This is a genomic window from Paraglaciecola psychrophila 170 (genome assembly GCF_000347635.1).
Lineage (GTDB): Bacteria > Pseudomonadota > Gammaproteobacteria > Enterobacterales > Alteromonadaceae > Paraglaciecola > Paraglaciecola psychrophila.
In genome coordinates, this window is record NC_020514.1 from 3114259 (window position 1) to 3171929 (window position 57671).

Consider the following 57671-nt stretch of genomic DNA (forward strand, 5'->3'; position numbering starts at 1 on the left):
ACGTTTTTGGATAAAAGGGCAACATCAGAAGTACGACAAGGTGATAACCAGTGAACAAGGTTGGATCAGCCAATTGCAACCTGGGTGCAATAATTGCCAAAACTGGATAATTAACTATGACAATTATAAATTGGTAGATGAAATTTGGTTGCCACATAAAGTAGTGCTAAATGATAGTCTCAACAACAGTCAATTATTAATCCGCATAAATCAATGGGATTTACATGAGTAATCCTCTTTTAAACTGGTGGCCAAGCCCAGCCAAACTAAACTTATTTTTGCATATTAATGGTCGATACGAGAATGGTTATCATCAATTACAAAGTTTATTTCAAATACTTGATTATGGTGATGAACTCGCTTTCGATGTTAATACTTCTAATAACATCACCTTGGCGGATCCAATTGCCGGAGTAGCTGACAAAGATAATTTGATTATAAAAGCTGCACATTTATTAAAAAAGTACCTTGTCGGATATTAAATCTAAAAGTTTGGGGTGCAATATCTATCTTAGAAAACGATTACCAATGGGCGGAGGCATTGGAGGTGGTTCATCTAATGCAGCAACCACTCTCTTGGTTTTGAATAAGCTTTGGAATTGCCATTTATCGGAAGCTGAGTTAATTGCTCTGGGGTTAACTCTAGGTGCAGATGTACCCATTTTTATTTATGGAAAAACTGCCTTTGCCGAAGGTGTGGGTGAAAAGCTAGAACAAGTAAGCCTATCAACCAAAACATATTTAGTATTATTTCCTGATAGCCATGTATCTACAGCTGAAATTTTTTCCTTACCCAACCTGCCTAGAAATACTGCAAAAATTAACTTTAATGATTATAGTTTTGATAATACCCACAATGATTGCCAAGAATTAGTTTGTGAACGCGATCCGAATGTTGCAAAAGCATTACACTGGTTGTTAGAATACGCGCCGTCGAGAATGACCGGCACAGGTTCATGTGTATTTGCAATGTTCGAACATCGCCAGGACGCTTTAAATGTTCAAGCTTTATTACCAAAAGACAGTATAAGTTTTGTTGCAAATGGTGTGAGTACATCTCCTTTACATAGACAGTTCCAAGCACAAGTATAGTAGTTTAATAGTTTAACTGGGGTATAGCCAAGTGGTAAGGCAACGGGTTTTGATCCCGTCATCGCTGGTTCGAGTCCAGCTACCCCATCCATTTTATAATAATAGACGCTGAGAAAGTCAGATTTTGAACCGCGATTTGTTGTTGGTTCAAATTCGGCAACCGAGGCAAATTTTAAAAGAGGCTAGAGCAGCAGGTTTTGATCCTTGACCAAGTCGTTGACTCAAACCCAGCTAACCCAGCTAATTTTAAGTGACACATGTTGAAGCAGCGTTCTATGATCCGCATTTTAGTGCAGACTCGAACCTAACTGCCCCAACCATTTAATTAGCACTGAGGATATGACCGTGCCGGATATGAAGATTTTCTCTGGAAATGCAGTACCTGAATTAGCACAGAAAGTCGCTGATAGGCTTTATACCAAGCTAGGACATGCGAGTGTCGGACGTTTTAGCGATGGGGAAATCAGTGTAGAAATTCACGAGAATGTACGTGGCTCAGATGTCTTTATTATACAATCTACTTGCGCACCAACTAACGACAATCTAATGGAATTGATTGTGATGATCGATGCATTTCGTCGTGCATCAGCTGGGCGAATTACTGCTGTTATACCCTATTTTGGGTATGCACGTCAGGACAGACGAGTACGTTCAGCAAGAGTACCTATTACCGCTAAAGTAGTCGCAGACTTTTTGTCTAATGTAGGTGTAGATCGTGTTTTAACTATCGACTTACATGCCGAACAAATTCAAGGCTTCTTCGATGTACCAGTAGATAACGCTTTTGGTACGCCAATTTTGTTAGACGATATGCGGCAACGTAATTTCCATAACCCGGTTGTTGTGTCACCCGATATAGGTGGCGTAGTTCGTGCCCGAGCATTAGCTAAATTAATGAACGATACTGACCTAGCTATTATCGATAAACGTCGACCGAAAGCAAATGTCGCTCAGGTCATGCATATTATCGGTGATGTTCAAGACCGTGACTGTATCATTGTTGATGATATGATTGATACAGGTGGTACCTTGGCAAAAGCTGCAGAAGCATTAAAAGCCCATGGTGCAAGAAATGTATATGCCTACGCAACTCACGCCATATTTTCTGGCAATGCGGCACAGAATTTACGTGATTCCGTGATTGATGAAATCATAGTTACTGACAGTATCCCCCTCCGCGATGAAATAAAAGCCATACCGAAGGTGAAACAACTTACTTTATCTAATATGCTTGCTGAAGCTATTCGAAGAGTAAGTAACGAAGAGTCTATCTCAGCGATGTTTGAATATTAAGACCAGCAGATTTAACAATAAAAAAGCGGCTACCAGCCGCTTTTTTATTGTTAAATAACCTGCAAACTCATTGTTTACCATTTCGACTGGTGTTAACATTCGCCGCCCTTTTTTGGGACGTTGTTGTTTTATTATCAAATGATAAAAAGCTGACGACGCGAACGTAAATTTTGGTCGCAAAAATTTACACACACTTAATATTATTTGGAGTTACCACATGTCTGATGGAATTTTCACACTAGACGCAGAAATCCGTACTGATTTAGGGAAAGGTGCGAGCCGCCGCCTACGTCACGCTGGTAAAGTACCTGCTGTCTTGTACGGAGCAAACAAAGAAGCGATTTCTTTGACACTTATACATAACAAACTTTTTCAAGCTCAAAGTTTCGAAGCCTTCTATTCTCATGTTCTTACTTTGAACATTGGTGAAGAGAAAGTAGAAGTATTGGTTAAAGACATGCAACGTCATGCTTTTAAACCTATTGTTATGCATCTTGACTTTTTACGTATTGATGCGAAAAAAGCGTTACAAACAAATGTACCTTTACACTTCCTAAATGAAGAAAAAGCTGAATCTATCAAGTTGAATGGTGGCCACGCTGAACATCACATGCTTGATGTTGAAGTAAGTTGTTTGCCAGCTGATTTGCCTGAGTTTATCGAAGTTGACTTGTTAAACGTTGAACTAGATCAAACCATTCATTTATCTGATTTAGTATTACCAAAAGGTGTATCTTTGGTAGAACTGAACAAAGGTGAAACGCATGATTTAGCTGTTGTAACAGTTAAATTAGCTAAAGGTCCTAAAGTTGAAGACGAAGATGATGCAGAAGCAGCACCTGCGGAATAATTTGCTTGACTGATAAACAATTAGAGCGCACTAGCCTAATTGTGGGCCTGGGTAATCCAGGCCCTGAATATCATCATACCCGCCATAATGCTGGTGCAATGTTCGTCGAATCACTAGCAAAAATTCACAATTGTTCGTTAAAACTAGAAAATAAGTTTTATGGTTACACTGGTCGTATCACGATTGGTGGGCAAGATATTCGACTTCTCATTCCCACTACTTTTATGAATAAAAGCGGACAAGCTGTTGCAGCAATGGCTAATTTCTACCGTGTCCCAATATCTGGCTTGTTGGTTGCATTTGACGAGTTAGACCTTCCTCCCGGTGTGGTAAAGTTTAAGATCGGTGGAAGTTCAAGTCAAAATGGCGTGCGTGATATTGTCAGTAGTATGGCCAATCAAAAAGACTTTCTGCGATTGCGGGTTGGCATTGGTCATCCAGGTGATAAAAATCGTGTCACGGGTCATGTATTAGGCAAAGCGCCACAAAAAGAACAACAACAAATCGATGATGCTATTAATGAAGCAACACGATGCCTTGAAATATTAATCAAAGACGATCTAAAAAAAGCTATGAACCGCCTGCATTCATTTAAGGCGGAATAACAGCTCTTTACAAATTAACCATGACGGACTCCGTCAGTTCATATATACAAATTTAAGAGGAAAACAAAATGGGTTTTAAATGCGGCATAGTCGGTTTACCTAACGTCGGGAAATCGACACTTTTTAACGCGTTAACCAAAGCCGGTATCGAAGCGGCAAACTTCCCATTTTGTACTATAGAGCCCAATACTGGTGTGGTTCCGGTACCTGATTTACGCTTAGACAAACTTGCAGCAATCGTGAAGCCTAAACGCACAATCCCCACCACAATGGAATTTGTGGATATAGCAGGATTAGTTGAAGGCGCATCTAAAGGCGAAGGTCTAGGTAATTAAATTTTTAGCTAACATTCGTGAAACCGATGCAATCGGCCATGTTGTACGTTGTTTTGATAATGACAACATAGTCCATGTCGCGGGCAAAATCAGTCCACAAGACGATATCGAAATCATCAACACAGAGTTAGCGTTATCTGATTTAGAAACCACAGAAAAAGCACTACATAGAGTTTCAAAAAGAGCAAAAAGTGGAGATGCCGACGCTAAAGCTGAGCTTAAAGTATTAGAAAAAATCAAACCACATTTAGATGCAGGCGAATTATTACGTTCAGTTGAGCTAGATAAAGAAGAAATAAAACTTATCAGCTATATGAATTTTTTAACCCTAAAGCCGACTATGTATATTGCCAACGTTAATGACGATGGATTCGAAAACAATCCCTACTTAGACAAAGTACGTGAAATTGCTGCAGCCGAAGGCGCTGTTGTCGTTGCTGTTTGCGCTGAAATCGAATCTGAAATAGGCGAACTAGACGACGAAGAAAAAGCCGAATTCATGGCCGATATGGGCTTAGAAGAGCCCGGTCTAAACCGCGTTATCCGTTGTGGATATGAATTACTTGCCCTAAATACCTATTTTACCGCTGGGGTACAAGAAGTGCGAGCTTGGACCTATAAAGAAGGTTCTACCGCACCACAAACCGCAGGAGTCATTCACACCGATTTCGAAAAAGGTTTTATCCGCGCCGAAATCATCGGATATGACAACTTTGTTGAATTTAACGGTGAACAAGGTGCAAAAGACGCCGGTAAATGGCGTTTAGAAGGAAAAGAGTACATAGTTAAAGATGGTGATGTGATTCATTTTAGGTTTAACGTATAGCTTTACACGATTCATTAATATTCTGCCCGCTAAAAAGCGGGCTTTTTTATGGGCCTCGGTAAATAATTATGGGCAAACACTTGAAAATATATAAATCATAATTAAACATTTTATATTCGTGGATCAACAAGAATACAAAAATAGTCTGTTTTTAAGGTACTCATATTCGGTTTGCAGAATAAAAGTAGATACGTAGACAAACGTCATGTGATCATTTATTAACCGACATAAAAATAATAGACTCTTTAAAGAAGTACAAAATGTCACCGAAATTAGTTTTTTTAGCAATTTTCACAGAGTCTTGCTTAGTAACTAACCAAACAGACATTTTAATGTCATAAAACGGTTGACGACAAAAAGCTAGATCAGCATAATACGCGCCACTTCGGAGACGGAGTAATTAAGTGGCAACATAGCTCAGCTGGTTAGAGCACATCACTCATAATGATGGGGTCGCAGGTTCGAGTCCCGCTGTTGCCACCACTTTTTCCTTGTTAAGGTCAAAAGTATGCGGGAGTGGTGGAATTGGTAGACACGCTGGATTTAGGTTCCAGTGCTTCACGGCGTGAGAGTTCGAGTCTCTCCTTCCGCACCAATGTTAGTAAAGTTAGGATATTGTTGGGGTATAGCCAAGTGGTAAGGCAACGGGTTTTGATCCCGTCATTCGTTGGTTCAAGTCCAGCTACCCCAGCCATTTTTAGTGAAGTTTGCTTTTATGATAGAAGGTTTTGATTCTCGGTTACACCGTTTTTCAAACCAGATATAGCAGCCATTTTTTGGCGTTAATATTTAAGCCAGTAATTATTAGTAAGAGTTTTACATCACTTATTAATTTAGATTGAAATTATAAATTAGTTACTTTTAAAGAATTGTTTCTGTTTATTATTTTAGTTTTTTTAAAGTAGAGAATTAGCTTCATAATTATCTACACCCTTGGGGTATAGCCAAGTGGTAAGGCAACGGGTTTTGATCCCGTCATTCGTTGGTTCAAGTCCAGCTACCCCAGCCACATTTAAGTACTTGCTGAGTATTGAGTTTGTTACCGCGCTACAGATGCAGGTTCATATCGTTACTTATTGAATACAAACAAAACGCCAAGCTTCTGCTTGGCGTTTTTGTTTGTATTGATTTACTTTGTTCCCTAGACATAAATGCCATTAAACGGCAAACTTCCATCATTAATTTAAATACTTGTGAGCCATATCTTGATTAACGAAATTGTCGCCTTTATCAATAACATCCTTTGGGGTAACGGTCAGATACTGATCTACATGTTATTGGCCGCTGGTGTCTGGTTCTCGGTAAAACTTGGTTTTATTCAAATTCGTCATTTTGGGCATATGTTTTCAGTGATGAAGGGCAGTACTAAAAGCGATAAAGCCGGTATCAGCTCCTTTCAAGCGTTATGTACTAGTTTATCCGCCAGAATCGGCACGGGTAACCTAGCGGGAGTTGCAGTAGCGATATCATTAGGTGGCTCCGGTGCAATTTTTTGGATGTGGGTTATCGCTATTCTGGGCATGGCTACCGGCTTTGCTGAGAGTGTCTTAGGCCAATTGTATAAAGTTAAAGATACTAATGGTGAATATCGTGGTGGTCCCGCCTATTATATCCAACAGGGCCTAAATAAACGTTGGTTAGCCGTAATATTTTCATTGTTCTTATTTTTGGGTTACGGTTTTATTTTTAGTGCAGTGCAAGCAAATACTATTACCGACGCACTTAATCACGCTTATGATATTCCTACCCTATATTCTGGTTTGGTCATTATTGTCTTAGCAGGGTTAATTGTGATTGGCGGTTTACGTGCTATCGCAAAATTTGCAGAATGGGTCGTGCCTTTTATGGCTATTTCGTATGTGTCGGTTACACTGGTTATTACTTTTTTGAACATCGATTTAGTACCCGCCATGTTATGGGACATTATTACATCCGCATTTGGCCTTCAAGAAGCGGGCGCAGGTGCAATGGGTGCAGCATTTAAACACGGCGTGCAACGTGGGCTTTACTCTAACGAAGCCGGCTCAGGTAGTGTGCCTCACGCTGCTGCAAGTGCCACGCCTAACCCGAATCATCCTGTATCTCAAGGATACGTTCAAATGCTTGGCGTATTTATTGATACCATGATCCTTTGTACGTGTTCTGCAATCGTTATTTTATTAGCTGGTGGTGCATCAGGTGAAGGCATGGAAGGTATACGCCTGACTCAAGATGCTATGAGCTCGCACTTAGGCGAAGGTGGTGGTTATTTTGTCGCAGCAGCCATAAGTTTATTTGCGTTTACCTCCGTTGTCGCTAACTACGCATACGGTGAAAGTAACTTACATATGTTTAAACTCGACAATAAAACAGGCCGAGCGGCATACACTGTGGGTTATCTGTTGATGATTTTATGGGGCTCTATGGCAGCTTTACCGCAAGTATGGGCGATGGCAGATATGGCATTAGGTTTAATGACGGTTATCAATATTTCTGCACTGGTTTGGATGACTCCCACTATCGTCTCAATCAGTAAAGATTATTTTGCCAAGCGAGATAGCGGCAAAGAGATCACCTATAAAGCCGGTGATTGTGAAATACAGGGTAAATCTGAAAAAGGCATTTGGGACTGATTGAGTCATCTTAGTAATAATCCATTAAAAAGGGGCTTTCAAAAACCCCTTTTTAATTTAACTTTGTGACCCGTCTTATTATTTATTCCAAGTAAACACTTTAAAAGGTTCATCGACAGGTGTATCAGCAAGGTGATTAGTAAAGTTACTCATTACTTTTTGAGCCAAAACTAGCACTATATCGAGTAGGTTTTGTTTGCTAAAACCTGCTGCATAAAATGTATCTATATCAGATTTTTCAATCACTCCTCTATTTCTAACCATCAGCAGAGTTGTATCCCGCAAGGCTTCTAATTTAGTCGATTTAAGAGGGGTTTGATTACGCAAAGCTTCTGTTATAGCTTCATCGACGTTCATCATATTGGCGATAGCGGTATGAGCGGGAACGCAATAATGGCAGGCATGCTCAACATTAATGGTTTGCCATACGACAGTGAGCTCTTCATTATCAAAAGATGCCTTTTGCGCTAATCCATGTAACGTTTGGTAAGCTTCTAGTAAAGCAGGTGACTCAGCCATAACAGCATGAAGGTTGGGGATCATACCAAAACCTTTTATTGAATTTTCTAATAAAGGTTTAGCCGCTTCTGATGCAGTTTCTAAGTTATATAATTCAAAATTACTCATATATCTCTCTTCTATTAATAAGTTTAGGGTGCAAATATAACTGGACTTGAACATTTGTTCAAGCTAAGTTTGAACATTCGTTCAAGCAGCTAAGACGAGGTCCCCTATTTTGAAGTATGATCATACAGATGCATTAAATAAAGCCACTGAGCTTTTTTGGCAGAAAGGCTATCAAGGTACTAAGATGCGTGACTTACAGGAGCACCTGGATATGCGGCCCGGTAGCATTTATGCTGGGTTTGGTAGTAAAGAGGCGATGTTTTTACAAGTATTGGATTGTTATGTTGAACAGAGTCTACTAAAAATAGATGAATACGACCGCTTAGCAACTCATCCACTTGAAGCGTTAAAAGACTTCGTAAGTGGTTTTATTTTTGTTGAAGGTAAGCTTGAAAACTCCAGAGTTTGTTTATTAGTCAAAACAGTATCTGAATCAGAAACAAGTCAGCCTAAATTACACACTCATGCATTATTAGGCCTAAAAAAGATTGAAAGAAAATTCACAGCGTTATTCACCCAAGCACAGCAGCTAAAATTATTAAGCCAAACAGCCAACCCTGAACAGCTAGGTAAATGGTTACAAATGCAGATTATGGGTTTAGTGATTTATTCAAAAAATTGCGCAGAAAAGGAGGATATTGTTCTGATGATTGAGCATATATTTTCCACACTTAGGCAACCTTCTTAACTTTAATCAAATGCTGGACGGCTATCAGATAACAACCGATCTAACTCTTTTTGTGCTTGTTTAGGGTTGAGTAAATCCCCTTGTTGCAACATCTCACATTCATCGTTGATCATCTGTTTAACTGTTACAGGGTAAAAGCGACAATCTTCAGGGCGGTCATAATATATATCACAGGTATACATGTTTTTTGTTGGCTCAGCTGGGTTTTTAGTTTCTCGCAAAAAAGGGCACAAAGATAACTGTTTACCACTTTGTGGTGAAAACCAAATCAAGCCCTTTTTGACATAGGCAGCGACATCTGGCTTAAACAGCTCCCACATATCGATGTCTTGATCTGATGCAGACAAATCGCCATTGCTGTATTTAATACAGCATTTGCCACAAGAGTTGCAATCTTGCATTAGGCCAACATCATATTTAGTGTCATTATTTCCTGCGACTTGATTGTTTTTTCATACGTGCCGACTGTTCTGCCCTGTCGTTCTCGCGCTTTTCTTTACGATCTTTTTTATCCGGTGTTAAAGAACCTGTTTTAAAACGCTCTTTTCTGTCAACCTTATCAGCGATTTTTTTAGCGGCAACCGCAGCCATCTCTATTACCTCTTGTTCAATCATTAGAGGTGTTTCGAGACTAATACGGCCAAGTTTACCAGACCGCAATTCATTGATTAATACTTCACATATTTTATGTAAGTTAACCCGGCCCCCTGACATTAATGCGCCACGACGAGCTGCTGCTAGCTCTAGAAACTCAATTTCAGTGTCAGGAATAGTTGCTAATTCAAAACGAGACTTGAGTAATTCTGGGTAGGCCTTAATCAAATAATCTGCGGCAAAAAAGCCCACATCATCATATTCCATGGCGGTATCTTTAATTGCACCTGTAGAGGCTAATCGATATCCGCTATTTGGGTTTTCTAATTTTTGGCCATAATATGCCTGGGGTATCAAATAAGGTAATACCATTTCCCAAACTAATACGCTGTTGGGTTTTAGTGACAGCGGCTTCGTTACCCGTTTTAGCGATCACCCGATCCGCGAGAATATTAATCAGGGTTGACTTACCAACATTAGGGATACCTACGATCATAGTATGGATAGCTTTCACACTCGCGTCTTTTTCAGGTAACATTTTCCGGCATAGCTCCAAGATTTGTTTCATCTTGGCTGGCTCTTCAGTGGTAGAGGTGAACGTTTTAACTGATCTTTCACGCTCTAAAAACTCCTGCCATGCCGCTGTCACGTCTGGATCCGCGAGGTCAGTTTTACTCAATACTTTGATGCAGGGCTTATCTCCCCGTAACTGAGCAATCATCGGGTTTTCGCTGGAATATGGAATACGTGCGTCAAGTACTTCAATTAATACATCAACTTGCGGCAATGCTTCTTTTATTTCTTTCTGAGCTTTGTGCATATGCCCGGGATACCAATGAACTGCCATCTGATCTGCCTATTTAATTAATCTGAAAATACGATGTGAAATATTATTGTGAACAATAGCTTTAGTTGGCGTAATGCATAATCAATTGAATAATCACCATAATCACTAACAATGGCAAGATCCAAAGACCCAACGTACCCATTTGTTCGCCCGACATCCTGAACTTGGAACGTTCAATCAAGGGAACAATGACGACTAAAGCAATAAATAAAACGCCTAAAATAATGAATACTGTCATCTGTTACCTACCCTTTATTTGCGACTGTTAGTCTTTCATATACAAACTTAATGATTAAGCCAAGCCCATGGCATATTTCATTACATTGTTTTTTATTGGGCCGGAATGATTTGCCAACTTCAAACCTATATTCCGCAATATTTTGAGTGGCATATTATTATTACTAAATGTGGAATACAGTAAATCCATAGAACTCATCATTACTAGGTTATCTCTGCGACGAGCAACTTCATATTTTTTTAACCAATTGCAGTAATGATTGGGCTGCAACACCGATGTGCAAGCTTCTATAGTAAGCTGTTTATTGATTACGCTAAGTAAGGCAGCTACATCTTTAAAACCTAAGTTAACCCCCTGCCCAGCTAACGGGTTAATTGTATGAGCCGCATCGCCAATCAGCACTGTGTTACCTTTAAAATATTGATTTGCATGCATACGGGTCAACGGAAAAGCAGCCACATCGAGCACTTCAAAATCAGGTAGGTCAGCTGGAAAATGTTGTAAAATATGTTGTTTTAGCTTTATTTTAGACAAACTTTTTAAATGTTTAATGTCTTGTGCGTTGTGATACCAAACCAGCGATGCAAAACCATCGTATAAGGGTAAAAATGCCATAGGCCCATCAGGAGTGAATTGTTGCCAGGTAATGTCTTGTTGCACAGCATAGGTTTTAATTTGAATGCCTAGAGCCTGCTGCGCATATTGCCAACCTTGCACACCTATGTTGGCAGCGTCGCGAACCGCTGAATTAGCACCATCAGCACCAATCAAAATTTTTGCGTGAATAATTTGGCCATCTTCTAGGGTTACTTGGGATGCATCAGTAGATGTTATATTCGTAACTTTTAGGTTTTTATAAAAAACCACGTTTTGATTATTATTAATCACTGCGTGTAAGCCCAATTGAACAAGTCGATTTTCAATAATGTGACCAAGATGAGGTTGCTCAATTGCATTGCAATCAAAGTCAGTACGGCAAGAAGGTTTATCCCATACTGACAAACGTTTATAAGGACACAGACGCATACTTTTAATATGAGCCCATGCTCCTAAGTCTTGCAGCAAGGCTTCAGAGGTTAAACTAATGGCAGAAACTCGCATATCAGGAGTTTGTTTAGAATCAAAAAGCACCGGCATTGAGGGCTCAATTATCGCCACTTTAAAGTTAAGCTTTGCCAACCCCAAAGCCATAGCCGAACCGACCATTCCACCGCCCACCACACAAAAATCAAACACGTTTTTTTTCCTTTTTACTACATACCATTAGTTTAACAAAAAAAGGCGAAGATTTACGTTAAAACATCTAAATACTACTATCCTTAATATTGCCCAATACGGCGTTTATATTGAGATGACTAAAACACTATTTGCAACGGCAATGAAATGGCCAAAGGCACAACAGGTCCTAACCCATGAGCCAAATATTCAGGGGAATTTTGCCCTGCCTAAAACAGTCAATACAAAGACAATGATTCTTCGCCTTAAACATCAACATCAGACGCGGCTAAGTGGCTAATTATTCTACAAAAACATTGTTTATAGAGTCTTTGCATTCTACCCTAGATTAAAGTTATTTATACAAATCACACAGAAGAGAGACTTATGAAAAAAATCGCTGTTTTGACATCGGGTGGTGATGCCCCAGGTATGAATGCTTGTATTCGTTCAATTGTTCTCACAGCGGATCATTATGAACTTGAAGTGATTGGTTATAAAGATGGTTATAACGGCCTAATTGACCAAGAATTTAAACTGCTCGTTCCTGCCAATGTGACGAATATCATTCAGCGAGGCGGCACGATATTAAAAAGTGGTCGCTGTGATGATTTTCATACTGAGGAAAGTGGTAGAGCCGCAGCCAAAAACCTACAGGATTTAAATGTAGATGCATTGTTAGTGATTGGTGGTAATGGTTCTTTTCGTGGTGCACATCATTTATGTAAATACTATAAAGGACAAGTCATAGGCTTACCCGGCACCATAGACAATGACATAAGCGGTACAGATGCCACTATTGGATATTATACTGCCATTGAAACCGCACTCGATCCCATTGATAAAGTGCGAGATACCGCAGATGCTTTTGAGCGTATATTTTTAATTGAAGTCATGGGAAGACATGCAGGGTTTATTGCCTTGAATGCCGCAGTGGCATCTGCTGTAGATAGAGTGGTAGTCCCAGAAGCTTGCAATGATATTGACTTGGAAGTGGATAACATTATCGAACATCTACATGCAGTTTATAGTCAGCAGGGGATCTCGAGTTACATAGTCGTGATGAGTGAAAACTTATTACCCGGAGGGGGTAATGTCGCTGGCGAAAATGCTCACTGATAAAACTCAAATCGAGTGTCGACCTGTTATATTAGGTCACGTTCAAAGAGGAGATTCACCTGTTAGCCAAGACAGAATTTTAGCAACTAAGTTGGGTGCTTATGCAGTTGAGCAGGCATTAGCAGGGCAAAACAATATAATGGTGGGTGAACATAATAATCAGTTAATCACACCACCGCTTGAAATAAGTTGGCAACAAAAAAGCCTCTTGATACATATTTGTTGAAGTTCCAACAACAATTATTCAACACCACACCATTATAATTTAATCATCTCCTTCACACGATCACGATGACTACGACTAACTTTGAGTTCAGTGCCATTGTTTAAGATTAAGTGGTATTCGCCACTAATATGACTGACCATTTTTTGTACGAACTTAATATTAACCATCGCCGAACGATGAGCTCGAACGAATTTTTTGGGATCGAGATCCTTTTCTAGCTCTTTCATAGTGCGGCGCATAATATGGGTCTGATCCGTTGCGTGCACACACATATAATCACCAGCAGCATCAATCCATTGAATATCATTGACTGCCACACGGGTCACTTCGGAACCATCTTTTATGGCTAAAATATCAGGATAAGGGTTAGTAGTAATGGGTTCACCGCTAGCTAATTTCCGCAAAATATCTTCACAATCATCACCGGTAAAATCAGCGACCAACCTCGCAAGTTTTTGATTGTTACCATCTTGTTGTTTTCGTTCTAGCATCAACTGTACTTTATCAACTGCGTCTTTCAGACGTCTCTCATCCACTGGTTTTAATACATAATCCAAAGCGTGTACGTCAAATGCTTTGATCGCATAAGAGTCAAATGCGGTAACGAACACAATCAAAGGAATAGGTTGCTTTAATTCTTGTAGTTTATTAATGACTTGAAAACCATTCAGCCCGGGCATTTGAATATCTAGAAATACCAAGTCAGGACGCACCTGAGGAATGAGTGTTACGGCCTCTAATCCATTTTTACATTCACCAACAATGTCAATATTGTTAAACTCAGCCAAACGTAAGGACAATCCCTTACGTGCGAGAGGTTCGTCGTCAACTATGACAGTACTAATTTTCAATTTTTTTGTCATTTGAGTTCTCGCTTATTTCATAAGGGATACGAATATTAACTTTTATTCCCGTTGGATAATTATGAGATATCACAAAAGAATGTTTATTAAGATATAAAGCTTCTAATCGGTCTTTTATATTTTGTAACCCTACCCCGCCACTTTTACTGACAGGTAATTGTCCGTTTTTAATCTCAGCACCAGGACCATTGTCACTGACGTTTAGCATCAAATCACGTCCAAAAGTTTTAGCTGAAATACTGATACATCCGCCAACTTCCATTCTGGATATGGCAAACTTTATCGAGTTTTCAATAATAGGCTGCAATATCAAACTGGGTACGAGTGCACTTTGAGTCTTTTCTTCTATATCCCAAACTACCGTTAGGCGGTCTTCAAATCTAACCTCTTCAATTTCCAAATACAGCTCTAAGGCTTGAATTTCTTGGATAAGAGGGACTCGCCGGATGGGGTCTTTATCAAGTGAGTAACGTAAAAAATCACTTAAACGGCTGACCATAGCCTCAGCCGTTTTGTTCTCTTTCATAAGAATAAGCGTTGAAATGGCATTCAGAGTATTAAAAAGAAAATGTGGATTCAACTGATATCTAAGCATTTTAATATGCGCCTGATGCGCCATAGAGGATGCTTTAAGCACATTTTGCTTTTCTCTGAGTAACATCTGATAGTTTTTGACACCAAAATAAGCGCCGGTCCAACATCCAATCATGATTAAAGAATTAATTGTATCCTTAAAATACCAGTACCATTCTTCAGGCCGATAGCCTTTTTTGTATATTTCCCAGTTATTGACGTTTTTAACCAAGGTCCAAATCAATGCCGTAAAATACAAGCTAGCACCAACCATAATGAGCATTTTAAGCGGTGTTAAAGTCAATGCCTTACGATATATATATCGAAGTGGAATAGTCAGCAACCATCCTGCATAGGCATTAAGTACTATAACAAATAGCCATATACTGCGCATATCTTGTAGAAATGAGCCGATATAATAAACGATTGCAAAGCCACACCAACCTGCTGTATGCAGGGTCCAAAACAACCGTTCTCGGCTATCGACTAATTTTTCCCACTTAGGCACACATATTCCTGAATAATGAACAGTAAACAAGTATACAAAAAACAGGCTAAGGAAGCTCTCTCTTGGTCTTAGATTAGCGGTGTTTTATCGCAACGGATTGTAGAATTAAGCAGTTAGCTTAATAATTGATATTTAAACGTTTTAGCCAGTGTACCCACCACCAAGCAGGCCCCACCAGTAAAAATTGAAAATCTTTTAAAAAGCTAGGTTTTTTACCTTCAATATTGTGTCCAATAAATTGCAAAATCCACATTACTACAAACAAAGCGACACTAAACTGCAAAACAGAAATATCTAGTAACTCAAGCAGAACAATTCCATACAAAGACAATACGGATAGTAGCGTCATAGCGGCACCTATTGGTCCAGACAAACGAAAGTAATAATACAAGGTGGGAATAACCAGAACATGCGCCCACGTGACAGCGAAATAATCTAGAAAAGCAGGCGTAGGAATAGACCATACAAGTGCTAGCGTAACAAAATATATTGCCGGTACTGCTATTGCATGTATAAGAATATTGGTTTTGTTTTTATGACTTTCGCCATACTCATTTAAAAGAAATTCTATTTGACGCATGTAAATCTCATCGACATGTTATTAACTCTATTTTAACAACTCAATCGACTTGCTTCAATTAAAAACTGTAAACTTAGCGATTATATTCACTAATTAACCCGTCGATAACATTAGATCTTGCAATAACTGATTAACTTCTTCTTCAGGTGTCTCGAACTTGACGCCGTAATACAGGTATACCTCATCAGACTTAGTGTTCATAATAGTGCCAGTTAGGAAAATACTTTTATCTTTGGATACAACAAAATACATTTTCACAACTTGTCTAAGTTTTGGCTTGGTCATGCTTGCACTTTTATTAATACTCATTCGGCAACCATTTACCGATATATCTAATACCAGAGAGTCGCAAATAACGGAATTACTTTTAGCATCAAGCATACTGGTTGCGATACGCGTTTGTGCTCTAGGTTCAATACGTAAATCTTGGCTTTGTATAACGAGAGGAAAGCTAGTAAAAATCAAATGACTTGGTTTCGTGGTAACGAGTATGACTTTAACTTTAAAGGCTATAATTTCGCCAGTATCGTCCTCAAGGATATATCTAGCAATTAACGACTTATCTTTAAAAATCCCATCGCCCAATGATCCCCACTTACCTTCATCGGGGTATCTGAAAATCATACAACGCGTACCATCCATACCTACAAACTCGGTTCTCACCCTTTTCGTAGTAGTGGCAGTAGACAATTGTAAATCAAGGGGTCTGCCGGGCCGCATGGAGCGGAGCTTTCTTAAATCTTCATTCGTCAGCCCAATTTTTTCCTGCAAAATTGCCATTTAATTAATAACCCTTGAAGACCATTGTTGTTATGATTAGCTTTATGCATTCTAGATTGTTGTTAAATAAAGTGTACACATACAATAACTTACTACATTATTTATAAATATAAAGCATTATAATCTTTATATTTTCATTAAATAGAGAAACATTATGCATATTCATCCCTCACCCATTCATTACCATATTAACGTTTCATCTATCCCGGGGCATGTATTTGATGTCAGATTACACATTAAAAATCCTGATGAAAATGGTCAAATCCTAACCTTACCCGCTTGGATACCAGGAAGTTATATGATCCGTGATTTTGCCAAAAACATTGTCAAAATTAGTGCTCAGGATGATATGGGCACAGATATAAACATCCAAAAACTCGACAAACAAACTTGGCAAGCACAAGCAGTTAGCACAACGTTGACCATTCAATACCAAATTTATGCTTTCGATCTATCGGTTAGAAGCGCCTACATAAATGATGAAATGGCATTTTTAAATGGTACCAATATGTTTTTGGCAGTTGTTGGACAAACAGATCAACCTTGTGGGTTAACGTTGCAAAAACCTGTACAACCAGAATTATCTCACTGGCAGGTTGCCACTACTATGCCAACAGAGATGCAAGATACACATGCATTTGGTGAATATTATGCGGATAACTACGAAGGGTTGATCGATCATCCAGTACTAATGGGTGAGTTTGATATTTTGCCATTTTCTGCCGCTGGTGTGGAGTTTGAACTAATACTTGCAGGTGGACATCAAGCCGATGTTCAACGCATAACAAAAGATTTAACCAAGGTGTGCCAGCACCATATTGATTTTTTTGCAGATACTCCTCCGGTTAAACGTTATCAGTTTATCACGCTGCTAACAGATAATGCTTTTGGTGGTTTAGAACATATGAGCTCAACAGCGTTAATGTACAGTAGAAATGATTTACCAAGCTTGTCTGATGCGGAAAAAATGACCGATGGATATCGCGTATTTCTAAGTTTGTGTAGTCATGAGTTTTTTCATACTTGGCATGTAAAGAGGATCAAACCTGAAGAGTTGTTTGGTGCAGCATTAGACAAAGAGCGATACACAGAACAATTATGGATTTATGAGGGTTTTACTAGCTACTACGACGATTTTAGTCTTTTAAGATGTGGTCTTATTACCCAAACTGAATATCTAAAAGTAGTCGGCCAAAACCTCACTCGGTTACTACGTAATAAAGGGCGATTTAAACAAACCATTACCGAGTCTAGTTTTGATGCTTGGACTAAGTTTTACAAACAAGATGAAAGTGCCGTTAATAACATTGTTAGTTATTATAATAAAGGTGCCGTATTAGCTATGTGTTTGGATTTACTGATAAAAAGCGAAAGTGATGGAAATTACAGTTTAGATGACGTGATGCGGAATTTGTGGGAGCAGTACGGAAAACTCGCAATTCCTACCCCAGTAGACGTTATTCAGAATATTGTAAAAACACAGCTGAATTTAGACTTAAATGCTTTTTTTCAATCTGCATTATATTCCACCGAAGAGTTACCATTCAATGAACTGCTTGAGAAATTTGGCGTTGAGTGTCATTTTTTACCTAGAGAAAACTTGGATGACAAGGGCGGTGAAATGACAACATCTCCAATAAAAATCGACTTTGGAGCACAAATAAAAATGCAAGAGATAGGTGTACAAATCATCCAAGTCACAGAGCAAACTGCGGCCTATGAGTCTGGATTACAAGTTGGTGATGTGTTGATAGCCATCAATAAATGGGTGGTGAGTAAAGAAAATTTAATCCCACAGCTAAATCATTTAACGATTGGTCAAACCGTGCAACTGAATGTGATACGTGACAAAAAACTCAAGCCATTGACCTTTTTAGCCAGAGCAGCATCCAAAGACACCATAGCCCTAGAAGTAATCGAACAACAGCAATGTAATAGATGGTTAAGTTAATCATCTATTACATTGCTTCGGTTTAATAAGCCAAATAACTAAATAACTAAATAACCTCAATAAGCTTAGAAAAATAACATTTTAGATGACGATAATTAAGGGAAAGCACCAACCTTTCATTTCTCATGGGTATTTATACAAATTTGATATGCGTGTGGCTCTATATTGCTCGTGCACGCGTAATTATGAATCCCAACATTCCTTTTATTTACTCTTAATTGCTAGGAATACATGAGTCTTAAAATATTTGATAAAAGTACACACTGTCTTTCGAAATATATAAATCTTTCAGAACACTTACAAAATAACAGCAGTCAGCCTGATAACGGCTTAATGTTGACACCACGAGTCTGCTACAAGATAAATCACCATCATTTATAAAAGTAAATGTCATATTAAGTCTCCGCTTAATTTAATAAAACGGTTGTAAATTCGGTTTCATTAACATTTACGTTACACATGCCAGCTTATGACTTTACCCCTTCTAGATTATTAATTTTTTGCCATAAGAAAAAGTAGAGAGAACAAAATAATATTATTTAGAAAAAACCAAATGACCGTCACTTATTATAATTGCTCAACCAGTGTTTGCTTAAAATTAAAATATGTAACTGTTCAGGTTTTAAAGACGCTTTTTGAAGGAACCTTAAAAAAGTTATGAAAACCAATACCTAAGTATCACATCATAGATTTTTGATTCAATTCAAATCGGTTTCAATAGATTCCTGAAAACGCTGCAACGTCAGCAACGTTTGCAAATAAACTTAATCACCGAGGAAATTAACCATGTTGAAAATTGTTAAAACTTCTATCGCTATCGCAACCGCTTCTTTACTATTTGCTGGCAACGCTCAAGCCGATGTTAGCGAAGCTTTACAAAATATCTGCACTATTGTCAAAGCAGATGATAAAGGCGAGTTACGTAAAAAAATGAAACGCGTTCAGTCTGACTTTAGACTTAAGCTTAAAGATTACTACTCAGGTGTGTCATGTGGTGGTAACAGCCTTATTCGCACAGCAATGCTCAACGATGCTGTTGAAACAGGCACCTTGATGGTTAAGAAGATGCCAAAGGGTGACTTAAGCTCACCAGAATCAGACGGAAAAACAGTATTGGTATGGGCTTCTGAAAATGGTTTAGATGCTTCAGCTATCGTTGCGGCTCTTAAAGACAGAATATAAACTGCGCGCGAAACAAGAATTGTTCTTGAACGAACTTGGCTGCGGCCACCGAAACGTTCAACATGGTAGGTAGGTTTCTTTAATCAAGTAACCTTACCTAAAAAACGGCCTCTTCTGAGGCCGTTTTTTATTGTCTGAACACAAAGGTACAACACACAAAACAAAAAAGTTTTAAACCATCGATGGAAACGAGTGCACCGAGGAAAAGGAAAATAATATTTATTATGTGTTCCTCGGCTCGCGGCACCCAGAGCAGCAAAGCCTCTTTTTACTCAGTGATGCAAAACGCTTTTAGAGAAACGTAAGGCTATTAAGATTGTCGCTGCTTTTTATACTTCATCATCCTCAATTTCGGCGTTACCCAGCAAAATTCCATCTAACTTTTTATTGCTCTGTACACCTAATTTTCGGAACTGCTCTACTTGTCTTACAAGGTTGCCTTTACCTGTAGACAGTTTGTTCATCGCACCTTCATAACTTTTCTGACTCGATTCTATAGCTTTACCTACTTTATCCATATCGACCATAAATCCGTGGAACTTGTCGTATAACTTGGCTGCGTTGTCAGCAATTTTCTCGGCATTTTGATTCTGGTATTCGTATTGCCAAATATTGTTGATTGTACGCAGTGCCACCAGCAAATTCGTCGGGCTAACCAGCATGATATTGTTATCAAAAGCCAGTTTCATTAATTCAGGTGCTTGATCTGCACCAAGTAAAAATGCCGACTCAATAGGAATAAACATCAACACATAATCTAAAGTGCGAATACCTTTTAAATCCTGATAGTCTTTTTTACCGAGTTCTTTTATATGATTTCGCAACGAGTTGACATGTTCTTTTAAGTGCACAGCGCGTGCTAATTCATCGTCATGTTCATTAAAATAACGCTCGTAGGCAGCAAGCGATACTTTTGAGTCAATCACCACATCCTTGTCGTTAGGCAAATGCACAACCACATCAGGCTGGAAACTTTTTCCATGTTCATTTTTTAAGGCAACTTGAGTATCAAACTCGTGACCTTCGCGCAATCCAGATTCTTTCAACACTCTTTCTAAAAACCACCTCGCCCCAGTTACCTTGGACTTTGTTATCCCCTTTTAAGGCTTTCGTTAACGCGGCGGCGTCATGAGTGATTTGTTGGTTAAGCTCTTTTAAGCCTAAAATTTCAGTCTTAAGGGATGCTCTCTCCTGCCCTTCTTTAACATATTGATCTGTGACCTGTTTTTTAAAGCCTTCAATCTGCTCTTTTAAAGGTGACAAAATAGAATCCAAGCCAGCCTTACTCGATTGGCTAAACTTTTCTTGTTTCTGTTCAAATATTTTATTGGCAATATTTTCGAATTGTTCTTGCAAGCGTTTTTCGGCCACTTCTAGCAACTGTAATTTATCTTTACTGGCAATTTGCTCTTGTTCAAATCGGGCTGCTTGTGACTCAAGTTGGGTGCGTAATTCAGATGCAACCTTACTGCTTTGTTGATATTGCTGTTGCCAATAGTTTTTTTCTATTTCGAGTTCAGAAATCCTTTCTACTCGCTGTGTTAACTGCCCTAACTTATTTTGTGTATACATTTGTTCTTGTTGAGCTGAGCGTTGCTCTGATGTTAACTCTTTTATCAGCAAAATTTGTTGAGCTAGTTGGTCTCTTAATTGAGTTTCTTGTTGAGCCGCAAACAAACTATTGTATTCGATTGTCTGCTGCGCTCGCTTCTTGGCTCTGATGCCAGTAATCAGGGCGCCAATTATGCACCCTAATAAAAATAGACCGACAAAAATAGCATTGGGTATTGTCAGTAAAGTAGCGGCGTTAAATTGACTCATAGTGAGGTGTTTTACTCTTGTTGTAACATTTACCAATAAAAAAGGCGATAAATCATCACTGTAATTTACCGCCGATATATGCAGAATAAGCTCTGTCTAAAACAACTTATTTTTCAATTTCAGCTATTTTAATTTTCCAAATAGCGGGTCCTGTTTCATGCGCATTGGCTCCGGTGCTATCAACAGCCACGGTCACTGGCATATCCACTACATCAAATTCGTAGATTGCTTCCATGCCTAAATCTTCAAAAGCTACGACGCGCGCCTTTTTAATCGCTTTAGACACTAAATATGCAGCACCACCCACAGCCATTAAGTACACAGACTTATGCTTGGCAATACTGGCTACCGTAGCAGGACCACGTTCAGCTTTTCCAATCATGCCACTGATGCCGGTTTGCTCTAACATCATGTCTGTAAATTTATCCATCCGAGTAGCCGTTGTGGGCCCTGCCGGACCTACCGCTTCGTCACGAACCGCGTCTACTGGGCCAACGTAATAAATAAACTTATTATCGAAGTCCACGCCCTCTGGCAAACCTTCACCATTCGATAACATGGTTTGAATACGTTTGTGGGCAGCATCTCGTCCCGTTAACATTTTACCTGACAATAAAACCGTTTCACCAACTTTCCAATCTTGTATATCTTCTTTAGTCACAGTGTTTAAATCAACATGTCGGGTGCCCTCACCTACTTCCCAGGTCACTTTTGGCCAGTCTTCTAATTTAGGTGGGGTAAATTCAGCAGGCCCTGACCCATCTAAACGAAAATGCGCATGACGGGTTGCGGCACAATTAGGGATCATCGCAACAGGTTTTGATGCAGCGTGAGTGGGACATGACATGATCTTAATATCCACTACTGTTGTTAAACCACCTAACCCCTGGGCACCAATACCTAAGGCGTTAACCTTTTTGAATATATCTAAACGTAACTTTTCTTCAGTTGTCTCGGCGCCTCTATCCATTAATTCTTGAATATCCACAGGATCCATTAAGCTTTCTTTCGCCATAACTGCGGCCTTTTCAGCCGTGCCGCCAATGCCTATCCCTAACATCCCAGGTGGACACCAACCCGCGCCCATAGTGGGCAATGTTTTAACTACCCAATCAGCAATATCATCACTAGGGTTAAGCATGACCATTTTAGATTTATTTTCAGAGCCGCCACCTTTGGCTGCAATCATAATTTCAATTTCACCACCGGACACAGTATCGATATGCACAACTGCCGGTGTATTGTCTTTCGTGTTGACTCGCTTACCTGCAGGATCGGCGACAATCGATGCACGTAATGGATTATCTGGATTTAAATAAGCACGGCGAGTACCTTCATCAACCATTTGTTGCACGGTTAAGTCTGTTTTATCCCACTGCACACCCATACCGATTTTCACAAAACAGGTCACTATGCCGGTGTCTTGACACAACGGGCGTTTGCCCTCAGCCGACATACGCGAGTTGATGAGTATCTGCGCCATGGCATCTTTTGCCGCTTGACTTTGTTCTTTGTTGTAAGCCTTTTCGACCGCTTTGATGTAATCAAGGGGGTGATAATAGGAAATAAACTGTAAAGACTCTTCAATACTGTCGATAAAATCTTGCTGACGGATAACAGCCATGGATGCCTCTTAAATTTTCTGGTTAAATTTTCACTTATTGATATGATAACCTGATCGCACAGTTTGCTCCACGACAATATGGCTGCACTGTCAGTAACACATCAACTGTTTTTAGGTACACAAAGTAGTCATCATGAACAACCACACTTATTCATTAACAATCAGCCCCCTTAAAATATCTAACGACTATTCAATGGCAAACTTATTTGCTCACTTTGCTGATAAACCTTGGGCAATGCTTTTAGACTCTGCTAATAGTAAACGTCAGGATGGCCGCTTCGATATTATGGTTGCCAATCCGATTGCCACCATCACCACCATCGGCAACACCAGCAATGTGTGGCAACAAGACGCGGATCTAAATCAAGAAAGCTCACTCAACCCTTTGTCTTTAGTGCAAAACATGCTTGAAAAACACATGCCTAACCATAAAGTCAAATCAGTTAACAAGTTTAACCTGCCATTTATGGCAGGTGCACTAGGTTTGTTTGGTTATGACTTAGGTAAATGTTTTGAAAACTTGCCGAATAAAAATGAAAATGAGTATTCAACTCCAGATATGGCGATAGGCATTTACGCATGGAGCATCATTAAGGACAATATTACTCAGCAATTTTATCTATGTTATTTGGACCAATACCCCCATCCATCTAGCAACCACATACAACAATTAGTTGAGTGTGATAACACCTCACAATCCTTTAGTTTAACCAGTGATTGGCAAGCTAATATGAGTCAAGAGCAATATACACAAAAGCTGTCGTGTATTTCGGCCTACTTGCAAGCCGGAGATTGTTATCAAATTAACTTAGCGCAGCGTTTTTCAGCCCATTATATGGGTGACGAATGGCAAGCATATCAGCAGTTAAGAGTAGCAAATCATGCACCCTTTTCTGCATTTATACGCTTGGCAGACAGCGTAGTAATAAGTATTTCTCCCGAACGATTTATATCGGTTAATGAGGGCATGGTTCAAACAAAACCCATTAAAGGAACCAGACTCCGCAGCAAAGACCTTGAGCAAGATCAACTACAAATTGACTCGTTATTAAGTGCAGAAAAAGATCGCGCTGAAAATTTGATGATTGTTGATTTACTGCGTAATGATTTAAGTAAACACTGCCAGCCGGGCACTGTCAATGTGCCCGATCTGTTTAAATTAGAAAGCTTTGCCGCAGTTCATCATCTAGTGAGTACCGTCACAGGTAAGCTAAAAGCAACCAGCAACCCTATAGATTTATTGCAAGGTGCGTTTCCCGGAGGCTCAATTACCGGAGCCCCAAAAATACGTGCTATGCAGATTATTGACGAGCTAGAACCTAACAACCGTAACATTTACTGCGGCAGTATTGGCTATCTAGGCGTGTTTGGCGACATGGACACCAATATTTGTATTCGTACTCTGCTTTGCGAGCAATCACGCGAAAAATCCAACAATCAAAAAATAATGCATTGCTGGGCAGGCGGAGGCATCGTACTTGACTCTAACGCAAAAGATGAATATCAAGAAAGTCTAGATAAAGTATCAAAAATATTACCTGTCTTGAGTCAATACTCCTCATTGTCCAAACTTAGGAAGGCACGTGGATAAAGCACAATTTCTCACTCGATTTCATCATGCCAAACAAATTAATAGTGAAGCCGATTTTCCACTTCGAGAGCCTGGCAGGCCTGCCGCAGTATTATTACCAATAATGGAATACGACAACGAGCTGACTGTGTTGTTCACAGTAAGAGCGAGTCACTTAAGACATCATGCAGGACAAATAAGTTTCCCCGGTGGTAAACAGGAGCTAACTGATAATTCTTTGGTCGAAACGGCTTTGCGTGAAACCCATGAAGAAGTAGGTTTACACCCTTATAAAGTAGAAGTTGTCGGTAACTTACCAGTATATCGTACGGTGAGTCGATATGAGGTGATACCGTATGTAGGCTTCGTTTCTGCTCCAACCCGCTTAATATTAGATAAAAATGAAGTGGAGAGCACTTTCGAAGTGCCACTAAGTTTTCTAATGGATAAAAATAACCATTTAATTCATTGGGTTAAACGTAAAGAAGGGCAGTTCCCAGTGTACTTTATCCCTTGGAAGCAACATAACATTTGGGGCGCAACAGCTGCTTTTGTACGTAATCTATCGAATCATTTCTAACGTTTTTATCGTCAAAGCGTAAACATTTAAAGCAATCTTTACAGCGCTATTCAAGCTGTTATATCCATAGCTATTGTTATGAACACATTTAACTAGCACAATCAGTTTTTATCTCTTCTAGTGAAGCAAACAAAATGATCAGCGTTTTTGATATGTTCAGCATCGGTATTGGTCCTTCCAGTTCCCACACCGTTGGCCCAATGCGGGCAGCTAAAGCTTTTTGTGGGGAATTATCGGAACAAGGTTTATTTGATACCACTGATCAGATTAAGATCGAGCTGTTTGGCTCATTAGGACAAACAGGAAAAGGCCATGGAACAGGCAAAGCTGTGATTTTAGGATTACTTGGCCATGCACCTGAAACTATAGATAGCTCTATGGTTGAATCCTTTTTAGAAAAAGTAAGAAGCTGTCAGAAACTTAACCTGGACGGTAAAAAAACAATCAAATTCCCTGCACTCAATGCAATAGTTTTTCATCGTCGTAAATCCCTAAGCCAACACCCAAACGGTATGACGTTTCATGCCATGAAAAACAAGACTGTGATTACCTCACAAACTTATTTTTCTATAGGAGGTGGCTTTATCATTCGAGAGCAAGACTTTGCTGAGCAAAAAGTAGCTGCACTTATCCACGAAGAACAACCTGTACCTTATGACTTTTCTAGCGCCAAACAGCTACTAGAACACAGTAAAGAGCATGGCCTGCGTATCAGCTCAATAATGATGAAAAACGAAGAAGTATTTCAACCTAAAGAAGAAATCATCAAAAAGCTATGGCACATATGGCAAGTTATGTATAAAAGTGTGCAAACAGGCATCCATACTGAAGGTATCTTACCCGGTGGTTTAAAAGTCACTCGCCGAGCGCCTGGCTTATATCACCGCTTACAAAACGAAAAAAATGCCGACCCAATGGTCGCAATGGATTGGGTTAATCTGTTTGCATTAGCGGTTAACGAAGAAAATGCCGCTGGCGGCACGGTAGTAACCGCTCCCACCAACGGCGCAGCAGGTATTATTCCAGCGGTGTTATGTTATTACGATAAATTTGTTAAACCCGTAGATGAAGACACGGTAAGTCGTTATTTTTTAACTGCAGCAGCCATCGGTATTTTATATAAGAAGAATGCTTCCATATCTGGCGCCGAAGTAGGCTGTCAGGGAGAAGTAGGCGTGGCATGTTCGATGGCCGCAGGTGCATTAACCGAAATAGTTGGCGGTTCGGTAGACGCGGTTGAAAACGCAGCCGAAATTGGGATGGAGCATAACCTAGGTTTAACCTGCGACCCTGTCGGCGGATTAGTACAAGTTCCGTGTATAGAGCGTAATGCCATGGGAGCCATTAAAGCCATTAACGCTTCTAGACTGGCTTTAAGAGGCTCAGGACAACACAAAGTGTCACTCGACAAGGTCATCAAAACTATGTGGGAAACAGGCAACGATATGAAGTCCAAATACAAAGAAACCTCAAGAGGCGGGTTAGCAGTCAATATTATCGAGTGTTAGTAAAAGATGTAGATATTAAATGTTGAAAGACTAAAGATTTTTTGCACCACAGAGGACAACGAGGTCACAGAGGCAAAGTAAGAAAAACATAACCTGACGTCATCTATTTAAAGCGACTTATATCTTTTCCTCGGTGGTGCAAAACCTTTGGCTCTTAATGCAGTTTGAAGTCGTTTGAGGTGTTAGGTGTTAGATTTTAAATGATGAAACCAAGGATTAAAGATTTTTTGCACCACAGAGGAAAAACAAGAAAAACATAACCTGACTTCATCTGTTTAAAGCGATTTATGTCTTTTCCTCGGTGGTGCAAAACCTTTGACTTTTAATGCAGTTGAAGTCGTTTGTGATGTTAGATTTTTTAATGAAAAAAACTAAAGACTAAAGACTAAAGACTAAAGACTAAAGATATTTTGCACCACAGAGGAAGGCGAGATCACAGAGAAAAGAAAATTGATTGTTATTACTAAAAATTCAAATGAAGATTTCTAGTAAGTTAGCTTCCCCTTTTTCTCTGTGTTGGGCTTTATTGGCTTTTTACCTTACCGGTAACGTTAGGCCTTTAAACATTTTTTCTACTTCGTCGTTGTTTTTCAACATCATGGCTTTTTCTACCACTGATTTAGTTAGATGTGGGGCAAAACGTTCGATAAATTCGTACATGTAGCTGCGTAAGAATGAGCCTTTTCTGAAGCCAATCTTAGTGGTGCTGTATTCAAACAAATGGCTGGCATCAATCTTGACTAAATCTGAGTCTAGCTTGTCATCAATCGCCATAGAGGCAATCACACCCACACCCACACCCAGTCTTACATAGGTTTTGATTACGTCAGCATCTGTGGCAGTGAACACTATTTTTGGCTCAATGCCAGCGCTACTGAAAGCTTGGTCTAACGAAGAGCGGCCGGTAAATCCAAAGACATAAGTAACTAAGTTGTACTCGGCAATATCTTCAATGGTGATGGTGGTCTTTTTGGCTAAAGGATGATCACGGTTTACAATAATACTGCGATTCCAGTGATAACACGGCAACATCACCAAATCATTATATAAATGTAATGACTCGGTAGCGATGGCAAAATCTGCTTCGCCCTTAGCAGCCAAATCGCTTATTTGCGACGGTGTACCTTGATGCATATGTAATGAGACTTTTGAATATTTGTTCATAAAGCCTTTAATAACATCAGGTAAAGCATATCTTGCTTGGGTATGCGTGGTGGCAATATTTAGCTTACCTTGGTCTGGTAAGGTGTGCTCTCGAGACACCGCTTTAATGCTTTCTACTTTGGCTAAAATCTCACGAGATATATTGATCACATCTTGGCCTGCCTCAGTCACATGAGTGAGATGTTTGCCACTACGACCAAAGATTTGTATGCCTAACTCGTCTTCCAACATGCGAACTTGTTTACTGATCCCAGGTTGTGATGTGTACAAGCTTTCAGCGGTAGCTGAGACGTTTAAATTATTGTTGAGTACTTCAACAATATAACGGAGTTGCTGTAATTTCATGTCTTAGCCTTGCTTGTTAATCCTGGGAACTTCTATATATTAAATTGTTATATAACTTTAACAAGGCGAAATCTATTAGAATTTAAAAAAAGGTTCTAGTTATAACAAACTAAAACCTTAAAAAGACTGAAAAATCAAATGTCAAATACAGAAAAAGGTCTGATAAGATACGTCTAAATAATTTTAACTTTATGCAACCCACCTTATGTTACCTGTATTAACTTTCGCTGTCGGAACAATTTATGCCTAGAGAAGATACATCAATCGACTTCTCCACAATATTGGGCTCTGCCGTGCATGATATGAAAAACTCCTTATGCTTATTAATGCAATCTATCGAAAACCTAGGACAGAGTCTGGTAGAGACAAATCCTGTATCTCGAGAACATTTGGCATCGGCTCATTACGAAGCTGCCAGGTTGAATACTGGTTTGGTACAATTATTATCTTTGTACCGAGCAGGATCAGATAACCTGCCCCTTACTATTGACGAATACCACATAGACGATGTCATAGAAGATTTGCTGGCTACCAATGAAAGTTACTTAAATCATAAAAATATGATTTTAGAAGTGAGCCTATCTGCCGATTTAGTATGGTATCTAGATGCTGATTTAATTGGTATTTTGTTAAATGATGTATTAATTAATGCCATGCGTTATAGCAAAAAAAATATACACTTGAGCGTATACACAGAACATAAACAATTAGTATTTAAAGTCGAAGACGACGGCCCTGGCTATCCCAAAAGCATGCTCGAAGCCCAGAGTGTTCAAATGCAACAATGTGATATAGGAGAAGGGAGAACGGGACTAGGTCTATATTTTGCGAGATTAATTGCCAAAGCGCATACCAAAGGCGAGACTGAAGGTAAAATATACCTAGAAAACGGTGGAAGTTTAGGCGGTAGCGTTTTTATCTTAACGTTGCCCTAATTAATGAGTAATCTTAGCTATTGTTATACTAAGTGCTTTAAATCTTAAGAGTGGAAAAGTTATAGAATTATGGTATTTACAATAATAATAGTGTTGATTGTCGCGTTAGTGCTAGTAGGCGTTATTGTGAACGCGATTCAACAACACAAAAACAAAGTCGAAGGCGAACGCAGAGCTGAGTTATCCAAACAAAAAGGCATCATCGACAACACTGAAGCCGCATTAGCAACTGCTGAACAAATACTTATCTCCCAAAGACTGGTATTTATTATGCAACGCAGAATTTTGGCAGCGATAAAAGCAGCTAAACACATGGGTGATAATACAACTGGTTCAAACGATAGAATAAAATCAGCAGAAGAAGCTTTAAAAGCGATTGATGTGCATAAGTCCCCTCCGTCAGAAGACAGTTTTCAATTGCCACAAGGCGATAAGCAAGTGATTCAGTTTATTCGTGGAATCAAAACAATGAGGTCATTTTTACGCTCTGAGTTTAAGAAAAATCGTATTGAGAGCAGAGTATTTTTAGCCGAAGACAAACTACTCGAACGTTTGCAGCTTCGAGCTAACGTTGACACGTTGATAAGACGAGGCGACACAGCCATAAAAAAAAATCAATTGGGCTCTGCCAGGCAATGTTTAGAAAAAGCCATCGGTGCACTTGCTGCACAGCCTAATCAAGATGAATTTATCACTATCAAAAAGGCTCAATTAGAAGAGCAGTTGCTCAATATTGAAAGCAACCTAAAAAATGTCAATAGCCAAGATGTAGCGAAAAAAGAAAAATCAGAGAAAAACGACCTAGACGAATTATTTGCAGAAAAGAAAAAATGGTAACTGTGTCCCTTTGTCAGCATACATATCCACCTCAATTTTAACCAGAATATGAAATATTTTTCACAGTCCATTGCCAGAATGTTGAAGCCACTGACGATAAATTTCCATTTTTTTGCCGAATAACGCCGACTCGTTTACTCAAACCACTCTGATGAATATTCAGGCAAACTAAGTCTTTGCTGAGCATTTGTTCCTGACATAAAGCCGGTACCACAGACACACCTAGGTCATGTTTGACAAACTGCCCTAAGGTGGCAAGTTGACTTGCCTCCACCACTATATCCAGAGACAAATGATTTAATTCCATAAATGAATCAATCCATTGGCGAATAGCTGAGCCTTTATTCATCGCTACAAAAGGGTACAAAGCAATGTGTGACCAAGACAAAACTTGATGTTCGCTCAAGGGGTGATTAGCGGGTAATACCGCAATAAAATTATCCGTAAGAATGGGATGAAACTCCAACCCATCCATTTTTTTATGTTCGAAGGAAAAGCCAATTTCAGCCCTACCTGCTTGCACATCTTTTATCACGGACTCCATCACCACATCAGCCACTGACAATTTTATGTTAGGGAACTCAGTTTTGAACTGTTGCAAAATACCCGGCAACAGCCCAGCAGCAAAAGAGGGCATTGCGGCTATGGATAGCTTGCCTTGGCCTAATGAAAATAAGTTATGTAAGTCTGAAAACGCGTCTTGCCAATCACCCATAAGCCTAACGACCACGGGTAAAAATTGCCTTCCTTCTGGGCTTAATTCCACTTTACGAGTGGTGCGTGAAAACAATACCCCCCCCAACTGTGATTCCATTTTTTTTATTGCCGAAGATAAGGCGGGTTGAGACAGACACATTTTCTCAGCAGCCTGAGCAAAGGTATGGGATTGCGCAATACAGACAAAAATCTGTACCTGGCGAAACGATACGTTATACATAGTGAACTACTCTCGTTTAAAACAATAAAGATTAATAAATAAAATCTATTAATACACACATTAATTTAATTTTACTATTTATATGTATCTTTTACACTGTAGTACGTTAGTTAACTTGAGAATTAATCATGGCAGGTTTTAACAAGGTAGTAGACAGTTACGAAGCGGCAATGGCCGGCTTACAAGACAATATGACAGTGATAGCTGGCGGATTTGGTCTTTGTGGCATTCCCGAAGGTTTAATTGCACAAATTAAAAAAATGAATACCAAAGGCTTAACAGTTGTCTCCAATAACTGCGGTGTTGATGGTTTTGGTCTAGGCCTGCTGTTAGAAGAAAAGCAAATCAAAAAAATGGTGTCATCCTATGTAGGTGAAAACGCCTTATTTGAACAACAACTGTTAAATGGCGAATTGGAAGTAGAACTCACCCCTCAAGGGACATTAGCAGAAAAAATGCGAGCGGGCGGCGCAGGTATCCCAGCATTTTATACCGCGACAGGTTTTGGCACACCAGTAGGTGAAGGCAAAGAGACTAGAAAATTTAATGGTCGCGATTACATTCTCGAAGAATCAATCACCGGTGATTTTGCTATTGTAAAAGCTTACAAAGCCGACCGTTACGGCAACTGTATTTATCGTCATACAGCACAAAACTTTAACCCTATGGCAGCAACGGCTGGGAGAATCACGGTGCTAGAAGTAGAAGAAATAGTCGAGCCTGGCGCACTTTCTCCTAGCGAAATACACACACCCGGCATATACGTTGACCGAATAATCGTAGGCAAATTTGAAAAACGTATCGAGCGTAAAATCCTCTCCTCAGCTACTAGCAATCAATAGGCCATTATTATGTCATTAAGCAGAGAACAAATTGCTATGCGAGTAGCACAAGAATTTGGTGATGGACACTATATTAATTTAGGCATTGGCATCCCTACCCTAGCTGCCAACTATGTAGCTGATGATATCGAAGTGATGCTGCAATCAGAAAACGGTTTACTTGGCATGGGTCCCTATCCTACTGAGGAACAAGTGGATGCAGATATGATCAATGCAGGAAAAGAAACCGTCACGGCAGCGATAGGTGCATCTATTTTTAATTCAGCCGAAAGTTTTGCCATGATCCGTGGTGGCCATGTAGACCTAACGGTACTGGGTGCATTTGAAGTGGATTGTCATGGCAATATTGCCTCATGGATGATCCCTGGCAAACTCATTAAAGGTATGGGCGGCGCGATGGACTTAGTCGCTGGTGCACAAAATATTATTGTGACCATGACTCATGCTGATAAACATGGACACTCCAAGCTGTTAGCTCAATGCACCCTGCCCTTAACTGGCGTGAATTGTATTAACAAAATCATTACCGACTTAGCGGTGCTTGAAGTAAAAGACGGTGCTTTTCACTTAGTTGAAAGAGCGCCGGGGGTAACGGTAGATGAAATTCGCGCTAAAACTGCAGGCAAATTAGTGGTGGCTGCAGACGTGCCGGAAATGATGTTTTGAAATAAACCCACAAAATTAGCTAAGCCCTTGTATAATTGATTCCATATCAGTTTTTAGAGCATGTCTTTTGCAATTTACCGACCTACCTTTACATCATAATTTATTAAAAGCCCTTGAAGTTAAAGGGCTTGATACACCTACAGAAATCCAAAGTAAGGCGATCCCTTACGGCTTGATGGGTAAGGACTTAATTGCCTCATCCAAAACTGGCTCTGGTAAAACACTCGCGTTTCTATTACCAGCGGTACATAGAGTATTAACTAAACAGCCATTAAGCCGTCGAGACCCCAGAGTGCTTATTTTAGCGCCCACCAGAGAGCTCGCGAAACAAGTATTTTTGCAGCTCAAAGGATTAATTGCGAAGCAGCAGCTAAAAGCCGCTTTAATATTAGGCGGTGAAAACTTTAACGACCAAGTGAAAGCCCTTAAACATCATCCACAATTTATTGTGGGCACAGCAGGCCGCGTAGCAGATCATCTTAAAGGCAAATCGTTATTCTTAAACGGCCTTGAAATGTTGATATTGGATGAAGCAGATCGAATGTTAGACTTAGGTTTTGCCTCAGAACTTAGACTGATCAATCAAGCAGCTGATCATCGCAAACGCCAATCTATGATGTTCTCTGCGACTTTAGACAGTGCAGCTATGCACGAACTGACTCAGACCCTATTAAAAAGCCCACAGCGCATCAGTATAGGCTCTGCTGGTGAGGAACATAAAGATATTCAACAACAGTTCTTCTTAGCCGATCACGTGACACACAAAGAGTTATTGTTAAGTCATATGATCAATCAGCAAGAATATCGTCAGATCATAGTTTTCACGGCTACCCGCGCAGATACAGAAAGGCTCACGGTAATACTCAAGGAGCAACAATTACATGCCGTTGCCCTAAGTGGCGACCTAACCCAAGGTCAGCGTAATAATATTATGAGTGAGTTTGGACGAGGTCAGCATCACATATTGGTCACAACCGATATCGCCTCTCGCGGCTTGGACTTGCTAAATGTAGCCTTAGTAGTGAATTTTGATTTACCTAAATTGGCCGATGAATACGTGCATAGAGTTGGCAGAACCGGACGAGCAGGTAATAAAGGCCAAGCGGTATCCTTTGTGGGACCAAAAGACTGGTTCAGTTTTTTGGCAATCAAAAGCTTTATGCAACAGAACATCGAATTTAGCGAGATTGAAGGCCTAAAAGCTAAATTTAAAGGCTTAAAGCCTCCTAAAGCTAAAGACGCCCCGGGCAAAAAGTCGACCAATAAAAAGGTCAATCAAAAAGACAAGCCTCAACAAGCACCTAATCGCGTTAAAACAATGCAAGGTAAAGAGGCAGGTGATATGCCTATGAAGCGTAAACCTAGGGTAACGTTAAAGCCAGAAGACGATACGGAAGAATAAGTAAAGAAGCATTGCGCCGTAAGCCAGAGGATAAAACAAGGGCAATGTAACCAAATTTACCTAAGAACGTCGTACGCAGACCCTTTGCTTCACAGAGAAAGGCACTAAGTTCACAACATGCCCGTGGGATTGTGTTTGTGTGCCCGAATCTGTGTTCTCAGTGGCGAAATGTGTTTTTCTTGGAATATTTTACAAGAAAAGTTTGTATTTTTTGCCTACCTATATGTTATTGGAACTATCGACAAAATCACCTTTTATACTGAGCCTCATAAGATATACACTTTATCTATTAACCAAAAGTAGTATAGGTTTATATTTGGAATTGAAATATAGTCGATTAATGTTGAAATGTTTTATCGTATTTTATACGAAGAGTCGTTATGAAATTTTCTGAGAACTCAGCACAAGCAGCAGGGTATGTTCGCCAAGCAATACCTATGATGGTAAAATACAGCATAGTGCCAAATCCTCTTAACTATACCTTGTGGTATTGCTACTTCTCCAAAGCCTTTGCGCCATTAAATACAGAATTAGATAGAACGTTAGAACGTTACGGCACTTGTCCTCCAGATATTTCAGAATCTTTGTTTTTTCGCTATATTAATCAATTAGAAAACAAAAATAATGAACAACTCATCCATTTCCAAAACGCGTTTTCGCATTTAGTTGATAACTTATCAGATTCAATAGACCACACCGCCCACCAAACTAACAGTTACTCCCGGGCGTTGATGGAAAACTTGACCGAGCTTAGCCTTAACGATGTGGACGATGCCATTACACCGGCTTTGAATAAATTAAATACCAATACAAATGCAATTTGCAGTGCCAATGAAGAATTTCTAGGGCAGCTGTCTGCGGCTCAGTCTGAAATAAACTCATTGAAAGAAGCACTTGAAAATAGCGAAAAAGAAGCCAACACAGATCCTTTAACAGGGCTTTATAATAGACGTGTCTTCGAGGCAACTTACAATCAATTTGTAGATGATAAAAACCACCAAGACGATATTACTTTGATCATGATGGATGTGGATAAATTCAAGGTGTTTAATGATACTCATGGTCACTTAGTAGGAGATAGAATTCTTAAATATATTGGACAGTTGTTAAAAACAGAATGCAAAAAAACCATCCTGCCAGTGCGATTAGGAGGCGAAGAATTTGGTCTTCTATGTCCGCGCTTAAAATTAGAACAAGCAAAAATTGTTGCCGAAGATATTAGAGTGAAACTAGCTTCAGTGCCCTTTAGTAGTAATCGCACTGGAGAAAGGATTCCACCTGTTACCGCTTCTTTTGGTGTAGCACAAAAAAGGCCCAACGATGGATTAACCAATATCATTGAAAGAGCAGACCAAGCCCTTTATTCAGCCAAAAATGCGGGTAGAAACCAAGTAAAACTAGCTGCAAATTAATTTTTCACTTTAATATCAAAGCTTCCATTTCATTATTATTTTGCCTATGAAGCTCAGTTCTATGTGATAAAAAACATTTAATGCTGAAAAAACTAAAGAATTTTTGCACCACAGAGGACAACGAGGTCACAGAGGTCACAGAGGAAAAGTAAGAAAAACATAACCTGACGTCATTTATTTAAAGCGACTTATATCTTTTCCTCGGTGCAGCGTAGTTCGCGCTCTTTTCCTCGGTGGTGCAAAACCTTTGGCTTTTAATGCAGTTGAAGTCGTTTGTGATGTTAGATTTTTTAATGCTGAAAAGCTAAAGACTAAAGAAATTTTACACCACAGAGGTAGGTGAGTTCACCGAGAAAAATAAAATACCTAATGTTTCAAGGATTTTGAATCATCTTTTCTTTGTGAAGCGCAGCGGTCGGCGCCCGCCGCTCTTTTTCCTCGGTAGTGCAAACGCTTTTATTTACTAACCCCAATCTTCAAAAAATTTTGCACTGTCTCTTTTCGGCTTGGGCAACGGTTTAATAGGCGAAGAGCCTAAATATAGAAAACCGACTATTTCATCTTGCTCTAATAAATCAAAGGCTTGTTTTACGATTGGATCTTTGGCATAACTACCTGTGCGCCACACACCAGAAAATCCTTGGGCAACTGCGGCCATTTGCATAGCATGTAAGGCACAAGAGGCTGAGGCAACTTGTTCTATCCATGGCACTTTGTCATTTTCAGTGAATTTAGCTATCGCCACTATTACCATTGGCGCGCGTAATGGCAATTGAGGTGCACGTTCAATTTCTTTATCGCTTTTATCGGCAGAAATGGCGGCCTGCTCAAATACATCACCTAAACGTTTTAAGCCTTCTTTTTGGCAAACAACAAACTTCCATGGTGTAAGACAAGCATGGTCTGGTGCTCGTAAAGCGGCTTGTTTAATATTTTCAAGTGCTTGGCCTTCAGGAGCCGGTTCTTGTAAGCGAGGTTGAGAGCTGCGGGTAAGTAATAAATCTAACGCCTGCATTAAGTATCCTTAAATATGTGTATCGCATCTATCTTAATAAAAAAGGTGCTTGCGCGCCGTTTTTTTATATTGTAGCAATAAATTTTTTCTCTAAAAAGAAATCAATACTGGTATATTTGCCACCACCAGTGAAAAATAATGAAATTAACATGATAAAATAAGTTATCGCAAATTCAACTCCATTATTTAGCACCACAAATTTACCACTAGATGTAAGCAATTCATAGTTACCATGCTCCTGCAGAATACCTTTAGCAGCGGCCAATTTATCAGGTGCATTTAAAACGGCGTCGTTAAGCATAATGGTGCCGTCTGACATCCAACTGCTAGCATCAGCAATCGCTGCCCAACCGTTTGGCCAGTGCACTGAAAATACTGCCACCAACATAGTTACCATTAAAGGTATAGATACCCAGCGGGTCGCTAAACCAACCAGTAAAAATATACCGCCGACCAACTCAGCAGCCGTAGCTAGAAATGCCAAAACAAAAGGAAATGGTAAACCTAAACCATAATCAGCATTACCAAACCAATCAACAATACCTTCAAAACTTTGATATTTAGTCCAACCACCCTGAATCATCACGGGTGCCAAATAGAGCCTGAGTAACAAAGGCGCGACTCCTTCAAAAGCTAAACTTTTATCTAGCAACTTGTGCAAAGGCGTATACAGATCCATCAGTCTCATAAATTTTCCTAGTCATGTAGTCACTTATAAGAGAGGTTAGGTAACCAAAATATTTCGTCAGACTTTTATACCGTTGCTATAGTCATTCTTCCCACAGCATTTACACTCACCTTTATGAGCAGAAATAATTGTCCCCCCTCAAACGTTATTGGCACCTATATTGCTGATATCGATTCAAAGCTTTAACTGAAGATATAAACTCTATGCGAACTTTATGCTTAATGATCCTAACTGGAACCTTAATTTCTGGCTGTGCAATAACGGATCTGATGGATGAAAGTAAAGATCTAGCTGATGTGACAGTCTCAAGCGCACATCCGTCAAACACTCTTCATAGGCATGTAGAAAAGCTTGCTAGACAGCTGTTAAGTACCTCGCAACTTATTGACACAACAAACGTAGTGGCAGTCGGCACAATATTACCGACTATGCATGCTAACGGCGAGCCCTTGCCTTCCCACTTGGCATTAGGACTGCAAATTCAAGAAAGCTTAATGACATTCGCCACGCAGGCAGGCTTAAAGGTCATAGAATATAAAACGCTACCAAGCATAAAAATCAGCGCCCATGCCGATAAAATGTTGAGCAGACAAGTCAATGAATTAAATCCAACAATAGCTGCAGACTATTTTCTGACAGGCACTTACACGCTTCAAGAAAACAACACCATTGTTAATATCAGATTAATACAGATCCCAGAAAACATTGTGCTTGCCGCAGCTACCGACTATGTGCCAAATGATGCTATGTGGAGCGCCTCTAAAATCAGTATGAAAAACAATCAGATTTACCGCAACACCTATTAAATTAGGTATTGAATAAACCAAGTTAACATTGCCCTATTTTATTAAAGTAGTGATTTTTAGAAATCTTTGTCTGGCTTTTAAATTGCTTCATCTAAATTTCTAAGACTAGGCTCGAAGATACAAAGCCTTAAATGGCTTAATGCACCGCATTTGAGGAACAGTAACATGGCAGTAAAAAATTTCAGTTTGTTAGCAGCCTTCGCCTTAAGTGGTTGTGCTATTTTTGACCCTATTGACGATATGCTGACGCTTAACGAACAAGCTCCAGATAGTGAACTTGCTGAAATAATTGACGATGGCTCTCCCTTAGCTTCTAGCGTCAGTTTTAAGAGGCAGTTTCAACAAAAAAAGTAGCAACAGAAACTGTTTTAACAGAATTATTGCCCGAACAAAGTCCGCGAACCTCAACGGCTTATTCCAAAGATCACGATATCAATTATTACGTACGAGGCATGATGCAAGACCTAGCTGCTAACTTACAATACGTCAACTCCTCCACACCTGTGGCTGTAGTAAGCTTTGTTATGCTAGACAGTAACTACAACGACTCAAACTTATTAGGCATACAAATAGCCGAGAGTTTGATCCATGAAGTGCATAAATTTGGTATTCCAGTGATTGATTTTAAAACCACGGGTTATATCAGGGTCACCGAACAAGGGGATTTTGCCTTCAGTAGAGATTACGAAGACTTTACTGGAGAGATGCCAGCACGTTATATAGTAGGTGGCACTATGCTCAAACACACAGATGGATATTTAATTAATGCCCGCATCGTAGGAATGCAATCACAAGCGGTTGTCGCGTCTGCTCAAAGTTTTATACCCAATAGTGTATCCGAACCCATTTTAATGATGTCAGCCGCACCAAAGTCATCTAATAGAAGCGAAAATATTCAACTGGGTAGAGTGGCATTTCCTCCAGATCTCGATTCTTCTCTTAGAACACAGAAAAATGAAAACTTAATGAATCGAAGCCAGCCAATGGATAATATTGCTAATAATTCTGCTTCAAACAACGTTTCTTTAATTCAAGAATAGGGTTTAAACGTTAAGAATTGCACGCTTGTTTACATTTATTTGGAAGTAACACAATGTTAAAAATATCAAAATTATTAAGTATTACATTATTAAGCACAGCACTGAGTGCTTGCTCAAGTTTACAGCTATTGCAGGGCATGAATCCCCTGAGTGCTCTTAATAGTAAAAATCCAAATAACGAAAGGTTTTGCGCTAACGATGATGGTACGTTCCATACCTGTCAAGATATGGTGCTACATAATATAGAAATGAAACCTCATCCAAGTTTATTTAGCACCGATTTACACTTTAATAGACTAGCTGAATATACCGAACAAATGACAGCAGACTTGCAAAATGATGTTCGAGGTATACAGGTTGATCAACCAATAGTCGTGGCTTCATTTGTGCATTTAGATTCGTCATTACAAAACACCGATTCACTAGGCATCCAATTAGCCGAATCTTTTATCAACGAACTGCAACAAACAGGGCTGCCCGTCGCAGATCATAAGTTAATGGGTGTACTTGATGTTAACGACAAAGGCGATTTTGCATTTTCACGCAACATGGTGCAATTTTATAATGATGTGAATATTGGGTATGTGTTAACTGGAACTATGCAGAGAAATAGCAGAGGTTTGGTTGTTAATGCCCGTATAATTAACTTTAAAACCAATGCAGTGGTAGCCTCTTCCTCAAAATTTTTACCTAATATAGTGGTAAACGGTTTAATGTGATTGTGTGGTGGACTACGAACTGGTTGGGCTTGACTTGTTTTACTCATTCGAATGAATCAAGGTCTTTACACTTCAAGATTAAGACAATATTCCTTAGTATGGCAATGAACTTCATAAGTGATAATAAATACTTATACGTTAAGTGTTAAAGCAGTAGGATATTATCAACTCAATATGAAAGTGAATATTGGCTGAATTTGTTGTCTGCTAAACGTAGCTTAACCACTTCTAACAGACAGTTAATTTACTCTATCAACCTTATAGAGCGAACCAGTTAAAATCGTGTTATTTATAAAGTAATGGAACGTAAGTTGTCGATTAAAGTGACTAAATTTACCTATACAGCCAATTTTTATAGTTTTGGGGAATTATCTAAGCGGGGAGAAAACCTTATAGAATCAGGTTAAAACCCAATTAAAACAATGAATTAGGAGTGTTAAAAAAATAAGGTGGTTGTCAATAAACATTTCATTAAGTTTTTTTTAAAATAAAATTAAGTCTTGATGGTGTACTGCCGATAAGTATTGTAAGAGCGATAATACCCTGCACATAGAGTGGTGCAGGGGCAGCAAACATTAATTAGATTACAATTTGTGATTTGCGGTGGCTTCCTCTATTTTACTAAAGATAACTCAAGATAGTCGTTAAGGTTAATATACAGCTTTAGCGTTATAAAAATTGTTGATTGAAGAGCATGAATTCATTTCTAATTAAAGCTTTAACAATTAACACAACTTTGTAACTTTGTTAAATAGGAGCGTTGCTATGCAACCAACACAAAGATTTAAAAAAACGCTACTAGCAAGTGCCGTAATATTCGGCACAGGTATTACCCTTAATGCTAGTGCAGCTACATTCCCAGTTATAGGTGAAGCCATTCCAGATGTAACGGCTGCCCCAGTTGCTGGCTTTACCCAAGTGTCGTTTGGCACTGGTGTTATAGGCAATAAAAACGGCCAATCTTGTATCATGCAGGGTATATCCGAGATAGATGAGGCTGTCCTGCTGTTTGACGAAGGCCAAGATGCCGCCAATGCTAATGCTGGTAATGTAAATGGTAGCGCTACAGTTGGTTCTACTGTGGGTTCATTAAGTGGCAATGCTTGTGTAAACGGACCTGGTGGTGAGGTGATGCTCATTGAGATAGATGGTGCCGATGCTTCAACAGTCTCTGTTACGGTGAATGATGTTACCGGTACGGGCTGGACATATACACCAACGGCTCAAAGTTGCGTAGTGAAATTTAGTGGCAATGATACGGTGGATGCCGATTCATGTGAATCGTTAGAACTTAACACGGTTACCGGTATACCTATGTCATTAGCTCAAATAGATGGGACCGGGACTGGTTCTGCCGAAGTAAATACAGCGGAGACAGGTTATGAGGCTATGACGGGTAAAACCCGTATGATCCTTGCAGGCTCTATTACCTTATCGGCTGATTTAGGACAAGGTACTGTATTCAACACTGATAACATAATTGTGCAAGTAACTTACGAATAGGAATAATACGATGAAATCACTTACTATATTAAAAAAAGCAACGCCGTTATTCTTATTAACGGCAATGAACTCGGCAATAGCGACAGATGTTTTAGTACCAATTAATTTTACTACATTGCCGGTGATCAGTATCGTACCAATACAAGCGCTGGACTTTGGTAGCGTACTGTCCTTATCTCTAGCGGATGAGTGTATCATGGATGCCACAGATGGTGGTTCAGGCACAACTCTCACAGCGGCTCAAGAAGGGGTGGACGCAACCAATACTACTATCTTTAATTCTACAGCTGGAGCTGCAAATGATGTAGGTGCATTAACAGGTGATTGTCTTGGTGGTGCCGACGGACAAGTAGGTATTTACGAAATAACGTCATTTGCAGATGCCAATATTGTCGTTTCAGTAACAGCAGGCGTTGATACTGATATTAGCTTTGCACCAACTGGTTATGTAACAGACCAATTGGATGAAACGACCTCTGGAGTTTTTAGCAGAAACACCTTGGAAATTGGAACTGATGCCACAGTTAACGCTTCAGCTACTCTTACTGCCTTTGGCCAAGCGGGAACAAGCAGAGCGATTGTTGGTGGCAAGATAACTAATTTTGCACCTCTAACCGCAGGTGCCCCTTATGCAACGGATTTCAACCTGAATGTGGTTTATTTATAAAACTGCTTTAACTCTAAAAACTCGCTACCATGCAAATGGTAGCGAGTTTTTTCTGAGCTGAAAATGAAAAAACACAGCATATTAAGGTATTGATTTAACATACAAAGTGGAGTGATATCGACATGCGGCTACCCTAGCATAGGCAAGTCGAATAGTTATTTAAGGCTTAACGCTTTACTAATAGCTACTTTTCCGGTGTTAACGCCATACTCAGCTCTTCTGGCTGAATAATTCCCCTAAGTGAATTCGTTATAAGTACCATCAAACGCTTGTCCTTGTGCACTATGGCACTATGCTTTTAACGCTTACCTATTAATGCTGCTTTATTTCTGTTAATTGCGACTCGTCACGATATACACGGTGATGAGTTTTTCTAAGTAAAAAATAAAATTGGTTTGTTTTTTGCTTATTGACACTGTGGCTATAATAAAATTTTTTTGAGGTAACGATGAAAAAGTGGATCATATTAAGTATTTTGTTCAGTATGCAAAGTGAGGCGGCATCAGTAGGCACCTATCGCATCTATTTAGATAGTGAACATCGGCAACAAAAATTCATGGTAAAAAACAACAGCGCAGACCATGAAAAATGCAATATATCATTCGATTATATGGCTTACGAAGAAGGAGGAGGGGAAGTTATTAAACTATCCAGCGAAGAGAAAGTTGCCTTGTCAACACCAGCAACAAAACGCTTACGTTACTCGCCAAGGCAATTCACTATAAAACCGAAATCCGCTCAGTATGTTGCGTTCAATTACAAGCGTCAAATTAATGACAATCCAGCCGAGTATCGTACTTATGCAAATATCAAATGCCTTAAAGTGGATCCGCTAGTAAAAGAAGGTTTAAATTTAACGCCTTCAATTATGCATTCTGTGCCCTTAGTTATTCGCACTGGTAAGTCTACAGATTTAGAGGCCAACCTTGTTTTTAGTCAAATAAAGCAGCTAGCAAACAGGGTTGCTTTTCGGCTAGAGCATCAAGGGAATCGCTCGGTATATGGTGATTTACACCTTATCAATGCTAACGGCGATAAACTTAAACTTTTACAGAAAAATATCGTAATTTACCCTGAAATGAAATATAAAAATTTCAATTTTTCATTAGCCGGCTTTAACAGCAAAAACATGAAAGTTGTGTTTCAAGAAACAGGTAATTATAGCGCTATAAAGCAGTTTAGCTTGCCTTTAAAAGGAAAGTTATAATGAAGAAGCCGCGCATCACTTTTCGTTCATTCATTTTGTTTGTTTTACTTAATTGCGTCATAATTGACGCTTACAGTATATCAATCAGTACCCGAAGATTGTATCTAGACCCTAAGAGCAACTCGACTTTTATACGCGTTCACAACATGGAAGATGGAATACAAAACTGTAAAGTGAGTATAAAAGAGACCTTTATTAACAAGCTAGGCAATATAACGTTAGTTACCAGTGATGAAGTGACTGCAAATAGTGCTAAGCCCTTAGTTAGGCTAGCACCTAAGCGGTTTACTTTAGGAACAAGAAAGCACCAAATGGTGAAGCTGTTATATCGGCGCAAACCGGGGCTTGAAAATGGCGAATATCGAGGGGTATTGGCGATCCAATGCAAGGAAAAAACAGAAAAAAGTGCTCGTCAGGTGACCATTGAACCGTCATTGATACACAATGTACCCGTGATCGTACGCACGGGAAAGCTGCCTATTCAGGCTGAGTTTGTTTCTACTGCAATTAATGGCAATACATTACACCTTGAATTAAAAATTCAAGGTCAGCGTTCTCTCACTGGCAAAGTTGCAGTGATTAACTCAGCTACAGGCGAGGTTATTTTTGAGAGAAACAACCTGTCAATTTATGCCGAACAGCCCTTAAAAAAATTTGAGTTTGCGCTAGGTGAATATCAAAACACGCCGCTATTAGTAAAATTTACTGAAGATCCAAAAATGGGTGGCGACCTAATGATACAGCAGCCGGTAAATTAGCTGGGGACGTAATATGTCTACTCGATATCATTGTTTTGCTTGCTTGCTGTTCATTTTTTCTTGTAACGCAGCCAGCCAACCTCTGAAAAAGCTTGCCAATATTGACTTTGCCCAAGCAGATTTTTATCTGCTTGATGTTGCGGATCATAACGTAAAAGTCGCTCCATCAATTGATGCTTATATACATCAGGGTGATTTATACATTGCCATTACCCCGCTGTTTGAAGGACTACGACTCAAATACTCGTTAATAGGCGATAAATTCTCGGTGACGTTTGCTGATAAAATTTCTGAGTTTGATTTTACCGAAGAGTTGGCCAATCAAGGTCAATGGTTTAACGACGGTAGTTTTATTTTTATAAAATCCGAGATTTTAGAGCAACTATTTGCTACCCAGATAACGATTAATACCGCGACCCTTAAAATGGATCTCGCGGGGCATACCGTCGACTTCCCTTACAAAACAATTAAAAACCAACAGAAGCAGCGTAAACGTAACAACTATATTATTGATCGCTCTGACGCTGAACAGCAAACGGATTCTGGTGCCATTATTACAATTGCAGATGAATACCGTTTAGCAACAGTACCTACCGGTTTTGCAAGTCTAGAATACCAAGTCAACGACAAAAAAGAACGTTATGATGTCAACATTCAAGTGGAGTCAGATTTAGCCTATCACTCAACAAGCATTACCTTGAACCATACCGAGAATGAAACAAATTCCAGGATATTACTCTCTCGTTACCCTAAATTTACCGGGGATAAAATATTAGGTATTTGGGACACTTACAGTGTGGGTGATTTATACCTTACACAATCGTCTTTAACGCCAGGGAGCTATTCTCGAGGCTTAGGGATTAATTTTTCAGCCAACGTTAAAGGCAACTTCAATGAAAATATGACCACCAGTTTTGCAAAAACTGCAAGGCCCGGTTGGGATGCCGATATCTATCATAATGGTATATTCCTAGAAACCCGAGTAGTGCCTGCTGATGGTTTGATGGAATTTAATAATATGGAAGTTTATTACGGTGCCAATGAATTTAAAATAATCTTGTACGGACCTTTTGGTGAACAAGAAACACTTATTGAACAGGTTAGTGTAAAAAACAACTCATTGGGACAAGGAGCCTATTCCTATGGGTTATCTCTTAAAGAAAACGAGAGTTCTTTATTAGATGTTAATCTGTCAGAGTTCGACATAGACGCAATCTCAGGCCGTTTTGGCATTGGTTTATTCGACAATTGGCAACTGGGTGTGAGTGTTGATTTAAATGATATTCACAACCCAAATGGCGGAAATGAGTCTTATCGTATTTCCAACCAAATTACTTTTCCAGGCTGGTTTTTTCAGAACAATATTTCCATTAACTCAAATAATATCAGTCAAGCGTCTTCCCTTGCCACCTCTTTTTTCAATAATGACAACTTCACATTAAACTATAACTCGCAATGGAATGAAGCACAATTTGACGAGTCAAGTCTTGACGCAAACTACAACATCAGGTCAGGTCCAACCACTAACAGTATTTATTATAGTTATGACGAATTTGGTTCTTCCAAAACAGAGCGTCTACAATACCGACTTAGCTTTGTTAACAAATATGTAAGCGCATCCAACTCACTAAGTTATATCCGTAAAAATGAAAATGAAGACCTGTTTTTTGGAGCATTAACCTTATCAACAAGAATACAGGATAACTTTCGCTTTCTCACTACTATCCCCTATGATATTAACGGCGAAGATTCCATTGAAACAGAGCAGATTTCGGCGAGTGTTTTGTATAATTATAGACATGGAGCTTATAACCATACTTTTAATGCGTCTAACCGTTCATTTTTTAAAGAAAACCTGTGGTCGGTTGGTTACAACCTAGCTATCAATAAACCGACTCACCAATTGACCCTTAGAACTCAATATAACTCTCAAGAAAAATGGGCTGTGACGGCTGGAATAGCTATTAATTTTGGTTATGACTATTTTAATAATGAAATGCAGTTTAGCAGTCAAACGTTAAGGGGTGCAGGCTCTTTGGATGTGCATACCTATTTAGATCGTCAATTGAATGGTATACCGGATGTTTTGGATTATAACTTGGCTGGGGTAACGTTCTCGGGAGGACCATACTGGGAAAACGAGGTAAGCAATCAAGACGGACAAACTCGGTTATTTCGCGCTAAAAAGGGAATAACAGCATTAAGAGCAAATTGGGAATCTGGTAGCGCAACACTTAATAACGATTATATGATTTATAGCCACCCAGGATCATTACAACGGGTTAACTTACCCTTTTACCTAACCACTGAAGTAGAGCTTTTTGTTTTACTAAGTGGAGACTCGCAAGCAGTGACGTTATCTAATGTGCCACTAATAGCAAGTAATGTATCATCTGGGGATGAATACGCTCTAGAAACCGATTTTGATGGTTACGCTAGTTTTGTAAATTTATTACCCGGAAAATATAGTATTTATGTGGATAAAGAGTATTTGAGGGACAAAGGCCTGCAAGCTGAAATAGCGGGCTTTGAATTTAATAGTCCGTTAAGAGGTGGTTTTGTCGTGCTGCCAAACATAGAGTTATCTCGAAGTGAGTCAGGGGAAATTGGTGCGAATAAACTACTAAGCGTGATGTTAGATGAAAATAACTATGAACCATTATTCTACACTGATAATGATAAACTGATTCATTTACCTCCTAAAGGTGGCATGAAAGCCCCTTATTCATCAGATAAGTTGGAGCTTGCCTTATTCAAAGAAATTAAGATGCAAAGCACAGAGCAAGAGCGCAAAGAGTTAAGAGCTAAGTTGGCTGCAGCAGCTGAAGGTTCTCAGCAATTCCAACCCTTTTCAACGCAGCCTACAAGCCCCCCTTCAGTAGGCACTATTGTAGCCAGTTCCCAAGAAACGCTTGAGGTGTTTGAAACTGCGCAAGAAGGCATTGAAGATTTAGAACAACTGAATCCTGTAGTGGTCTTATCACCATTGAAACCTGAAAATGTAGTTGAAGATCAGGTTCCGACGCCCTCTTCGAATGACAATGTTCCTACTCAAGATACCAATACTGAACAGGCAGGTGAAAAGTTGGATTTAAACTCCGGATTTGTGATCCAATTTTCAGCACTTAAGAGTTTAGCGATTGCAACAGCTTTAGCTGAAACTTTCCCAAATACTAAACAGCTTCATATTGTTCGTAAGCTTGTTAAAGGAGAGTCATTTTATTGTTTGATCAGTCGAGTTTTACCGGACCGAAGTGCCGCTACAGAATATTTAAAAACGGCTGAAAAAGAGGGTTTTATCGTCGATGCGACGAGTTACCTTGAACCTATTTGGAGTAAGTAATTATGGAGAATAGCGATGAGATTTAACGCTTATATATTAGCCCTATTATTTGGCTTATTATTAAATCAGGCTATTGCCGCAACTTATATTATACCGATGAGTGAACTGGATTTTTCTGACTTTTTACCCATAAGGGGTAATTGTGAAATGGATCTAGATGGGCTGGTGACAGACAAGCTAGGTTCTCAAATGTGCATTAGTAGTGATGACGGCAAGATTGCCCATTATCGTATTATTGCTACACCAGGTAAAAATGTTAACATTCAAGTCAACAGTAGGCTCCCTGCAGGTAGTGATGGTTTAACCTTTACGCCTATTGGAAAATTAATTTCAGACGTGGATGATATTGATATTGTTCCTGGTCAGGTTCATATCGTCAATAGTGGCACATTAGGCAGAATAGACGTCATGTTTGGGGGGGAAATTATTTTGTCTAGTACCTTTTATGGTTCAGACATGTCATATCAAATTGAGATGGAGGCTGGGATCATATGGGAGGATACACCTTAAAAAGTATGGATTTTAAATACACTTGTGTGCTGCTTTGTTTATTTTTGTTTGGCTGTCAGTCTAAGCTAGGCAAGATTGGGCAAGAACATGCCAAAGAAGTGGTGAAGTGGCAAGAGTTAGCTCGTTACGCGGGCAATGAATTAAAATACCTAGGATTAACGGTTACAGCTGGGGTGCAAATTAACCAAAACGCTGAAGGAATAACTTACTCTATAATAAAAGTTCAATTAAACCGTGACGCTAATCATACGGAAATTGATTTATTATCTCCTGAGTTCGCTGAAAAATTTGCCTGTGGTAAAGATTGCCAAAAACTAGGTTTGTATGATTCGAACTTTACTAAACCAGAAACACAATTATCAAGTTTTTTCTTTGAAGAAGAAGGACGTTTTTTTGAGTTTTACGGCAGATTAACTCGACTTAATTACACGTTAGCTGATTATAGGGCCAGCTCCCAAGATATTCTTAAAAAATACTTAACTTTAATGTTGAATCGGAAACTGAGTTTTAACTCCTTGTCAGAATTTATTGATAATTTAGAAAAGCATGTTACTGAAGACAAATTGTTAGCCTTTTCAAAAAGTGGCTTTATATCTCCCGTTGAAGATCGGTTAAGCTCAACCTTCCTAGAAGATGTCATCGCTAATCTTCCAATAGATTGGAAAGTTCATGATAATTATTCTAAAACGCCTGAAGATGATTGGGACTCTAATGCATTAATGCCTGATGATGATTGGGACTCTAATGTATTAACGCCCGATGATTTATTCTACGAAATGTTATTAGGCAAAATACCGACTACTTCTGTCATAACTTCAAATTGGGAACAAGCAAAACAAAATACTCTTCAGGTTGGTTCAATAGCCTGTAGTTTTTCTGATAACAGTTTTGGGGTAGTGACAGGCTTAGAAGCCAACCAAGTCACCTTAAAAGTAATAGCTCAAGCCAGAGTGTTAGTTGATGGGATGAAGCTATACCCACAACCTGGATATTTGTTTACCTCAGCAGAATCTTTTTATTTTGTGAAAGGTTTACCTAATGAAACCTATCCCCTATACGATATTGCCACTTGTAATATTGAATATTTCAAACGCGGTCAGGCATGATGGTTTAAAATAATCACGGGGTCACTCATTAGCCCTCTCCGGTCAAGCAGGTATTCGTCATCCCTTATGTTTTATTTCAACTAAGTAAATCGTTGTGCTTGTTCCATCCTTTACAGCTGATTATTTATATGCTCCTAAAAATCACGTCATTGGTGTGAATACGCACCAGTCACTCATCTGAATTAAAGCGGTGTAGCCTGCCGTGTTCATGGAAGGCTACTGCTCTTGGCTTTCGCCTCAGTAATTTTTTAGTGCCACACTCATTCCAGTTCTGAGTCGCGAAAACGACTCGTTAACAGATCTATGGCTCTGTCTAATAAAGACAGTCCAACCCGTTATGGCTATGAGCGTGGGCATATTCATTTTTCAACTTCATTGAATTGGGTAAGGTGATGGTTTAATCAGGTCTAATGGTTTTACCAACCCAGCGTATAACTCATCACCTTAGCCAAACTGGTCAACAAAAATCTTTATTGGCATCAAATTCCACCTGGTCTCTTAATACATAAAAACAGGCCCTTACAAGCTTATGGGCAACCGTCTTTATAGCGATAATTTGATTCGTTTTAGCGGCTTTTCGCTGGTAATAGCTTTTGACTATTTTGTTGTGGCGAATAGCAAAATTAGCCGCATCAACAAAAGCCCATGCTAGGTATTTATTGCCATTTTTGCTATTGCTTCCCCCTTTCTTTTTACCGTTACTATAGCGCGCTCCACCGATACAACGGTAGTAGGATGCATAATTCCCTAGCTTGTTAAAGCGTTTAATATCACCTGTTTCTAGCATAATAGTCAGGGCCAGAATATTGCCAATACCATCAATGCTACTCAGTGATTTAAATTCAGATCTTAGTTTTACTTTTACTAATAAAGCACTTTCAATCTGCTTAATTTCATTTTTAAGACAATTTATAACATTGAGGGTTACCGTCACCGCTTGTGCTGTGTTTGCAGAATGATCTTGTGCTATTTACTCGCTGGTACTGTTTTATTTTGTTATTACTGAGCCTGTAGCCTAGATGACGCATTTATATGCCCTGAATAGACAACAAGTTTACTGTTGATTGCTGTACCAGGCTCATGCGTTTGCGCATCAGATCTCGCACTGCTCGTTCTTCTTTAGGGTAAATATACCCCTCAGGTAAAATGTTAAGTCTAAGCATTTCAGCCAACCATTGTGCGTCACTATTATCATCAGCATACTTTAAACTAGAGTACTGTTGGATAGCCGCCGTGTTGGCCAAGTGAACACAGAAGTTGGCGCCTATTAAAGCATCCACAAGCCAATACTAGTTATAGGTCGCCTCGATGACTAATTCTATTAACATCTCTTTGTATTGTTCAAGCAAACTTTGGGGTCAGGTCTTTGATTTTGGATTTCACATAAACAAGTTAACAAAGACATCCAAAATAGCACAGTTGAACAATGCAGAAATTACACCATGTTTGAGTGGTGAAACTGGTGTTTATGACGTGGAATGCGAACGCAGTCTTCTCAATAACGCTCTAATTAAGTTATGATTTGATTGGATCAGTTGGCTTTCTTAATTTTCAGATGTACACATGGGGTCAGGTTGAGCTTGCCCCATCATTCGACACAAGTGGTTTGTATTTGGGACTTAAAATAGATGAGTTCTCTTGAAAGTATTTGGCAGCAATTTCGAAAATATCATCTAAACCATCATAAACTAATGCATGATCAATACGGCCTAACGCACCTTGTAACTTTGGAACATCAACTGTTCCTTTCATATCAGGCTCACCTTCTAAAATAAAAATGTTAATTTCAACAACTGTTTCAAAGGGGAAACAAATTATTTCCACTATATATAAGCCCGTATTTCAAATGTTTTATTGTGTGTTCTTAAAGCCAACTTAGTTTCAGACCGTACAATTTGCTCACCTGTATCTCCAGATAAATCAAGCACTTTGGTTGCTTTAACTTTGGGTCTATTTACCGCTCTAACGCCGTAATCTTCAACTTTTTTATTCATCAAAATGATCTCTACGCAAAAAAACAATGATATTTGTTCATTATCCACATCTGTGGGCTAATAGCATAATTCCCCACCATAGAAACTAAAAGGTTTGCATTCCCTCCCTCTGTTCGCGGATCTCCTTTTCCTTATATGCATTGGACGTAGCCAAGTCTTGTATTTTGCACTTTAAAATTAAATAGACATATATGGTCGCTCTTAGCCAATAACACCCTGGTGAATCTTCGAGCCTAAAGGCCCTCCTACAGAGGGAATTATATGCTGTTACAAGTTCACTGTGAAAGTCCCACTGGACCACCATTTGTAAACGGTTAAAAATTGCCGCACTTTGTTGCAAGCGGTCTTGTCTTAACGACTCACTAATAATTGACCCAGTGATACTAAAGTCGTTAAGGTAGAGCATCTTTATTGAAAGGGTTAAAATCGTTGTTTAAAAATTTAATCGTTATTAGCGGAATAGTAGTGTTGCTTGGTTGTTCAACCAGCCCAACAGATTCAAAAAAAGACCATTCAAGCATCAATGTTGCTGACGCTACCCTTATTACACTGTCCCATGTTAAAGCCTATTTATTGATAGGTAACATCAAACAAGCACAAAAGACTTTCGACACTATCGACAACCCTCAAGCGATGCCTAATACGTTGTTAACACTCGCTGAGTTGCGAGCCGCGTCGAGCAATGCAGAGGGAGCACAGCAAGCTTTTTTACAGGCATTGGATAATGGCCAGCTCGACAAACAATCAATATCAGTGACACTCGTCGACTATTTTTGCACTGAAAAAAAATGGCCCGCATTGCAAGGATATGCTTCAGCACTGGTTGTAAGTACTCCACAAGCTAATACCCAAAATTCCAAACCTTCAGGCATCCATGTCAAAAATAGCGCATTAACCCAAATTGGCTTGTGCTTTTTTAATGCACAACGCTTTGATGAAGCACAAAATTGGTTGCAGCAACTTGATGATACGCAACAGTTAGCGCCCCAAGCTTACCTTGCACTTGCCAGAATGGCTGTTGAGCAAAAACAATATCCAACCGCCCAACAGCTAATTAACCAGTATGAAGTAACAAAAAAAAAATCGATGCAAAAATGTTATGGACATCTTTTGAGGTATACCGTGCACTGGAACAACCAGAGATAGCCGAGCAAATAGGTGAAAATTTATATTCACTGTTCCCAAATAATGAATATACGCGGAATTATATTCTCACAGTGAAACGTGGTGAGAGAATGATGCGCAGACAACAAAAAGTCGCGGCATTGAGACAAACAACTGATTCAACATTTGAGAAAAAACAAACCACTACTTCCCCAGAGCCACCCTTTCACATCATGCAAAAAGGCCAAACCCTTTATCAACTGTCTAAACGCTATGGAGTAACGGCACCGGAATTAATGTCTTGGAATCCCAATTTAGTCATCGATGATATTTCAATAGGCACAAAAATACGCATACTGCCCATTCCCTAAATATGCATTGCTTCAATTATGGCTGAGGCAAGCCACTATGAAAGCGAAATTCTTTATCTGGCATTTGAATAAGTTGGGCTTCTTTCTCACCAAAAAATGTGACTCTTTCATCGATGCTAGTTGCACTGACTGTGGTTGCTAATGTTAAGTAGTCCTGAAAATGCCTTGCTTCGCTGCGTAACAGTGACGTATAAAACTTCTCTAGCTCAGCATCTAAGCATGGGGCTAATTTGGCAAAACGTTCGCAAGAGCGGGCTTCAATATAAGCGCCGCAAATTAGCGTATCACTAAGTTTAGCGGGCTCATGGGTGCGTACACCTTTCATCATGCCTCTGGCATAACCCGATGCGGAAATATTATCGTGCGTCACCCCCCTACTCTGCATAATTTCCCACACCTGTTGAAAATGATGTAACTCTTCTTTAATCAACAACACCATTTTGCTGATCAATTCATCACCATGTTCAAGGTCAGATTTGCTGATCAGTTTTTTTGATAAACTCACATAATCACTAAAGTCACCATTGCCAATTTTACGGTAAACAAAATCCTCATAGGGCTTTAACCAGGCTAGTAACGCATCGCTACTTTGCTGGTCCACAGCATAACGGCGTAAAAGCAACATAGCGGTCTGCGCGGCTTTAAGCTCACAATTAGCATGGTCACGCAGCAAATTGGGGAGGTTTTCAGGTTTAATTGCTTCGTCAATCCAGGCTTGTGGGGTTGAGCATTTAAGGAAAGCGTTTATTGGTTGTAATAATTGTTCGGTGTTCATTATTTAATAAATTCGTTTCTTTTGAAAATTTATGTAGTAATTGTCTACTACTAGAAGGCAAGTTGCTTGACTCTGAAAGAATAAATACTGCAAAGACGGATAAATGTATCCTAAGTAACATCCCGTGCTTCTCGTTTGCTACTCATTATCTATTAGCCCAGAGCTCGGATTACCGCTTGAGGCTCTCTGGCTACAACATTTAAAAGTGCCAAAGCTGGACCATGTGGATTGCGATCACCTCTTTCCCAATGCCGAAGTGTAGATACACTGATACAAAATTTTGATGCAAACTCCATCTGAGTTAAGCCCAGTCCGTGACGTATCTCAGCAACGTCAACATGAGGTGGTCTATGCGTCTTAGCCGCAACTTTTTTTCCATCATTGAGTTCTATAGCCTCTTGAAGTCCCTTAGCTATACTTTCAAATACGTTACTCATGATTATTCTCCAGCGCTTTTGTAACAAGAATTGCAACCAGTCGACCAAGCGCATTTCTGTCAGCTTTTGACAAATTTGCCCGTTCGCTCTTTCCAAACAAGGTCAGAAGGTATAATGGGATGCGTTCATCGTGGTAGTAATAGACAACTCTAACACCACCACTTTTTCCTTTATTTCCTCTGCTCCAACGTATCTTACGAATGCCTCCTGTACCTTCCATAATGTATCAGCGCGTTTTATGTATTCCGGCAGTTCAGTTATTGTCGTAAGCATAAGGGAATTATAATCCAATGGATTACTTAAATCAAAGAATTGTATCTACAATCAACGTGAATAAAATCAACGTGAAAACCTCACGTTCATATATCCGTTGGTAAATATTAACGTCAGTTGCACATCTGTACTTTAAGCTCGCAATTAGCATGGTCCCGTAACAAATTGGGGAGGTTTTCGGGTTTGACTGCTTCATCAATCCAGGCTTATGGGGTTGAGCATTTAAGGAAAGCGTTTATCGGAGAAAGTAGTTCTGAAATATTCAATCAAAGGTATCCTGTGAGAAGTTAAAGATGGAGACTAGGCAACATTCGCTCATGGAGTATTCTGACAACCGCAACACCATAATTGGTGGCTTTAAAGTAGATCAAGTACTTACCTTGGCGATAGAATTTATAGCCTACCCGAATATTGTCACATGAGAGCACCTAAGAAGATGAAGCAGCCAAACCTTCAAAAGCTGAAACCAGTTCATCAGTATAATATTAACCTGAGCTCTAGATAATCCATACAGTTCAGCATCGCTATTATCACGCCTATCTACGTTGAACTGACTCACAATAGCTGGCTATTCCTTCACAAGCTCGCCTCGATAAACGCAATAATAGCTGCACTGGATGTATTTATTGGCCTAGTAAATCAATTATAACTACCTAACATACTGTTTTAGGTATAATTACTTTTAGGGTGGCGGAACGTCTTATCCAGAGTTCAGGTTAGTTGGCTTAATTAATACCCCATTGTTCAAAAGAGTATTCCCAATTAGCTTCCATATCCCGCTCTGCCAATGGAGCAAGACGATAACTAGCCATGTTAAACCATCATTCTTGCTTTAAAATTATCTACATCGAATGGCTGTGGTTTCCACTTGCTTCACCTTCAATTAACGCTTTTCTTATGGCGTCATCATGGCTGTTTTGTTCCTGATCATTGCGTAAAAGCGCACGGATGTATTCGCTGTCGTTGGTATAGCGGCCAGCAACAACTTGGGCTTTTATCCACTCATCTTGTTAGTCTGTAACAGTAATGGTTTTATGGGTTGTTGACATGATACTTCCCCAGAGATATGAAATAATCATACTCTTGATGCAACTATAGCGATTTTTGAAGGTTATAGCGGAATTATCGAGTGTAAACTTGGATCCACTTCTGACTTTTAATGGATAGTTTTCACTTTACATTAAGAGTCACAGTTACTTGTAACCCAGATATCAATAACTGATCACTTTGCACATTTACTGTCGCGACTAATACACTGTCAACGTCATTAAACAATGTATTCGTGAGAACAACCAATCGTTGGTTGTATGCCTTACAAACCGAAAATTGCTCAATGCTCAAGGTAGTTTTCACAACTGCCTAATTATCATAGCTGCCTGATTTTCATAGCTGCGCAATTTTTCTGAAAAGGTACCCTGCTCATCAATTTTACGGTTGTGCTGGGCAATAGCTTGTTGGTTTTCTTGGCACCACCGTTCATATTTGGCTACTTTTACGGCTTTACTCAACGCCTCTTCCAAAATCGCGGAAGGGCTTAGAATCAGTGCTCTCGCTTCTTTAATCACCGCAGCATCGATAGATGTATTGCACGGAACTTTATTAGATGTTGCCATACTAATTGGTACCTATATGAAAACCATACATCAATAATGCGCACTATTTATGCACAATCAAATGGTCAATTGAAGATCACATTAAAGGGTCAGGTCTTTGTTCGATTCAGTGCCACAAAAATCATTCGACCATGAATATGGCCCAGTCACTATTTCCACTTTATTTTCATGGATACTGACAAAACAACCTGAAGCCGCAGATGTTTTATACGGCACTCAGTTTAGTGAACGTTTCATTTTGTGGCGTCGATTAAACTTATTCCATAAGAAGGAAAGTACTCATCTTTTGTTATAAGTTGTAAACCCTCTGCCTGCGCTTGTGCAATTAGCATTCTGTCAAAAGGGTCCTTATGATGTATTGGCAATTGGCCAGCTTGTTCGCTATGAAAAATAGATATTGGCAACTTACTAAATCCCAGACTTTCAATCACAGAGTCTAAATCTACAGGGCACTCTAATTTGCCAAGTTGTCGTTTTATCGACATCTCCCAGACCGAAGCGGCACTAACATAAACGTGGTTATTTTCGTTTGCTATACACTCAAGAGCAAATTCACCTAAAGCTTGATCACCATTCATCCACCAAATTAATGCGTGGGTATCTAATAATATTCTTTTCATTACATACCAAACATTTCTGAAATTTCATCATTCACTTCTTTTGAATCAAAATCAGAAGACATTTTAACCTTACCTTTCAATAGACCAAATTCTCTTTTTGTGTTCGGTTGAAAAGGCACTAACCTGACAAGAGGCTTGCCTGACTTGGCAATAATCACTTCTTCACCAAGAACAGCCGCCTCAACGAGCTGCGATAATTTACTTTTTGCTTCATGCATATTTGTTTGCATTACCACACCCAACTTAGCTAGACTTAGCTAAACTATAACTCAACTATAATCACAACGCAAAGCGACGTTTATCTTGATATTAATTACTTACACTGAGGACTGCAAAGTGTCAAAAACGGCTATCCATGGTGATACCGTACATTCGCTGAAAGCGGGTTACTAACTTTAAAAAATTAGAGTTACGGTCAATCAGACACTAACTTGTCATAAAATTTAATTCACTTTACGCCCTATTTTGCCTCATAAATATGGAATTGTTATCCGCGCACTGAGAGGACTGCAAGAGACTGACACTACCCAGTATAGGCAAAACGTACAAGCGACTTAACCGTGAAGGTAAGAAAATTTTAAGTATGCGGAGTTAAAAATTTTGACCTTCTACTTATAGGTTATATTTAAGTGGTTCAGGGCACTTCGTCTAGATTAAAATACAGTGAACTGGCATTGGCTATACGCCTCAATGATTTCACATCATCTTCGGTCCACTAATAAATTTTTCCGACACTTTCACAGCAGATTATCCCTATCGGTTTAAAATTGTGATGCAAAATAAAATCTAGCAACGAATAAACATTATCAGGTTTAAAATAGACGTCTTTAGCACAAGCTGTTTGCGGATGCTCTCTAGCATCACTAGCCCTTGTGACTTCGCTACTGATTATTGCGTCAAAGTAGGTGCCAAAATCTTCAAGTTTAATTTCAACTGTGTCCCCGTATTTATTAATACGTTGGTAATTGACAATTGATACAATTTTTGAGTAATTGTCTTGAAACGTCCACAGGCTGACTTTATCTGCGCCAGCCACCACCTCAGAGGTAACGTTACAAATCTCTTTTAACTTTTTATCCACCGCTAATATAGGATTAGTGAGGACGGATGTTAGTCTAATAAATGCATACATATAATTGATAGAGTTGTTTATGGTTAAAGTTAAAAAATTAAGATTAATAAACAGTATTGTTGACCAAATCAAAACACTTAAATTTGAAAAAACGTCACGGTTAAGTAACAGTAAGTAAGTTTTAATATAATCAACTTAAATTTGAGTAATATGGGCTTTTATTCGCAGCGGTATTAGCTAAAAAACGCGTCAGTTAACGAGAAAGTGATGGACAACATTCTGAATCCATAGGCTCATCACCTGCAGAAATGTTTGTCTCATGATTGGCGTTTTAATCTACCGGCAAAAAACATTAAAGCAAAGCTAGAAATCATTAAACCAGTCGACGGCTCAGATACTAATACTGGATCAGTTACTACTGCTAATGACTTGTTTGAAATAACACCATTAGTAATATCAATGCCAGCAGCTAACCCATTAACTGAGCCAGTCCATGTATCTGTACCAAGGCAATTGGTAGATATCATTGTACCTATGCCAATGGCGGCGGTTGTATTCGTAAATAAATTTCCGCAACTAACGTCTGATGTAGCACCTGTTACAGCTCCTGTTACAAAAGCAACACCCACAAAAGAAGTACCCGCACCTAGACTTAGCGCACCGCCTAAATTCCAGATGACACTTGCACCTGCACCGGCGTTAACTATTTCAAGTTTAGTCCCGGCACCTAAGACCAGTGCTGCATCAAGATTAAAAACCCAAATAGGGTTTTCTTCACCCTTACCATCAAATTGAATGATTGC

Annotated in this window: 58 protein-coding genes, 5 tRNA genes and 4 pseudogenes (2 of these 67 only partly in view); 39 read left to right on the top strand and 28 right to left on the bottom strand. The window is 39.3% G+C overall.

Annotated features, from left to right (window positions below):
- The 12 genes and pseudogenes from lolB to C427_RS13600 all read left to right on the top strand — a co-directional run.
- A protein-coding gene (lolB, locus tag C427_RS13545; RefSeq protein WP_007638572.1) for a lipoprotein insertase outer membrane protein LolB crosses the window boundary here: on the top strand, positions 1 to 232 show its end. It extends 389 nt beyond the left edge of the window; the window shows 232 of its 621 coding nt (coding positions 390-621); its start codon lies beyond the left edge, outside the window; it ends in the stop codon at positions 230 to 232.
- Positions 225 to 1092, top strand: a pseudogene (gene ispE / locus C427_RS13550) (4-(cytidine 5'-diphospho)-2-C-methyl-D-erythritol kinase). Before lolB ends, ispE begins: the two are co-directional and overlap by 8 nt.
- A 17-nt stretch (positions 1093 to 1109) precedes the next feature.
- Positions 1110 to 1183, top strand: a tRNA-Gln gene (locus tag C427_RS13555).
- 254 nt (positions 1184 to 1437) lie between these two features.
- Positions 1438 to 2385 (top strand): ribose-phosphate pyrophosphokinase, encoded by a 948-nt coding sequence (locus tag C427_RS13560; protein ID WP_007638581.1) that lies wholly within the window; start codon positions 1438 to 1440, stop codon positions 2383 to 2385.
- A 217-nt stretch (positions 2386 to 2602) separates the two neighbouring features.
- Positions 2603 to 3235 (top strand): 50S ribosomal protein L25/general stress protein Ctc, encoded by a 633-nt coding sequence (locus tag C427_RS13565; protein ID WP_007638585.1) that lies wholly within the window; start codon positions 2603 to 2605, stop codon positions 3233 to 3235.
- A gap of 5 nt (positions 3236 to 3240) precedes the next feature.
- Positions 3241 to 3840 carry an aminoacyl-tRNA hydrolase gene (pth, locus tag C427_RS13570; protein WP_007638587.1) on the top strand — a complete coding sequence of 200 codons (600 nt, stop codon included), beginning with the start codon at positions 3241 to 3243 and terminating at the stop codon, positions 3838 to 3840.
- A gap of 68 nt (positions 3841 to 3908) precedes the next feature.
- A pseudogene (gene ychF, locus C427_RS13575) lies at positions 3909 to 5001 on the top strand (redox-regulated ATPase YchF).
- Between the two features lie 406 nt (positions 5002 to 5407).
- Positions 5408 to 5484, top strand: a tRNA-Met gene (locus C427_RS13580).
- Positions 5485 to 5511: 27 nt separating this feature from the next.
- Positions 5512 to 5596: transfer RNA gene (locus C427_RS13585), tRNA-Leu, on the top strand.
- Between the two features lie 24 nt (positions 5597 to 5620).
- Positions 5621 to 5695: transfer RNA gene (locus tag C427_RS13590), tRNA-Gln, on the top strand.
- A gap of 240 nt (positions 5696 to 5935) precedes the next feature.
- Positions 5936 to 6010: transfer RNA gene (locus C427_RS13595), tRNA-Gln, on the top strand.
- A 196-nt stretch (positions 6011 to 6206) separates the two neighbouring features.
- Positions 6207 to 7613, top strand: a complete 1407-nt coding sequence (locus tag C427_RS13600) for an alanine/glycine:cation symporter family protein (RefSeq protein ID WP_007638601.1) — start codon at positions 6207 to 6209, stop codon at positions 7611 to 7613.
- 78 nt (positions 7614 to 7691) lie between these two features.
- Here the strand turns inward: C427_RS13600 and C427_RS13605 are convergent, their stop codons facing one another.
- Positions 7692 to 8240, bottom strand: coding sequence for a carboxymuconolactone decarboxylase family protein (locus tag C427_RS13605; protein ID WP_007638602.1), 549 nt, complete (start codon positions 8238 to 8240; stop codon positions 7692 to 7694).
- A 109-nt stretch (positions 8241 to 8349) separates the two neighbouring features.
- Here C427_RS13605 and C427_RS13610 point away from each other — a divergent pair, with 109 nt between their 5' ends.
- Positions 8350 to 8928, top strand: coding sequence for a TetR/AcrR family transcriptional regulator (locus C427_RS13610; RefSeq protein WP_007638604.1), 579 nt, complete (start codon positions 8350 to 8352; stop codon positions 8926 to 8928).
- Positions 8929 to 8930: 2 nt separating this feature from the next.
- Here the strand turns inward: C427_RS13610 and C427_RS13615 are convergent, their stop codons facing one another.
- The 4 genes and pseudogenes from C427_RS13615 to C427_RS13625 form a co-directional block, all read right to left on the bottom strand.
- A complete protein-coding gene (locus tag C427_RS13615; RefSeq protein ID WP_034899493.1) occupies positions 8931 to 9329 on the bottom strand; it encodes a YkgJ family cysteine cluster protein in 399 nt (132 codons plus the stop codon).
- A 25-nt stretch (positions 9330 to 9354) separates the two neighbouring features.
- A pseudogene (gene ylqF, locus C427_RS13620) lies at positions 9355 to 10369 on the bottom strand (ribosome biogenesis GTPase YlqF).
- Between the two features lie 61 nt (positions 10370 to 10430).
- A complete protein-coding gene (locus tag C427_RS26425) occupies positions 10431 to 10607 on the bottom strand; it encodes a hypothetical protein (protein ID WP_007638608.1) in 177 nt (58 codons plus the stop codon).
- Between the two features lie 54 nt (positions 10608 to 10661).
- The gene (locus C427_RS13625) at positions 10662 to 11843 is read right to left on the bottom strand and encodes an FAD-dependent monooxygenase (protein WP_007638609.1); all 1182 of its coding nucleotides are present in this window, start codon (positions 11841 to 11843) and stop codon (positions 10662 to 10664) included.
- A gap of 366 nt (positions 11844 to 12209) precedes the next feature.
- On the opposite strand from C427_RS13625, the gene C427_RS13630 reads away from it, so the two are divergent.
- On the top strand, positions 12210 to 12941 hold the full coding sequence (locus C427_RS13630; RefSeq protein WP_015430957.1) for a 6-phosphofructokinase: 732 nt from the start codon (positions 12210 to 12212) through the stop codon (positions 12939 to 12941).
- On the top strand, positions 12916 to 13167 hold the full coding sequence (locus C427_RS28230) for a 6-phosphofructokinase (protein ID WP_269079235.1): 252 nt from the start codon (positions 12916 to 12918) through the stop codon (positions 13165 to 13167). Before C427_RS13630 ends, C427_RS28230 begins: the two co-directional genes overlap by 26 nt.
- A 32-nt stretch (positions 13168 to 13199) precedes the next feature.
- Here C427_RS28230 and C427_RS13635 read toward each other — a convergent pair whose 3' ends face one another.
- The 4 genes from C427_RS13635 to C427_RS13650 form a co-directional block, all read right to left on the bottom strand.
- Positions 13200 to 14030, bottom strand: a complete 831-nt coding sequence (locus C427_RS13635) for a LytR/AlgR family response regulator transcription factor (RefSeq protein WP_034899498.1) — start codon at positions 14028 to 14030, stop codon at positions 13200 to 13202.
- On the bottom strand, positions 14008 to 15111 hold the full coding sequence (locus C427_RS13640; RefSeq protein ID WP_007638615.1) for a sensor histidine kinase: 1104 nt from the start codon (positions 15109 to 15111) through the stop codon (positions 14008 to 14010). The genes C427_RS13635 and C427_RS13640 overlap by 23 nt, the downstream gene beginning before the upstream one ends.
- Positions 15112 to 15229: 118 nt before the next feature.
- Positions 15230 to 15691, bottom strand: a complete 462-nt coding sequence (locus C427_RS13645) for an Mpo1 family 2-hydroxy fatty acid dioxygenase (RefSeq protein ID WP_007638616.1) — start codon at positions 15689 to 15691, stop codon at positions 15230 to 15232.
- Positions 15692 to 15784: 93 nt separating this feature from the next.
- Positions 15785 to 16471, bottom strand: a complete 687-nt coding sequence (locus C427_RS13650) for a flagellar brake domain-containing protein (RefSeq protein WP_007638618.1) — start codon at positions 16469 to 16471, stop codon at positions 15785 to 15787.
- Positions 16472 to 16625: 154 nt separating this feature from the next.
- Between C427_RS13650 and C427_RS13655 the strand changes: the two genes are divergently transcribed.
- On the top strand, positions 16626 to 18422 hold the full coding sequence (locus C427_RS13655) for a M61 family metallopeptidase (protein ID WP_007638620.1): 1797 nt from the start codon (positions 16626 to 16628) through the stop codon (positions 18420 to 18422).
- A 786-nt stretch (positions 18423 to 19208) separates the two neighbouring features.
- A complete protein-coding gene (locus C427_RS13660) occupies positions 19209 to 19604 on the top strand; it encodes a DUF3718 domain-containing protein (RefSeq protein ID WP_007638622.1) in 396 nt (131 codons plus the stop codon).
- Positions 19605 to 19933: 329 nt separating this feature from the next.
- Here the strand turns inward: C427_RS13660 and rmuC are convergent.
- Both rmuC and C427_RS13670 read right to left on the bottom strand, forming a co-directional pair.
- Positions 19934 to 21425, bottom strand: a pseudogene (rmuC, locus tag C427_RS13665) (DNA recombination protein RmuC).
- A 106-nt stretch (positions 21426 to 21531) separates the two neighbouring features.
- The gene (locus C427_RS13670) at positions 21532 to 23049 is read right to left on the bottom strand and encodes a fumarate hydratase (protein WP_007638627.1); all 1518 of its coding nucleotides are present in this window, start codon (positions 23047 to 23049) and stop codon (positions 21532 to 21534) included.
- A gap of 133 nt (positions 23050 to 23182) precedes the next feature.
- On the opposite strand from C427_RS13670, the gene pabB reads away from it, so the two are divergent.
- From pabB to C427_RS13685, 3 genes are all read left to right on the top strand, one after another.
- Positions 23183 to 24640, top strand: coding sequence for an aminodeoxychorismate synthase component I (gene pabB, locus C427_RS13675; protein WP_007638629.1), 1458 nt, complete (start codon positions 23183 to 23185; stop codon positions 24638 to 24640).
- Complete coding sequence (locus C427_RS13680) at positions 24633 to 25199, top strand: CoA pyrophosphatase (protein WP_007638631.1); 567 nt, start codon at positions 24633 to 24635, stop codon at positions 25197 to 25199. Before pabB ends, C427_RS13680 begins: the two co-directional genes overlap by 8 nt.
- A gap of 134 nt (positions 25200 to 25333) precedes the next feature.
- Positions 25334 to 26707: an L-serine ammonia-lyase gene (locus C427_RS13685; RefSeq protein ID WP_007638641.1), complete on the top strand. Its 1374-nt coding sequence runs from the start codon at positions 25334 to 25336 to the stop codon at positions 26705 to 26707.
- 534 nt (positions 26708 to 27241) lie between these two features.
- Here C427_RS13685 and cysB read toward each other — a convergent pair.
- Positions 27242 to 28216, bottom strand: coding sequence for an HTH-type transcriptional regulator CysB (cysB, locus tag C427_RS13690; protein ID WP_007638643.1), 975 nt, complete (start codon positions 28214 to 28216; stop codon positions 27242 to 27244).
- A 242-nt stretch (positions 28217 to 28458) separates the two neighbouring features.
- Between cysB and C427_RS13695 the strand changes: the two genes are divergently transcribed.
- The gene (locus tag C427_RS13695) at positions 28459 to 29151 is read left to right on the top strand and encodes a sensor histidine kinase (protein ID WP_007638644.1); all 693 of its coding nucleotides are present in this window, start codon (positions 28459 to 28461) and stop codon (positions 29149 to 29151) included.
- Positions 29152 to 29220: 69 nt separating this feature from the next.
- A complete protein-coding gene (locus tag C427_RS13700) occupies positions 29221 to 29988 on the top strand; it encodes a hypothetical protein (RefSeq protein ID WP_007638645.1) in 768 nt (255 codons plus the stop codon).
- 37 nt (positions 29989 to 30025) lie between these two features.
- Here the strand turns inward: C427_RS13700 and C427_RS13705 are convergent, their stop codons facing one another.
- A complete protein-coding gene (locus C427_RS13705) occupies positions 30026 to 30925 on the bottom strand; it encodes a LysR family transcriptional regulator (RefSeq protein WP_007638647.1) in 900 nt (299 codons plus the stop codon).
- Positions 30926 to 31053: 128 nt separating this feature from the next.
- Here C427_RS13705 and C427_RS13710 point away from each other — a divergent pair, with 128 nt between their 5' ends.
- The 4 genes from C427_RS13710 (at position 31054) to C427_RS13725 (ending at position 35247) form a co-directional block, all read left to right on the top strand.
- Positions 31054 to 31767, top strand: coding sequence for a CoA transferase subunit A (locus C427_RS13710; RefSeq protein ID WP_007638649.1), 714 nt, complete (start codon positions 31054 to 31056; stop codon positions 31765 to 31767).
- A 9-nt stretch (positions 31768 to 31776) separates the two neighbouring features.
- Positions 31777 to 32433, top strand: coding sequence for a 3-oxoacid CoA-transferase subunit B (locus tag C427_RS13715; protein ID WP_007638651.1), 657 nt, complete (start codon positions 31777 to 31779; stop codon positions 32431 to 32433).
- Between the two features lie 67 nt (positions 32434 to 32500).
- On the top strand, positions 32501 to 33835 hold the full coding sequence (locus tag C427_RS13720; protein ID WP_007638653.1) for a DEAD/DEAH box helicase: 1335 nt from the start codon (positions 32501 to 32503) through the stop codon (positions 33833 to 33835).
- A 380-nt stretch (positions 33836 to 34215) separates the two neighbouring features.
- Complete coding sequence (locus C427_RS13725) at positions 34216 to 35247, top strand: GGDEF domain-containing protein (protein ID WP_007638657.1); 1032 nt, start codon at positions 34216 to 34218, stop codon at positions 35245 to 35247.
- Between the two features lie 463 nt (positions 35248 to 35710).
- Here C427_RS13725 and C427_RS13730 read toward each other — a convergent pair whose 3' ends face one another.
- Positions 35711 to 36262 (bottom strand): NAD(P)H nitroreductase, encoded by a 552-nt coding sequence (locus tag C427_RS13730; protein WP_007638659.1) that lies wholly within the window; start codon positions 36260 to 36262, stop codon positions 35711 to 35713.
- Positions 36263 to 36326: 64 nt separating this feature from the next.
- Positions 36327 to 36950, bottom strand: a complete 624-nt coding sequence (locus C427_RS13735; RefSeq protein ID WP_007638661.1) for an HvfX family Cu-binding RiPP maturation protein — start codon at positions 36948 to 36950, stop codon at positions 36327 to 36329.
- Between the two features lie 203 nt (positions 36951 to 37153).
- Between C427_RS13735 and C427_RS13740 the strand changes: the two genes are divergently transcribed.
- The 11 genes from C427_RS13740 (at position 37154) to C427_RS13790 (ending at position 48609) form a co-directional block, all read left to right on the top strand.
- Positions 37154 to 37756: a FlgO family outer membrane protein gene (locus C427_RS13740; protein ID WP_226991166.1), complete on the top strand. Its 603-nt coding sequence runs from the start codon at positions 37154 to 37156 to the stop codon at positions 37754 to 37756.
- Between the two features lie 165 nt (positions 37757 to 37921).
- Positions 37922 to 38110 carry a hypothetical protein gene (locus tag C427_RS13745; RefSeq protein WP_015430962.1) on the top strand — a complete coding sequence of 63 codons (189 nt, stop codon included), beginning with the start codon at positions 37922 to 37924 and terminating at the stop codon, positions 38108 to 38110.
- 26 nt (positions 38111 to 38136) lie between these two features.
- Positions 38137 to 38796, top strand: coding sequence for a FlgO family outer membrane protein (locus tag C427_RS13750; RefSeq protein WP_015430963.1), 660 nt, complete (start codon positions 38137 to 38139; stop codon positions 38794 to 38796).
- A 53-nt stretch (positions 38797 to 38849) separates the two neighbouring features.
- On the top strand, positions 38850 to 39515 hold the full coding sequence (locus C427_RS13755; protein WP_007638667.1) for a FlgO family outer membrane protein: 666 nt from the start codon (positions 38850 to 38852) through the stop codon (positions 39513 to 39515).
- Positions 39516 to 40280: 765 nt separating this feature from the next.
- Entirely contained in the window at positions 40281 to 41018 is a 738-nt protein-coding gene (locus C427_RS13760) for a hypothetical protein (RefSeq protein ID WP_007638669.1), read from the top strand.
- A gap of 10 nt (positions 41019 to 41028) precedes the next feature.
- Positions 41029 to 41685, top strand: a complete 657-nt coding sequence (locus tag C427_RS13765) for a hypothetical protein (RefSeq protein WP_007638671.1) — start codon at positions 41029 to 41031, stop codon at positions 41683 to 41685.
- Between the two features lie 448 nt (positions 41686 to 42133).
- Positions 42134 to 42892, top strand: coding sequence for a hypothetical protein (locus tag C427_RS13770; protein ID WP_007638674.1), 759 nt, complete (start codon positions 42134 to 42136; stop codon positions 42890 to 42892).
- The gene (locus C427_RS13775; protein WP_226991167.1) at positions 42892 to 43650 is read left to right on the top strand and encodes a fimbrial biogenesis chaperone; all 759 of its coding nucleotides are present in this window, start codon (positions 42892 to 42894) and stop codon (positions 43648 to 43650) included. The genes C427_RS13770 and C427_RS13775 overlap by 1 nt, the downstream gene beginning before the upstream one ends.
- Positions 43651 to 43663: 13 nt before the next feature.
- A complete protein-coding gene (locus tag C427_RS13780) occupies positions 43664 to 46993 on the top strand; it encodes a hypothetical protein (protein ID WP_007638677.1) in 3330 nt (1109 codons plus the stop codon).
- Positions 46994 to 47008: 15 nt separating this feature from the next.
- Positions 47009 to 47503, top strand: coding sequence for a hypothetical protein (locus C427_RS13785; RefSeq protein ID WP_007638678.1), 495 nt, complete (start codon positions 47009 to 47011; stop codon positions 47501 to 47503).
- Positions 47504 to 47508: 5 nt separating this feature from the next.
- On the top strand, positions 47509 to 48609 hold the full coding sequence (locus C427_RS13790; protein WP_226991168.1) for a hypothetical protein: 1101 nt from the start codon (positions 47509 to 47511) through the stop codon (positions 48607 to 48609).
- A gap of 457 nt (positions 48610 to 49066) precedes the next feature.
- On the opposite strand, the gene C427_RS27575 is transcribed toward C427_RS13790, so the two are convergent.
- The 4 genes from C427_RS27575 to C427_RS13805 all read right to left on the bottom strand — a co-directional run bounded on the left by C427_RS27575 (position 49067) and on the right by C427_RS13805 (position 50603).
- Positions 49067 to 49543 carry an IS110 family transposase gene (locus C427_RS27575; protein ID WP_015430964.1) on the bottom strand — a complete coding sequence of 159 codons (477 nt, stop codon included), beginning with the start codon at positions 49541 to 49543 and terminating at the stop codon, positions 49067 to 49069.
- Between the two features lie 94 nt (positions 49544 to 49637).
- Positions 49638 to 49889 carry a hypothetical protein gene (locus C427_RS27580; protein ID WP_015430965.1) on the bottom strand — a complete coding sequence of 84 codons (252 nt, stop codon included), beginning with the start codon at positions 49887 to 49889 and terminating at the stop codon, positions 49638 to 49640.
- A 289-nt stretch (positions 49890 to 50178) separates the two neighbouring features.
- A complete protein-coding gene (locus C427_RS13800; RefSeq protein ID WP_007638680.1) occupies positions 50179 to 50433 on the bottom strand; it encodes a hypothetical protein in 255 nt (84 codons plus the stop codon).
- A complete protein-coding gene (locus tag C427_RS13805) occupies positions 50433 to 50603 on the bottom strand; it encodes a hypothetical protein (protein WP_007638681.1) in 171 nt (56 codons plus the stop codon). Before C427_RS13805 ends, C427_RS13800 begins: the two co-directional genes overlap by 1 nt.
- A 429-nt stretch (positions 50604 to 51032) precedes the next feature.
- Between C427_RS13805 and C427_RS13815 the strand changes: the two genes are divergently transcribed.
- Entirely contained in the window at positions 51033 to 51749 is a 717-nt protein-coding gene (locus C427_RS13815; protein WP_148285913.1) for a tetratricopeptide repeat protein, read from the top strand.
- Positions 51698 to 52078: a LysM peptidoglycan-binding domain-containing protein gene (locus C427_RS27585; protein ID WP_226991169.1), complete on the top strand. Its 381-nt coding sequence runs from the start codon at positions 51698 to 51700 to the stop codon at positions 52076 to 52078. The genes C427_RS13815 and C427_RS27585 overlap by 52 nt, the downstream gene beginning before the upstream one ends.
- Before the next feature lie 16 nt (positions 52079 to 52094).
- Here the strand turns inward: C427_RS27585 and miaE are convergent, their stop codons facing one another.
- From miaE to C427_RS13860, 9 genes are all read right to left on the bottom strand, one after another.
- Positions 52095 to 52853: a tRNA isopentenyl-2-thiomethyl-A-37 hydroxylase MiaE gene (gene miaE, locus C427_RS13825; RefSeq protein ID WP_007638686.1), complete on the bottom strand. Its 759-nt coding sequence runs from the start codon at positions 52851 to 52853 to the stop codon at positions 52095 to 52097.
- Positions 52854 to 53005: 152 nt separating this feature from the next.
- On the bottom strand, positions 53006 to 53290 hold the full coding sequence (locus C427_RS13830; RefSeq protein WP_148285914.1) for a helix-turn-helix domain-containing protein: 285 nt from the start codon (positions 53288 to 53290) through the stop codon (positions 53006 to 53008).
- Complete coding sequence (locus C427_RS13835; RefSeq protein ID WP_081589020.1) at positions 53283 to 53510, bottom strand: type II toxin-antitoxin system RelE/ParE family toxin; 228 nt, start codon at positions 53508 to 53510, stop codon at positions 53283 to 53285. The genes C427_RS13830 and C427_RS13835 overlap by 8 nt, the downstream gene beginning before the upstream one ends.
- 895 nt (positions 53511 to 54405) lie before the next feature.
- The gene (locus C427_RS28550) at positions 54406 to 54561 is read right to left on the bottom strand and encodes a type II toxin-antitoxin system ParD family antitoxin (protein WP_226991173.1); all 156 of its coding nucleotides are present in this window, start codon (positions 54559 to 54561) and stop codon (positions 54406 to 54408) included.
- A 351-nt stretch (positions 54562 to 54912) separates the two neighbouring features.
- Entirely contained in the window at positions 54913 to 55176 is a 264-nt protein-coding gene (locus tag C427_RS13840; protein WP_007638693.1) for a type II toxin-antitoxin system CcdA family antitoxin, read from the bottom strand.
- A 233-nt stretch (positions 55177 to 55409) separates the two neighbouring features.
- The gene (locus C427_RS13845) at positions 55410 to 55796 is read right to left on the bottom strand and encodes a type II toxin-antitoxin system VapC family toxin (RefSeq protein ID WP_007638695.1); all 387 of its coding nucleotides are present in this window, start codon (positions 55794 to 55796) and stop codon (positions 55410 to 55412) included.
- Positions 55796 to 56026 carry a type II toxin-antitoxin system Phd/YefM family antitoxin gene (locus tag C427_RS13850; RefSeq protein ID WP_007638698.1) on the bottom strand — a complete coding sequence of 77 codons (231 nt, stop codon included), beginning with the start codon at positions 56024 to 56026 and terminating at the stop codon, positions 55796 to 55798. Before C427_RS13850 ends, C427_RS13845 begins: the two co-directional genes overlap by 1 nt.
- A 485-nt stretch (positions 56027 to 56511) precedes the next feature.
- Positions 56512 to 56928 carry a histidine kinase gene (locus tag C427_RS13855; RefSeq protein WP_226991170.1) on the bottom strand — a complete coding sequence of 139 codons (417 nt, stop codon included), beginning with the start codon at positions 56926 to 56928 and terminating at the stop codon, positions 56512 to 56514.
- 257 nt (positions 56929 to 57185) lie between these two features.
- A protein-coding gene (locus C427_RS13860; RefSeq protein ID WP_007638704.1) for an ice-binding family protein crosses the window boundary here: on the bottom strand, positions 57186 to 57671 show its 3' portion. The gene runs 660 nt beyond the window's last position; 486 of the gene's 1146 nt are visible here — the last part of the coding sequence; its start codon lies beyond the right edge, outside the window — the gene reads right to left on this strand; it ends in the stop codon at positions 57186 to 57188.

Bases quoted from the DNA above. Each gene is read 5' to 3' on its own strand.
- C427_RS28230 (WP_269079235.1), top strand. From the start codon at position 12,916: ATGTCGCTGGCGAAAATGCTCACTGATAAAACTCAAATCGAGTGTCGA.
- pabB (WP_007638629.1), top strand. From the start codon at position 23,183: ATGAACAACCACACTTATTCATTAACAATCAGCCCCCTTAAAATATCT.
- C427_RS13770 (WP_007638674.1), top strand. From the start codon at position 42,134: ATGAAAAAGTGGATCATATTAAGTATTTTGTTCAGTATGCAAAGTGAG.
- C427_RS13710 (WP_007638649.1), top strand. From the start codon at position 31,054: ATGGCAGGTTTTAACAAGGTAGTAGACAGTTACGAAGCGGCAATGGCC.
- C427_RS13740 (WP_226991166.1), top strand. From the start codon at position 37,154: ATGCGAACTTTATGCTTAATGATCCTAACTGGAACCTTAATTTCTGGC.
- C427_RS13785 (WP_007638678.1), top strand. From the start codon at position 47,009: ATGAGATTTAACGCTTATATATTAGCCCTATTATTTGGCTTATTATTA.
- C427_RS13615 (WP_034899493.1), bottom strand. From the start codon at position 9,329: ATGCAAGATTGCAACTCTTGTGGCAAATGCTGTATTAAATACAGCAAT.
- C427_RS13655 (WP_007638620.1), top strand. From the start codon at position 16,626: ATGCATATTCATCCCTCACCCATTCATTACCATATTAACGTTTCATCT.
- C427_RS13630 (WP_015430957.1), top strand. From the start codon at position 12,210: ATGAAAAAAATCGCTGTTTTGACATCGGGTGGTGATGCCCCAGGTATG.
- C427_RS13700 (WP_007638645.1), top strand. From the start codon at position 29,221: ATGGTATTTACAATAATAATAGTGTTGATTGTCGCGTTAGTGCTAGTA.
- cysB (WP_007638643.1), bottom strand. From the start codon at position 28,216: ATGAAATTACAGCAACTCCGTTATATTGTTGAAGTACTCAACAATAAT.
- C427_RS13735 (WP_007638661.1), bottom strand. From the start codon at position 36,950: ATGAGACTGATGGATCTGTATACGCCTTTGCACAAGTTGCTAGATAAA.
- C427_RS13695 (WP_007638644.1), top strand. From the start codon at position 28,459: ATGCCTAGAGAAGATACATCAATCGACTTCTCCACAATATTGGGCTCT.
- C427_RS13790 (WP_226991168.1), top strand. From the start codon at position 47,509: ATGGATTTTAAATACACTTGTGTGCTGCTTTGTTTATTTTTGTTTGGC.
- C427_RS13845 (WP_007638695.1), bottom strand. From the start codon at position 55,796: ATGAAAAGAATATTATTAGATACCCACGCATTAATTTGGTGGATGAAT.
- C427_RS13605 (WP_007638602.1), bottom strand. From the start codon at position 8,240: ATGAGTAATTTTGAATTATATAACTTAGAAACTGCATCAGAAGCGGCT.
- C427_RS13855 (WP_226991170.1), bottom strand. From the start codon at position 56,928: ATGTATGCATTTATTAGACTAACATCCGTCCTCACTAATCCTATATTA.
- C427_RS27585 (WP_226991169.1), top strand. From the start codon at position 51,698: ATGTTATGGACATCTTTTGAGGTATACCGTGCACTGGAACAACCAGAG.
- C427_RS13765 (WP_007638671.1), top strand. From the start codon at position 41,029: ATGAAATCACTTACTATATTAAAAAAAGCAACGCCGTTATTCTTATTA.
- C427_RS13730 (WP_007638659.1), bottom strand. From the start codon at position 36,262: ATGCAGGCGTTAGATTTATTACTTACCCGCAGCTCTCAACCTCGCTTA.
- C427_RS13635 (WP_034899498.1), bottom strand. From the start codon at position 14,030: ATGACAAAAAAATTGAAAATTAGTACTGTCATAGTTGACGACGAACCT.
- C427_RS13685 (WP_007638641.1), top strand. From the start codon at position 25,334: ATGATCAGCGTTTTTGATATGTTCAGCATCGGTATTGGTCCTTCCAGT.
- C427_RS13745 (WP_015430962.1), top strand. From the start codon at position 37,922: ATGGCAGTAAAAAATTTCAGTTTGTTAGCAGCCTTCGCCTTAAGTGGT.
- C427_RS13775 (WP_226991167.1), top strand. From the start codon at position 42,892: ATGAAGAAGCCGCGCATCACTTTTCGTTCATTCATTTTGTTTGTTTTA.
- miaE (WP_007638686.1), bottom strand. From the start codon at position 52,853: ATGAACACCGAACAATTATTACAACCAATAAACGCTTTCCTTAAATGC.
- C427_RS13780 (WP_007638677.1), top strand. From the start codon at position 43,664: ATGTCTACTCGATATCATTGTTTTGCTTGCTTGCTGTTCATTTTTTCT.
- C427_RS13850 (WP_007638698.1), bottom strand. From the start codon at position 56,026: ATGCAAACAAATATGCATGAAGCAAAAAGTAAATTATCGCAGCTCGTT.
- C427_RS13705 (WP_007638647.1), bottom strand. From the start codon at position 30,925: ATGTATAACGTATCGTTTCGCCAGGTACAGATTTTTGTCTGTATTGCG.
- C427_RS13565 (WP_007638585.1), top strand. From the start codon at position 2,603: ATGTCTGATGGAATTTTCACACTAGACGCAGAAATCCGTACTGATTTA.
- C427_RS13645 (WP_007638616.1), bottom strand. From the start codon at position 15,691: ATGCGTCAAATAGAATTTCTTTTAAATGAGTATGGCGAAAGTCATAAA.
- C427_RS13830 (WP_148285914.1), bottom strand. From the start codon at position 53,290: ATGAGTAACGTATTTGAAAGTATAGCTAAGGGACTTCAAGAGGCTATA.
- C427_RS13715 (WP_007638651.1), top strand. From the start codon at position 31,777: ATGTCATTAAGCAGAGAACAAATTGCTATGCGAGTAGCACAAGAATTT.
- C427_RS13840 (WP_007638693.1), bottom strand. From the start codon at position 55,176: ATGGCAACATCTAATAAAGTTCCGTGCAATACATCTATCGATGCTGCG.
- C427_RS13660 (WP_007638622.1), top strand. From the start codon at position 19,209: ATGTTGAAAATTGTTAAAACTTCTATCGCTATCGCAACCGCTTCTTTA.
- C427_RS13650 (WP_007638618.1), bottom strand. From the start codon at position 16,471: ATGGCAATTTTGCAGGAAAAAATTGGGCTGACGAATGAAGATTTAAGA.
- C427_RS13760 (WP_007638669.1), top strand. From the start codon at position 40,281: ATGCAACCAACACAAAGATTTAAAAAAACGCTACTAGCAAGTGCCGTA.
- C427_RS13805 (WP_007638681.1), bottom strand. From the start codon at position 50,603: ATGAATAAAAAAGTTGAAGATTACGGCGTTAGAGCGGTAAATAGACCC.
- C427_RS26425 (WP_007638608.1), bottom strand. From the start codon at position 10,607: ATGACAGTATTCATTATTTTAGGCGTTTTATTTATTGCTTTAGTCGTC.
- C427_RS13725 (WP_007638657.1), top strand. From the start codon at position 34,216: ATGAAATTTTCTGAGAACTCAGCACAAGCAGCAGGGTATGTTCGCCAA.
- C427_RS13835 (WP_081589020.1), bottom strand. From the start codon at position 53,510: ATGGAAGGTACAGGAGGCATTCGTAAGATACGTTGGAGCAGAGGAAAT.
- C427_RS13670 (WP_007638627.1), bottom strand. From the start codon at position 23,049: ATGGCTGTTATCCGTCAGCAAGATTTTATCGACAGTATTGAAGAGTCT.
- C427_RS13755 (WP_007638667.1), top strand. From the start codon at position 38,850: ATGTTAAAAATATCAAAATTATTAAGTATTACATTATTAAGCACAGCA.